The following is a 43,638-nucleotide window of genomic DNA, read 5'->3' as shown; positions in this document are numbered from 1 at the left end:
ATATAAATTAAACTGCAAATCTGTCTTCCTTAAGGCCATAGAGTCGCGCCATAGGGTGATTTAGACAAATTGGCGGTATTCTAATGACCACCATGATTACTGTCAACATTTCATAATAAATTAAGGCAACATTTAAAGCGTTAGAGATAAAAAGCGAACCTAAGACAGTAAAAAAATAGGTTTGATGAGTAAAAAAATGAGAATGGAGGAATTAGAATCAGCAAACTGAAACTCTTTGATGCATTTTAAACAATCAACGATAAACAAAATCACGCAAACGTTAATCAAGCAGAGAATAAGTACAATTTCAGAGATCTAAAACAAAAATAAAGTAATACCAACTAAAAACACAACAAAAGTAAGTCAGTAAAGTGAAAATAAAGAGAGATAATTAAATCGGTAAAAAGAGGTGTAACAAAGATGCGCCAGCAAACACTGACGCATAATTATGTAATCAAAGATCGTTCAAACCTAACACGTCAGTCATGCTATAAAAACCCGCAGGTTTATCAGCAAGCCAAACCGCCGCTCTCACTGCACCATTGGCAAAAGTCATACGATCCGTCGCTTTATGGGTGATTTCTACACGTTCACCGATATCAGCGAACATCGCGGTATGCTCACCCACGATATCGCCAGCACGAATCGTAGCAAAACCAATCTCATTTTTAGTACGTTCACCGGTAATACCTTCTCGCGCATAGACGGCAACGTCACTCAGTTGGTTACCCATAGCATTAGCAATCGCCTCTCCCATGCCAATTGCGGTTCCTGACGGAGCATCCACTTTATGACGATGGTGGGCTTCAATGATCTCAATATCACAGTAATCACCCATCACTTTAGCCGCTTTTTCAAGCAATTTGAAAACAAGGTTAACCCCAACGCTGTAGTTAGGAGCCATGACAATCGCAATCTGTTGTGCGGCAGCATTGATTTGTGCTCTTTCTGCTTCAGAAAAGCCCGTTGTGCCAATCACTAGCTTCTTACCGTGTTTTTTACATAACTCAATATTGGCTAAGGTGCTCACAGGAGCTGTAAAATCAATGATGACATCGAAGTTATCTACGGCATTCTCTAGGTTATCCACCAACGCGATATCAAATCGCCCTTCACCGCATAACTCACCGATATCAACCCCAACCAACGAGGACTCAGGACGCTCTGAGCCCGCACCCACTCGAGCATGGTTATTTTGATAAGTGGCTTTCACCAAATTGCGGCCCATTCGACCCGCCGCTCCTGCAATCGCAATTCTCACCATTGCGTTATTCTCCATTGTGACGACATCAGCTTAAGCTTGCATCGTTTCTCTTCGTTCAAGGTGTTTCTGTAAACTATCAACATTTGCTTGTGGTGGCTAGCGACTTAGGCAAACTCTTTCATGACGCGCTCGACAATGGGCGTATTGGCTTCAGGAAATGAATAGTTTGCCAACTCAGAAACCGCTACCCATTCTCCTTGCTGCCCTTCTTTACCATACGGCTGATGATCAAATTGTGTCACGCAAATAAAATCAAAAGTTAAGGACTTGTCTGAATAGTCAAACTCAAGGTATTGGTAAGGAGATTGCTCAGTAATATGAATACCAATCTCTTCATCTAGCTCGCGAAAAATGGCTTGTTCAATCGTTTCTCCCGCTTCAACTTTGCCGCCAGGGAACTCCCAAAAACCGCCTTTGTGAAGATGATCTGGTCGTTTGGTAATGTAAATTTCTGATTTATCGCTATTGAAGATAATAGCCGCAACAATATGAACACGTTTCATAAAGACTCCGATTCGCCGACTTCCCAACCTAGAAAATAAAAATGAGAAATATTGAGTTAAAAAAAGAGTCGCCTAAGCGACTCTTGGGTGATCATCCAAGGGATCAGTTGATCTGTCCGTGGCACTGTTTGTACTTTTTACCGCTACCACAAGGGCAAGGCTCATTACGACCAACTTTACGCTCTTCACGAACCATAGGCTGGTGCCCTTGATCTTCAGAAGCTTCATCTGCAACCGAACTGTCAGCACTTTGGTGCTGGAACTGTTGGCGACGCGCGGCTTCTTCCGCCTGCGCTTGACGCTGTGCTTCCATACGTTCAACTTCTTCTTGCTGCTGTACGCGCACCTTCGACAAGATAGTAATCACATCGGTTTTTAAAGAATTCAGTAATTCTTCAAACAGCTCAAACGACTCACGCTTGTACTCTTGTTTTGGGTTTTTCTGCGCATAGCCACGTAGGTGGATGCCTTGGCGCAAATGATCCATCGCCGCTAGATGCTCTTTCCACAAGGTATCCAGAGTTTGTAGCATGACCGATTTTTCAAAATTACGCAGAACAGAAGCCCCAACCGCTTTCTCTTTTTCACGATACACACTAACCGCTTGTTCAAGAATACGTTCGCGCAGCGCTTCTTCGTACAATTTATCATCAGCATCTAACCATTGCTGTAATGGCAGCTCTAAATCAAAATCGTTTTTCAAACGATCTTCCAACCCTTTAACATCCCACATATCTTCGAGCGATTGTGGCGGAATATATTCGTCAATAACGGAAGTCAGAACATCTTGACGATTCTGCTCAATCATTTCGCTGATATCGTCTGCTTCCATGAGCTCATCACGCAGCTCATAAACCACTTTACGTTGATCGTTAGCAACATCATCGTATTCAAGAAGCTGTTTACGAATATCAAAGTTACGTCCTTCGACTTTACGTTGCGCTTTTTCAATCGAGCGAGAAAGCATCTTACTTTCGATCGCTTCACCTTCATCCATACCACTTTGGATAAGGCTTGCCATACGATCTGAGGTGAAGATACGCAGCAGTGAATCTTCCATCGATAGATAGAAACGTGAAGAACCCGCATCCCCTTGACGACCAGAACGACCACGTAACTGGTTATCGATACGACGAGATTCGTGGCGTTCAGTACCAATGATGTGCAGACCACCAGCGGCTAACACTTGGTTATGAACCTCTTTCCACTTCGCTTTGATCTCATCGATCTGCTCTTGTGTTGGATTCTCTAGCTGCTCAATTTGTGCCTGCCAGCTGCCGCCCAATACAATATCAGTACCACGACCTGCCATGTTAGTCGCAATCGTCACCGCGCCCGGAATACCCGCTTGCGCTACAATTTCTGCTTCTTTTTCATGGAATTTCGCGTTAAGCACGTTATGTTTCACTTTAGCTTGCTTCAACGCATTAGAAAGTAGTTCAGATTTCTCAATCGAAACCGTACCGACTAGGGTTGGTTGACCTTTTGCAACACGCGCTTTGATGTCTTCAATGATCGCCGCAAATTTTTCAGCTTCAGTGCGATACACCACATCAGGCATATCATCACGAACCATAGGTTTATTGGTTGGGATCACCACGGTTTCCAAACCGTAAATCGATTGGAATTCGAACGCTTCGGTATCGGCAGTGCCCGTCATACCAGAAAGTTTTTCGTATAAACGGAAATAGTTTTGGAAGGTGATCGACGCAAGAGTCTGGTTCTCGTTTTGGATTTTAACACCTTCTTTCGCCTCGACAGCTTGGTGTAAACCTTCAGACCAACGACGACCTGGCATGGTGCGGCCAGTGTGCTCATCAACGATGACCACTTCGCCCTCTTCTGTCACGATGTAATCAACGTTTTTCTCAAATAACACATGCGCACGCAATGCGGCATTGACGTGGTGAAGTAAGCTAATGTTCGTGGGTGAATAAAGAGTATCGCCCTCTTCCATCAAACCATTTTTCACCATTAACTCTTCAACAAATTCTTGACCCGTTTCAGTCAAATGGACTTGTTTTGATTTTTCGTCAACCGTGTAGTGACCATCACCACGATACTCTTCAGAATCTTCTTTATCTTGCTTTTGCAGAAGTGGAATGAGGGTATTAATGCGGATGTACAACTCAGAACTATCTTCTGCAGGACCCGAGATAATCAACGGCGTTCGCGCTTCATCAATAAGAATCGAGTCCACTTCATCGACTACGGCAAAGAAACGTTCACGCTGTACTCGATCTTCTTTACGGAAAGCCATGTTGTCACGTAAGTAATCGAAACCAAACTCGTTATTGGTCCCGTAAAGAATATCGGCTTGATAAGAAAGTTTTTTCTCTTGTGGTGGCATATTGGGTACGTTAATACCGACCGTCATGCCTAAAAACTCAAACAGTGGGCGGTTTGTTTCTGCGTCACGTTTAGCAAGATAATCGTTGACAGTAACAATGTGCACGCCTTTGCCAGGCAAGGCATTGAGATACGCAGGTAAAGTCGCGGTTAACGTTTTACCTTCACCAGTGCGCATTTCTGCGATTTGACCCGCGTTGAGAACCATACCGCCGATCAACTGTACGTCGAAGTGACGCATACCATATACGCGCTTGGACGCTTCACGCACGGTGGCAAATGCTTCAGGAAGTAATTGGTCTAAGGTTTCACCTTGCTCTAAACGTTGACGAAACTCAACCGTTTTGGCTTTTAATTCTTCATCAGTTAGTGCTTCAAAAGTAGGCTCGTAGCTGTTGATCTCTTTGACAATTTTTTTAAGGCGGCGCAGCGTTCTGTCATTGCGACTGCCAATAACCTTTGTCAGTAGCTTAGTTATCATGTGTCAGGAATCTCTCTTTATTAGATCGTTTTCGATCTACTCTTAATGCCGTCAGTCTCTACCAGTTTTGAACTAAGGATACTGAGATAAATCATGTATCACAGATATTGTGACGGTGAGGTTTATTTTCAAGGTATTAAATAATTATGTAACGCATAGTGTAAGGAATTTTTGCGGCAACAACCAATAGCAAAACTATTTGTTTGAAGCACACTTAATATTTTTACGCTTTTTGAGCACTGTTTAAGCAATAACATGGATTTATTACTATACGCATCATAGGCACCACAATAGAATTGAATGGCAACTTAAGAGGGAGACACCATGCGCGATCACCGTCCCACGTTAACGAAAGAGCTGATCAGCGATTCATCTCTAAAGAAAATACAGCAACATGCCACCGAGATCCTCGCTTTAAATAAAGTGCTCAATAAGTTGCTTCCTAAAGGAACGGCCGATCATGTCCGAGCCGCTAATGTGCGCGGTGGTCACTTAATCGTTGAAGTGGCCAGTGCATCAATAAAAATGAAGCTTGATTATGACCGATTACACATTTTGAATCAGTTACGCAACCAAGGATTTGCCAAATTGATCAGCATTGAGCTCAAGATAAACCCAGCGCTCTATCGTAATCGTGGTATGAAAGAAGAAAAAGAAACGGTCGCTCGCCCACCACTATCTGAAAATACGGCGCAAGCATTATTGATGGTGGCGAGTAGCGCTTCCCCCAAAGTCAAAAAACGTTTGGAAAATTTGGCGAAATTGGCTAGGCCCAAATAAGCGTCATCAATGAATTAGTACAAATAAAAAGGCCAGACAACTGTCTGGCCTTTTTATTTAAAAATTGCGATTAAGCGAGAACCATATTTGGTTCAGCAAACGCCACTGGAGAGCCAACTTCTTCTTCAAAAGTAGCCCATTCCCACGCCTCTTGGTCGGCTAAGACCGCACGCAGTAGCTGGTTATTTAAACCATGGCCTGATTTATAAGCACGGAACTCACCCACAATGGAATGACCACACATGTACAAGTCACCAATGGCATCCAATACTTTATGAGTGACAAACTCATTGGCAAAACGCAAACCTTCTTCATTAAGAATACGGTATTCATCTAATACGATGGCGCAATCAAAGCTACCACCTAAACAGAGGTTTTGCGATTGTAGGTACTCAATGTCACGCATGAAACCAAAAGTACGAGCTCTTGAAATTTCTTTGACGAAACCTTGCGAGGAAAAATCAAACACCATGCGCTGTTCATCAGAATCGATAGCAGGATGTTGAAAGTCAATCTCAAAATCCATACGAAAACCGTTATGAGGTACAAGTTCCGCCCACTTATCACCATCTTCAAATCGAACTGGTTTCTTAATTCGAATAAAACGTTTTGGTGTATTCAGCGTTTGAATGCCCGCTTGTTGTAGCAAGTAAACAAATGGGCTAGCACTACCATCCATAATAGGAATTTCAGGTGCGTCAACTTCGATGATAACGTTGTCGATTCCCATGCCCGCTAATGCTGCATTTAAGTGCTCAACAGTAGAGATACGAATACCTTCATCGTTGACCAAAGCAGTACATAGCATGGTATCGCGAACAGATTCAGGGTCCGCAGGGAAGTCTACTGGAGGATTGACATCAGTACGGCGGTAAATGATCCCAGTGTTTGCAGCAGCAGGGCGAAGCGTTAATGTGACTTTACGACCAGAGTGTAAGCCCACCCCAGTTGTTTTCACTATTTCTTTCAGAGTTCGTTGTCTGATCATCTACTTGCCTCTATGTCAGTGCGACAAAACACGGTCGGTAAAGCACCGACCGCGAATGCTACCATAATTTTGAACAGTGTCAAATTATGTCTAATTGTTAATCAGCCTGACGACGTAAAAATGCTGGGATATCAAGATATCCATTTTCCTTATCTGCTTTCGGTGCCGTATTTTGGCTTGCACCGGAAGAAGATGAAACAGTTGACGACGATGCTGATTGCGGTTTCACTTCTGCTCTTTCTTGCAAAGGCTGTGCCGTTTTTTCTTCGATTTTCGCTGCTTGTTGAACCATTTGTGGTTGAACTGCTGGTGCGACTTTTGCTTTACCGCCTGCAACTAAAGTAATGTCTGGCTTTTTCTCATTGCCAATACCCGTTGCAACGACAGTCACGCGAATTTCGTCTGCCATATCAGGATCTAACGAAGTACCGATGACAACTGTCGCATTGTCAGACGCAAACGCCTTAACAGTATTACCGACGGTTTCAAATTCGTCTAGTCGCATATCCAAACCAGCGGTAATATTGACCAACACGCCACGAGCGCCTGCAAGATCAATATCTTCCAAAAGAGGGCTAGAAATTGCCATCTCTGCCGCTTCTTCTGCACGATCTTCGCCGCGAGCCACTCCACTACCCATCATCGCGTGGCCCATTTCTGACATCACAGTACGTACGTCAGCAAAGTCCACGTTAATCATGCCTGGGCGTGTAATTAGCTCTGCAATACCTTGCACTGCATTTTTAAGTACATCATTCGCACTCGCAAATGCTTCAAGTAAGGTAATACCACGACCTAACACTTTCAGTAGTTTTTCATTAGGAATGGTAATCAAAGAGTCAACGTGTTTTGACAACTCTTCAATACCTTGCTCAGCAAATGCCAAACGTTTTTTTCCTTCAAAACTGAAAGGTTTCGTGACAACCGCTACGGTTAAGATACCCAGTTCTTTGGCAACTTCTGCAATAACAGGAGCTGCACCAGTACCTGTACCACCGCCCATACCAGCTGCGATAAACACCATATCGGCACCCATCAGAACTTCTTTAATTCTTTCTCTGTCTTCTAGAGCTGCATCACGTCCAACTTGCGGGTTTGCACCAGCACCCAAACCTTTAGTGATATCACCACCAATTTGAATGACGCTACTTACGCTTGTTTTACGAAGTGCTTGCGCATCGGTATTGACACTGATGAATTCCACGCCTTCGATGGACTCACGCACCATGTGTTCAACAGCGTTACCGCCACCACCACCAACTCCAACGACTTTAATTACAGCATCGTCAGACATTTCCATCATCGGTTCAAACATGTGTTATCTCCGTTTTCCCTGCAACTCAGGTTAAAACTCTTTTTGTATCCAGTTACGCAAACGACCAATTAAGCTCGACATGGATTGGCGTTTCGGTTCGCTGTATTCCGTGTCGTCATTAATTTGGCTCTCTTTCGCATAATGAAGTAAACCAACCGCCGTAGAATGATACGGCTCTTTTACGTAATCTGTAAGGCCACTCACCTCTAAAGGCTTGCCTACGCGAACTTGATTGCGGAAAACGCGTTCCGCACACTCAACCAAACCTTCAATTTGCGCAGCGCCGCCAGTTAAAACAACACCAGCCGCTAAATGGTGTTTAATACCATTTTTGCGCAATTTGTCTTGGACAGTATCTATAGTTTGGTTAACTAATCCCATTAATTCAGTGTAGCGAGGTTCAATCACTTCCGACAAGGTTTGTCTTTGCAAACTTCGCGAAGGTCTTCCTCCTACACTTGGGACGTTAACGGTATCATCCTTGCTTACCAATTCACTCAGCGCACAGCCATATTTTACTTTAATCTCTTCAGCATCACTGACTGGTGTGCCAAATGCAAAAGCAATATCACTGGTTACTGCGTTTCCTGCATAAGAAAACACTTCAGTATGTCGTAACGCACCACCGGTCCAGATAGCAACATCCATAGTGCCTGCGCCTATATCAATCACGCACACACCTAACTCTCGCTCATCTTCCGTAATAACTGCATTACTTGCCGCTAAACCAGAGTAAACCAGTTGTTCAACTTTTAAACCACAGCGTTCTACCGCTTTGATAATATTTCTCGCCATATCATTATGACAAGAAATAAGATGCACGCTCACTTCCATGCGCACACCTGATAAACCAAGCGGGTTTTTAATTCCCTCTTGGTAATCAATCGTAAATTCTTGAGGAATGACGTGCAATATTCTTTGCTCTTCCCCAATTTTTATTGATTTGGCGGTATGAATCGCTCGATCCATATCTTCTTGAGAAACTTCTTCATCCGAAATAGTTCCCATGCCTTTTTCAATACGGCTCGCAATATGTCGCCCAGATAGAGAGAGAAACACATTACTAATTTGGCATTCCGCCATTAATTCTGCTTGGTCAACCGCTCTTTGGACAGACTTAACGACCGATTCAAGATCGTTAACTCCCCCTTTATCCATCCCACGGGATGGGCTCGTACCAGCGCCAATAATATTAATTTGACCGTCAGGCAGTATTTCACCGACTAAAGCTGACACGGTGGCTGTGCCTATATCAAGACCAACAATAATGTTGTCATCAGCGGTCTTAGTCATTTTTACTCTCTTGTGCTTCTTGTTCAGGGAACCAACCTACTGCGGCTCCTGTATCATATCTAAGATCGATATAGCTAACTTGTTCAGCTTTATTACCTAAATTCTTATACAGCGAAATAAAACGTGCAACTCGCTCATCTAGTGATTCTTTACCTAACTCTAAGCGGATGCCATTATCTAAAATTATTTGCCACGCTCGACGATCGTTGAGTAACAGTGACGATATATTTAAGTTTAATGATTGAAACTTAGGGTTCGTTTTATTCCAAACATCCAGTACTTCGTGACTGGTTCCTTGCGGGCCATAAAGTTTCACTCTATCGCCGTTCAATTGACCAATATCACCATTAAATACCGTGCCATATCCGTCTAACAAAGCGTTGCCATTCCAAATCGCTACCGCTCTATACTCTGTCAGAAACACTTTTATTGTGTCAGGCCATTGTTTACGAATCGATGCATGGGCCACCCACGGGATGACCTGTACACTCGATTGAAGTACGTTAATATCTTGCGACATGAAAGTACCGATATGATCCAACTGAGCAAAAGCGCGCTGCACATCTAGCGAAGATACGTATTGCAAGTCACCTTGTAGAACAATTTTTGAAAGCGGTAGCCGCTGTTCATCCCACATCCAACTGAGTGTTGAATAAATGAGTGAACTTATCAGCACCACCACCACGAATAAAAAAACAGCGCCAACGGCGTGATCTTTTATGAGTGGCGAACGGGACACAGCTCGGCTTTCATCGAACACATTCATTAACAAAGCCTGATGTTCCTGTTTTCAAATCGCAATCGCATGCCCTATTTGACTTACAATAGAGGTAAAAGCACTGACTTTAACCTCCGGATTATACTGAGGTCGCTGAAAGTATCAAACATTGAAAGTAAGAAATCTGGACTGGATACCATGTTATTCAATATTGATACACAAATAAGCCACCTAAATTAAATCTGTTGCATTTTACTGATATTCAATTCGAGAGCTGCTAAATGTTTCGCCACCTTGCCTACATCACCAGCACCTTGCGTCAACACGAGGTCACCCTCTTGTAATACATTAGCCAAAACTGAAGGCAGCATGGTGCTGTCAGGAACAAAAATAGGATCGATTTTACCGCGGCTACGTATAGTGCGGCACAATGAGCGCCCATCGGCTCCTGCAATCGGCTTTTCTCCTGCAGCATAGACATCGAGCATGATCAGCACATCGACTTGCTCCAGCACATTGGCAAAATCATCATACAAATCACGAGTACGGCTATAGCGATGAGGCTGAAAAATCATCACTAACCGTTTGTCTTGCCAACCGCTACGCGCCGCCTTAATAGTCACTCCGACCTCGGTTGGGTGATGACCATAATCATCGACAAGCATGACAACTCCATTGCCCGTATCAAACTCGCCAAGATGATCAAAACGACGTCCAGTGCCTTGAGTGCTCGCCATCGCCTTTAAAATCGCTGCATCGCAAATATCGTCTTCCGTAGCCACCGCAATAGCAGCAGATGCATTAAGTGCGTTATGACGACCTGGGATATTCAACGTGATATCAAGATTAGCTCGACCTTGTCTGACGACAGTAAACTGGCCTTGTTGGCCCTGCTGATGGTAATTCTCGATCCTGACGTCTGCATCGTCGGCAAAGCCGTAGGTGATCACTTGGCGACTGATACGTGGAATAATTTCACGCACAACAGGATCATCAATACATAATATCGCCTGACCATAAAATGGCAGGTTGTGTAGGAAATCGATGAAGGTTTGTTTGAGCGTTTCAAAATCACCGCCATAGGTGTCCATGTGGTCCGCTTCAATGTTAGTTACGATGCTGACCATAGGTTGAAGATGAAGGAATGAAGCATCACTTTCGTCAGCTTCAGCAATCAAAATTCGACTTGAGCCTAAACGCGCATTGGTGCCAGCGCTTTTGACTAACCCACCATTGACAAACGTGGGATCTAAACCAGCCTCAGAATAAATTTGCGTAACCAATGCCGTGGTGGTGGTTTTTCCATGTGTCCCAGCCACCGCAATGCCGTGACGAAAGCGCATTAATTCTGCCAGCATTTCTGCACGACGAACAATAGGAATGCGTCGCTCACGCGCCGCTTTGAGTTCAGGGTTAAGTTCATTGATCGCGGTCGACACCACCACCACACTAGCGAGCTCAACATTACTGTCTTGGTGGCCGATGTGAATGATGGCCCCTTTACTCACTAATCTTTCGGTAACAGCGTTGGAAGCAAGATCAGAACCCGTTATTTGGTAGCCTTCATTGAGCAACACTTCCGCAATTCCGCTCATGCCTGCCCCACCAATACCGACAAAGTGAATACACTTGACGCGGCGCATCTCTGGCACCATGGCACGGATTTGGGCTAAATCTTGAGTATGTTTAATGGTCATGAAAAATTTCTCGTTATTGTGTAAGTGCGATGATAGCGTCGGCGACAACTTTATCAGCATCCAGTTGTGCGGCTGCGCGCGCTTGCTGCGCCATCAACAGCAGATCATGGCGATCAAGAGAAGCAATCTCTTGCGCCAGTTTTTCTACTGTGAGTTGGGGCTGTTCAATCATTTTGGCCGCACCACAAGCGACTAAGTGATCCGCGTTAAGCGCTTGCTGCCGATCTTTATGCATAAAAGGGATAAATATAGCGCCAACACCGGCTGCTGCCACTTCCGAAACCGTTAATGCTCCCGAGCGGCACACCAGCAAATCAGCCCACGCATAAGCGCCAGCCACATCCTCAATGAACTCTGTGACGTGCGCATTTTTGATCTGAAGCGCGCGATAAGCTTGCTCAACCGACTGTTGATTATTCTTGCCTGCTTGATGGCAAACTTGGTAATCATCACCAAGCACAGCGAGAACTTCAGGCAAAGTTTGATTGAGAATCTGCGCGCCCTGGCTGCCACCCATCACGAGAATGCGGATCGGTTCATTTCGCTCAGCAAAACGCGCTTGCGGCACAGGTAATGTGGCGACATCTTGGCGTACAGGATTTCCTACCACTTGCGCGTCAGTAAAGGCACCAGGGAAGGCTTGAAACACACGTTTGGCAATTTTTGAGAGCCAGTGATTGGTTAACCCTGCCACGGCATTTTGCTCATGCAGCACAACAGGAATACCTAATGACCACGCCGCCACACCGCCGGGGCCACTGACGTATCCGCCCATGCCGAGTACCGCATCAGGTTGCCACTGCTTTAAGTAACGACGCGCTTGAAAAATCGCGTTCATAATTTGAAAAGGCGCTTTCAGCAAACGCAATATGCCTTGCCCGCGCAAGCCCTTGACTTGGATAAAATCGATCTCAATGCCATGCTTAGGCACTAATTCCGCCTCCATCCTATCTGCAGTCCCTAGCCAGCGGATCTGCCAACCTTGTTGTTGGAGCTGCTTAGCCACGGCGAGGCCAGGGAACACATGCCCACCCGTACCACCAGCCATGACCATTAAACGTTTATTGTTTGTCATTGGATTCTTTTTCTATAGTCACTCGATTGCGATCTTTGAGTCGACATTCGTGATCAATTCTCAACACGATCGACACCGCAACCGACATAATAATTAAACTTGAACCACCGTAGCTGATCAAAGGCAGCGTCAGGCCCTTAGTCGGCACCATACCTGCCGCCGCACCAACATTGACGAGCGTTTGGAATGCAAACCAAATTCCAATACCAAAGGCCAAATAGCCACCAAATTGCTGATCATGCTCAAAGGCTTTTTTACCGATAAACACCGCTTTAAGCACCAGACTAAAAATCAGCAGCAGAACCAATACAACTCCAACAAAACCGAGCTCTTCGGCCAGCACCGCAAATACGAAATCGGTGTGCGCTTCAGGTAAGTATTCTAGCTTTTGAATCGAGTTACCAAGCCCTTGACCAAACCACTCTCCGCGGCCAAACGCCATTAAAGATTGAGTCAATTGATAACCGCTGCCAAACGGGTCTTCCCACGGGTCAAGAAATGAAGTCACGCGGCTAATACGGTAAGGCTCTGCGGCAATCAGTGCGATTACCGCAACAATTCCAGCCACCATCAACGCAATAAATTGTGACAGTTTGGCCCCAGCAATAAACAACATGCCAAACAGAGTCACCAGCATCACAACCACAGTTCCCAAATCTGGCTGACCAAGCAGTAAGATGGCCAAGGTTCCAAACACCATAATCGGCTTCATGAAACCACCAAAAAATGTCTGCCTCACTTCATCCTGTTTACGAACTAAGTATCCAGCCATGAAAATAAACAGCGACAGTTTCGCCACCTCAGCAGGTTGCAGGTTAAATAATCCAAGAGGGATCCAGCGCGAGGCACCATTGACTGATTTACCCGCGAGCAAAACCACAATCAACAAGATGAAAGAAACACCTAATAGTACTGAGCTATATTGCATCCAGCGTTTCATTGGTACTTGCAACACTAAACAAGACGTCACGATGGCCAACATCAAAAAAATGGCGTGACGAAACATAAAGTGAAAGGGCTGCTCAGTTAAACGTGAACTGATGGGAAACGAGGCGGATGTCACCATCACCAGCCCAGTAAGCATCAAACCTAAAGCAATCCATACCAATTGACGATCAAACAAGGCTTCAGGCGCTTGGCTCTGAAACCATTGACGAGTCATCTTGATAAGGCTTGAAAAGGACAAAATGCAATTTCCTGTTGATTAAGCGTAACGCTGCACAAGCTCGGCAAAGGCGTCACCTCTAGCCATAAAGTTTTTAAACTGATCAAAACTGGCACAGGCAGGCGAGAGCATCACCATATCGCCGCGACGCAGTTGCGGTTTGATCAATACGATAATCTCTTCCATCGATGAATAGAACTGAGCCGATGGATGCAGTGGCATAAATTGCCCACCGTCGACGCCAAAACAGCACAATTTTACGTTCAATGTCTTTAGTATCGGTACTAATGGCGAGAAATCAGCGCCCTTGCCAACGCCGCCCACCAGCAGATACAAAGTTCCTTGACAATTTAACCCCGACAGCGCCGCTTGAGTGCTTGCGACATTAGTTGCTTTCGAGTCATTGACCCATTTTACGCCGTGATTATCAGCAACAACCTGACAACGATGTGTCAACCCGCGGTAAGATTTCAATGCGTCAAGCGCAGATGAGTAGTCAACACCAGCCAAATCGAGCAGTGCAAGCACAGTGAGCACGTTGGCACTATTGTGTCGTCCCACTAAGCTGAGCTCCTCGCTTGCCAACAATGGCGTGCCTTTCGCGACTAAAAACGATTTTCCATCAATCATTTGCGTGCAATAGTCGGCGTCATGTTCAACGGAAAAACGTGCGATGTGACCTGAAAATGAGGGAGGTTCCGTCTGGCTATCATCGGCGTTCACGACCGCCGCTTGCGCATACTTAAAAATGCGCAATTTAGCTTGGCGATACGATTCCATACCATCGTAGCGATCCATATGATCTTCAGTCAGATTGAGAAAGGCGGCTGAGACGAGTTTTAAACTTGAGGTCGTTTCTAGCTGGAAGCTTGAAAGCTCTAGCACATAAAGATCAGCCTCTTGCTGAAGTAGATCTAAAGCAGGTACACCAATATTGCCGCCAACCGCAACCTTAACCCCAGCGGCTTTGGCAAGCACTCCAGTTAAATCCGTCACCGTGCTCTTACCGTTGGATCCTGTGATAGCGATGACAGGCTTATCCACCTGCCAAGCAAACAACTCAATATCACCGACTACGGGAATGTGCTGTGCTAACGCCAGTTGAATCTCTGGCGTAGCTAAAGCAATGCCCGGATTAGTGACAATCAGGTCAGCGTCAAGTAGCCAAGCTTGGTTCCAGCTGCCACAATGTAGCTGCACTTGCGAGCTTAAATGCTCTCGACCTGGCGGGTTTTCCCGCGTGTCGATCACCTTAATCGTGAGCGAGCGATCTAAGCTCAAAAGGTAGTTCACCACCGAGAGGCCCGTCATACCCAGCCCCACGACCACCACATTATTAACAGTTTGCCAACGATCCATCTTCATTCCATTCAACGCCGTTTTGCTCTATCACTAGCGCACTTTTAGTGTAGCCAAACCCACTAACACCAACACAATTGAGATAATCCAAAAACGGACGATCACACGTGGTTCTGGCCAACCTTTCAATTCATAGTGGTGATGGATAGGCGCCATCCGGAAAATACGTTGACCACGCAATTTGTAGGAGCCTACTTGTAAAATCACCGACAAGGTTTCCATCACAAACACGCCGCCCATGATCACTAACACAAACTCTTGACGAACCAACACCGCAATCGTGCCGAGTGCACCGCCTAAGGCGAGTGAACCCACATCACCCATGAAGACTTGTGCAGGATAAGTGTTGAACCAAAGAAAGCCTAAACCGGCACCCACAATCGCAGTACACACCACTACTAGCTCTGAGGTATGAGGAATATAAGGAATATGCAGATAGCTGGCAAAATTGACGTTCCCCGTTGCCCATGCAATCACTGCAAAACCAGCGGCAACCAAAACAGTCGGCATGATAGCTAAACCGTCCAGACCATCGGTTAAGTTCACCGCGTTACTGGTGCCGACGATGACAAAGTAGGTTAGTACAATGTAGAGCAAGCCCAGTTGCGGCATCACATCTTTAAAGAAAGGCACCACAAGTTGAGTGGCGGCGGTATCGTTGCCGTGCGCATAGAGTGCAAACGCCACTATCAACGCAATGGCCGACTGCCAAAAGTATTTCCAGCGCGCGATCAATCCATCACTATTTTTGCGCACCACTTTGCGATAATCATCCACAAAACCGACCACACCATAACCAAGCAGCACCGCAAGTACGGCCCACACATAAGGGTTTGAGAGATCGGTCCACAGCAGTACGGTAGTAATGATAGAGGCGAGGATCATAACACCGCCCATGGTTGGCGTACCGCGCTTACTAAAATGTGATTCAGGACCGTCGTTACGCACCACTTGACCAATTTGCAGTAGTTGCAAACGTTTAATTAAGCGCGGCCCCATCCATAACGACAGAGCAAGTGCGGTTAAAATACTTACGATGGCCCGAAATGAGAGATATTCGAACAGACGAAAAAAAGAGAAGTATGGCTGGAGTAGATCCGCGAGCCAAATAATCATGAGTATTTCTCCTTGAGAGCAGCCACAATTTTACTCATACCTGCGCTATTTGCACCTTTGACGAGTAAAGTATGAGACTCTTGATCGGATTGTGATAATTGCTGCTCGATATAAGCAATCATGTCCGCATGGCTTTCAAAATGGAGGCCATGGCATAGGTCACTGATCACTTTTGCATCGCGACCGTAAGTAAGGACATAGTCAAACTGAAATGGTGCAGCATGTTCACCGACTTGACGGTGAAGTGCAAGGCTTTCGTCGCCTAACTCGGCCATATTACCTAAAATTAGCCAACGCTTTGCAGAAAAAGTGTTAAGTAGATCAATAGCTGCTTTCATCGCCGGAACACTGGCATTGTAACTGTCATCAATCAGTTTCACTGTCGCGCTCAATTGGGTGACATCAACACGCCCTTTCACCCGAGCCAGATGCGCAAGCCCGTACTGCACCTCTTCAAGGCTTGCACCCAACTCAATGGCTAACGCCGCCGCCGCCAACGCATTGGAAACGTTATGTTCACCAATAATATTGAGCCCAATATCAATATGACCGACTGGTGTGATCATTTCAAACTGCGCTTCACCTTGCTCATTAAGCCTGATATCACGGGCGTAAAAATCCGCAATTTGACGGCTGGAAAAGGTTTTAACGGTTTTATCCGCTAAAATAGCGCTCCAGCGCTCACCACCATGGCTTTCTAAATTAATAATGGCTGTCGCGCCTGCAGCAAGCCCTTGGTAAATTTCACCTTTTGCCTGTTTCACGCCCTCAATTGAGCCAAAACCTTCCAAATGCGCCGCAGCAACATTGTTCACCAATGCGACATCCGGCTTCACTAAAGAGGTGGTATAAGCAATTTCACCAATATGGTTCGCCCCTAACTCAATCACCGCATACGCATCATTAAGATCAGAGCGAAGCAGAGTGAGCGGCACGCCGATATCATTATTAAAATTGCCAGCAGTAAAGAGCACGCGCCCTTTGGCTGATAAAATATTTGCCACCATCTCTTTGACAGTGGTTTTACCACAACTGCCTGTAATCGCAGCGGTCGGTGTTTGACACTGTTGGTGAACCCAAGCGCCAAGCTGGCCTAACGCCTGTTTGGTGTCGGTGACCACCAGTTGAGGAACCGAAACTGCCAAAGGGCGCTGAACCAATAACGCCTTTGCACCAGACGCAACCGCTTGTGCAGCAAACTCATGAGCATCAAATTTATCACCGACCAAGGCAACAAAGAGCGCACCGGGTTTGATTTGACGCGTGTCGGTCGAGACCTCAGATACGGTGACATCACAACCAACCAATTGTGCATGTAAAACGTGCGTCAATTGCTGTAAAGAGACTTCTATCATGCACTTATCTCCAGTAAGGTTTGCGCCGTTTCGCGATCCGAATAATGGATAGTTTGATGGGCCATCACTTGATAATCTTCATGCCCTTTGCCTGCCAATAAAATGATGTCTTGCTGATCAGCATGTTGCAGGGCGTATTGCACGGCAGCGTAACGATTGTGTTCAACGTGTGCGCGACTTGCAAACTCAAGCCCTGCCACCATATCTTGCACAATGTCTGCCGGTTTTTCGCTACGAGGGTTATCGTCGGTCAAAATGACCTTATCGGCGCAGCGCTCTGCAATTTCGGCCATCATCGGGCGTTTGCCTTTATCACGGTCGCCACCACAACCAAAAATCGCCCATAGCTGACCTTGGCAATGAACGCGAAGTGCTAATAGTGCTTTTTCCAAAGCATCAGGCGTGTGTGCATAATCGACGACGATCTTCGCACGATTTGGCGCTTGAAAGAGCTCCATTCGCCCTAAGACTGGCTGCAGTTGAGAAGCCGTTGTCATCAAGGCTTGTTTATCAAAACCTAAAGTCAGCATAGTGGCAAAAGCGAGTAGAAGATTGCTGGCGTTAAATTCGCCAATCAACGGCACGCTCAATTCACCTTGACCATAGTAGCCGTCGAAGGTTAATGAAATACCATTATCACTGTAAGAGACCGAGCTCGCCCACAGCGCTTTAGCGCATTGCGGTTGCTGTTTTAAAGAGACGGCAATCGGTGCTTTCAGCTGTGCTAACCAACTCGCACCCACCGCATCGTCGGCATTAATGACAGCGTGTTGGCAGTGATGAGCGGTAAATAAGGAGAGCTTTGCTTTGGCGTACTCTTCAATGGTGCCATGATAATCGAGATGATCGCGGCTTAAGTTAGAAAACACGCCCACAGCGAACTTCAATGCTTGAACTCGCCCTTGAACTAATCCGTGCGAAGAGACTTCCAGCGCGGTATAGCGAGCGCCCTGCTGCACTAATTGATAGAGTGTTTCTTGTATCTCAATGGCATTACCTGTGGTATTGGCGGCAGGCTGTAAATGGTTAAGAAAACCATTACCCGTCGTACCCAACACCGCCGCTTTCTCGCCTAACAAGTCAATCCACTGCGCGATTAATTGAGTAATGGTGGTTTTACCGTTGGTTCCCGTAACCCCAATCAACGTATTGGCCTTCGAACGATAAAGCCGCGATGCCAGTTGAGATAGATGTTGGTTTAGCTCAGCAAGGTAAATCACTAACACGCCATTGACGGTAGTCATACTGCCATGCGGATGCTGCCTACACGCTTGAGCCAATACCAGATTCGCCCCAGCTCGAGTAGCGCTATCAATAAACTGCCTTCCGTCGATGGCATGGCCGACCACTGCAATAAAGGTATCATTGGGTGATATTTTACGGCTATCGAGCACTAAACGAGTCACCGACAACGTTGAAATAGAATGGCCATCGAGGTCAAGCCAAGGGGCGATGAGATCTTGTAAACACATACTCGGCGTCATTGTGCTTCTCTCTTAATTATTTTTGGAATCGATTTTCATCAGGAGCGACATTGAGGATCTGCAACGCTCCTTTCATTATTTCGGCAAAGACAGGGCCGGCAACGGAGCCGCCATAATATAAGTCACCTTGAGGTTCATTCACCATCACCACTAACGAGACTCGAGGGTCGCTCACTGGAGCCACTCCTGCCGTGTAAGCAAAATATTCATCACCATAACCGCCGGCAATCGCTTTGCGCGAAGTGCCTGACTTGGCCGCAATGCGATAGCCCGGAACCGCGGCTTGAGTTGCTGTGCCACCGGGTTGGGTAACGGTTTCTAACATTTCCAACACTTTCTTAGCATTAGTTTTATCAACCACTTGGCGTGATAAATCTTGCTGGTTGCTGTCAATAATATGGATTGGTTGGTACTGACCTAAATTACCTAAAGTGGCATAAGCATGAGCCAACTGAATGGGGGTAATTGACAAACCATAGCCAAATGCCAAGGTGGCAATTTCAAACGGTGACCAACGGCGGCGATTCGGGAAAATACCCAAAGTCTCACCGACGAGGTTTAAACCGGACATTTCACCAAGCCCTACAGAGGTATACATACCTAATAAGGCTTCGAGAGGCATTTCAAGCGCCAGCTTAGCCACTCCGATGTTACTCGATTTTTTCAGAATTAAGGTTAAATCGGCTTTGCCGACTTTTGAGGTATCACGCACTCGACTGCCGCCGATTTGCATGATGCCATTCCCTGTATCTATCACCGTTTTGTCATTTGCAACGCCATTTTCAAGCGCGGCCAATACTACAAAAGGTTTAACAGTTGAGCCCGGTTCAAAGGCGTCCGTGATCACGCGGTTACGCATTTTAAAACTTTGCCAATCGGAACGGTTATTGGGGTTGTATGAAGGGGCGTTAACCATCGCTAATACTGCACCCGTTTTCACGTCGAGCAAAATGGCCGATGCCGAAGTGGCACGATAGTCCGCTACAGCTTGCTTGACCGCACGAAAGGCGATCGCTTGCAAACGTTGGTCAATGGTCAACGCCAGCGGCTTGCCCTCTTCACGCTCTTCAAGCGAGATATTTTCCACCACTCGGCCATACCGATCTTTGCGGATCACCTGTTTGCCAGCTTCCCCCGTCAGCCATTTATCATAGCTGCGCTCAACCCCTTCTAAACCGTGGCCATCGATGCCCGTCACACCAATTAAGTGCGCACTCGCCTCACCAGCTGGATAGTAACGGCGAGATTCGGCCTTTAGCCCCACACCCGCTAATTTAAGTTCGCGAATATAATTGGCCATTGCAGGGCTCACTTGACGCTGCAAATAGATAAAACGGCGGGTTTGGTTCTCTTCAATTTTTTTCAGCAGCTCACTGCGCTTAATGCCTAACACATCAGCCAGTGCGTACCAACGTTCACGTTCAACTAAGCCGCCGGCTTTAAAAATAGCCACAGGATCAGCCCATACTGCATCGACAGGAACACTGACTGCGAGAGGTTCACCATTACGATCTGAAATGATTCCGCGTGCCGATGGCAAGGTTTTGGCTCGGACAGAGCGCATATCTCCTTCGCGGATCAAATTATCCGGTTCGATAATTTGGATGAAGGCAACGCGCCCAACCAATAAAGCGAAAGCAACGAATACAAAAAAGAGGATGAGATAGAATCGCCAACGGATCAAAATAGGAGATGTCGCTTTTTCTTGACGAGGTGCCGCTTGGGCTTTGTCTTTGTTTTTTTTCATTTGAGCGTAATCACCACTTCTTTATCAGAATCAGGTCGCTTCATTTCCAGCTCTTGTTTGGCAAGATTCTGCACGCGGCTATGTTCTGCGAGGGCCGTTTCCTCAAGAATGAGGTTACGCCATTCATTATCGAGCCGCTCGCGCTCAACTAAGGTTTGATCTTTTTCTGAAATCGCCTGCCTAGAATGGTGGGTAATAAACACCACTCCCATCGCACTGGCAAAAATTAACATTAACAAAATAAGCGGCACTCGACCCACCGTAAACAGGTCAAGTGCAATCAGTTTGGTTAAGTTAGGCGGCGACTTAGACATGGACTACAGTTTTTCAGCAACTCGTAATACTGAGCTGCGTGAGCGGGGATTGAGTTCCACTTCTTCTTTAGTTGGCATAATCGCTTTCCCAACTGGTTTTAAGTTGGCTGAGCCCAATGCCTGAATTTGTATTTCTGTTAACGGCAAACCATGTGGAACCTCTGGGCCTTTACTCTCTTTACGAATAAAGCGTTTGACCATGCGATCTTCAAGCGAATGGAAACTGATCACCGATAAACGCCCTTGTGGGGCTAAGATCTTAGCTGCGCCTTTTAATGCAGTGTCGATCTCTTCTAATTCACTATTGATATAGATACGAAATGCTTGAAATGAGCGCGTAGCCGGGTGCTTTTTCTCTTTAAAGCTTTTCGGCGCAGCTTCTGAAATCAGTTTAGCCAATTGACTGGTGCGCGTCAGAGGCTCTTTTTCATCGTCTTCACGGTAAGCGACAATCGCTTTGGCAATACGGCGCGCGTGCTTGTCTTCACCAAATTCACGAATCACCCAAGTAATGTCGTCCAAATCGGCTTGCGCAAGCCACTGCGAGACAGGGATCCCTGACGTCGGGTCCATACGCATATCAAGCGGGCCATCTTTCATGAAACTAAAACCGCGCTCGGCATCGTCCAACTGCGGCGAGGAAACGCCTAAATCAAGTAGTACTCCATCCACTTTCCCGACCAGATCGTAGCGCTCAGCGTATTGTGCCATGCCAGAAAATGGGCCATGAATGATAGTAAAACGCGGGTCGTTAATTTTTCCAGCTTCAGCAATCGCGTGTGGATCGCGATCTATGCTGTACAGACGACCATTGTCACCCAACTTAGAGAGAATTGTACGACTATGACCACCACGGCCAAACGTGCCGTCGATATAAATACCGTCTGGTTTGATAGCAAGGCCATCAATGGATTCATTCAGTAGTACAGAAATGTGTTGAAAAGGTTCAGTCATCGTTTTCTCATCGGGCTAAAGCTGAAATATAGCAATCGGCTACGGCGCAAGTATTCAGTTTACTGATTTAACGCCGCATCGCTACCACTTGACGTTGGCATCACGTGATATTGCGCTAAGTTTAGTGCTTACGAAATAATTTTCGTCAATAAAAAGCAAAAAACCCATCATAACCGCAAGAGTTATGATGGGTCTGCAATAGGTGGAGTTGACGTATAAGCCGGGTTCTGTTCCGCTTGCGCGGCAGTAGCCATTCGTCTAGGCCAGCAATCACTCACTGGCTCAAGCAACCTACCCGCTTCCTTACGCGAGCAACGCAATGTGGAAGCCTATTTGGTCTTGCTCCGGGTGGAGTTTACCTTGCTACGAACTGTTGCCAGACGCACGGTGCGCTCTTACCGCACCCTTTCACCCTTACCTGTGCCCATTCCGAAGAAATTGGGCCATCGGCGGTCTTCTCTCTGCTGCACTTGTCGTAGGCTTTCGCCCCCCAGGCGTTACCTGGCACCCTGCTCTATGGAGCCCGGACTTTCCTCCCCTCCATCAGTCTCCCCAGCACAAGGCTAAAGGACATCAATGAAGCAGCGACTACCCAGTCAACTCCGAGGGCGGATTGTATAGAGAAAGATAGGTACTGTCTAGGCTCAAACAACTTCTGTGTTTAATTCACGCTTAAGCGTTTAATTATCCATCGATTTAAAACATCAAGATGCCGCTGGCTAATTAAGCAGATAGGTTTTCAAGCCCCCACTTATAAAGGGCATTTTTCTTAAGGTTATAAATTTCAGCCGCCAATGCGGCCGCTTTTTTCAGAGGCAGCTCTTTTGTCAAAATCGCTAAACTGCGCAACGCTTCGTCCGGCAAGCTATCGTCCACGCTTTCTCTGTAACCATGGATCAGTAACACCATTTCACCACGCTTGCGGTTCTCATCTTCATTAATCCAATTAATCAGTTCGCCTAACGGCAAACCTTGAATCGTCTCGAAGGTTTTGGTGAGCTCGCGGGCTAGCACCACGTTACGATCTGGCCCTAAGATAGCTAACATATCTTGCAGTGATTCGCTAATTCGGTGTGGTGACTCATAAAAAATACAGGTGCGTTCAGCCTTAGCGATCTCTAGGAATTTATCTTTACGCCCTTTGCTTTTCGGCGGCAAAAAACCTTCAAAACTGAAACGATCAGAAGGCAAGCCTGATGCACTGAGCGCAGTAATCACAGCACAGGCGCCCGGAAGTGGCACAACTCTCACACCAGCTTGACGACATTGATTGACAAGATGGTACCCTGGATCACTGATCAGTGGCGTTCCTGCATCAGAAACCAACGCAATAGATTGCCCTGATAATAATTTATCGACTAACACTTGTGCTTTTTGCTGTTCGTTGTGATCATGCAAGGCAAAGGTTTTAGTCTGGATATTGAAGTGAGCGAGAAGTCTGCCAGTATGGCGTGTATCTTCCGCAGCGATAACATCAACACTTGAGAGTACTTCAATGGCTCGCTGGGTAATATCACCCAAATTGCCAATTGGCGTAGGAACAATGTAGAGAGTTGGGATCTCTGCTGGCAAGGTTTTGCTATCTGTCATTTGTTTACCATCACTTCAACGATTAATATAGAGACAATTTTACACGGAATAACGAAAGAACTCATGGCTATGAAGAACCATCCGAGACTCAGTGTACCACGCTTATTCACGCCCGTTGCATTAGCAATGGCTTTGGCGGCGTGTTCGTCTTCACCATCGACGCCCACCTCAGTCGATATTACGCAAGATCCCACCAAGTCAGCGCAAACTTACTTGATGCAAGCAGATAGTAGCCAAGGTTCACTGCAAAATGATTGGTTGATCATGGCTCTTAAAGCTGCCATTAACGAAAACAACAGCGAACAAGCGCAACTGTTGATTATGCGCTTAGCCAAACAGTCGCTCTCTGAAGCGCAACAAGCTGAATGGCAAATGGCTAAGGCGCAGTTGTTGAGTAATGCGGAGCAGTTTTCACAAGCGCTCTCTCAGCTTAATTTTCAGGCTTGGTGGAAGCTAAGCCCTGAAACATGGGCTCAATACCATCAAATGCGCGCCGATATTTTTACCGCGCTCAGCCGCCCTTTTGATTCAAGTAGGGAGCTTATTGCATTAAGCACTTACGTTGATGATGCCGAGCAAGAAGCGATTGCCGATCAAATTTGGCTCAATTTCAATCACTATAGCGAACGTGAAATTACCCAATTAAATCCAGAGCCTAACGAAAACGTGCTCGATGGCTGGCTACAACTGGCTGTATATATGAAAACGCTCAATAGCAATATTCCGCAGCTGAAGAATACGCTCGAAAAATGGCTTGCGGAAAACAGCAATCACCCAGCGGCTCGTTATACGCCTAAAGCGATACAAGATATTTTAGCGCTGGAAATCATCAAACCCACTAACACCGCGTTGTTACTTCCTCTTTCCGGAAAGTTTGCCACGCAAGCTCAACTGATCCGTGATGGCTTTATCATGGCGATGATGAATGACCGTAACCGTGACCTCAATGCTACCTTGACTGTGATTGATACCAATGCCGAAGACGCCGCGCTCATAGACAAGCAATTGATTGAAAAAAACATTGATTTCATTGTTGGGCCACTCATCAAAGAGAACATCGAGAATCTACATAAGCTTCAACAAGCACGCTTAGCTTCTATCCCTACGCTGGCGTTGAATATTCCAGACAAAATTGAAGATCATCCTAACACTTGCTATCTTGCACTTTCGCCAGAGCAAGAGGTTGAACAAGCCGCTAAGTATCTGTTTAGCCAAGGCTATCAATACCCTTTAATACTCGCTCCTCAAGGTAATTACGGCCAGCGTGTAGTAGAAGCGTTTAACGCAGAATGGCAAAAATACAGCAAGAATAAAGTATCGGTGAACCTATTTGGTGATAAGCGTCAATTGCAACGCAACATTAACTCAGTATTTGGTCTACAAGATAGCCAACAAAATATCGCGCAAATGGATGCGTTGATGGGTATTGATTTGCAAAGCCTGCCCCGCAGTCGTCGTGATATCGATTCGGTTTATATCGTGGCTAACAGCGCAGAATTGACTTTAATTAAACCCTTTATCGAGGTCGCAATTAACCCTGACACTAAGCCACCTAAACTGTTCTCAAACTCTCGTAGTAACAGTGGTAACACACAGTATGAAGACCTCTCTGGTGTAACTTATAGCGATATTCCATTACTCATTCATCCCAATTCAATGCTGGATAATGAAATGAACCAATTGTGGCCAAAGAACTCCAATAGCGAGCGACGCTTACAAGCATTAGGTATGGATGCTTATCAGTTAATGATTGAGTTGCCACAAATGAAGGTCGTCGAGGGGTATAGTATCGATGGCAAAACAGGCACATTAAGTATTGATGAGCAATGCGTGGTACAGAGAGAGATCAGTTGGGCGGTGCATGGCGCTCTTTAGTCGCCGCGCAGTTGGTCAACAGTATGAAACCGCAGCCAAACACTATTTATTAGGTTGTGGTTTGGCTTTTATTGAACAAAACTTCAATACCAAAGTCGGTGAAATCGACCTCATTATGCGAGATAAAAACACCTTAGTGTTCGTAGAGGTTAAATACAGAAAAAACCAATGTCATGGGCATGCCGCAGAAATGGTTACTACCGCAAAAATGGCAAAGTTGATGAAAACCGCGAATTTATGGCTACTGAAACATGGCCTATCGCCCTATGACACCGATTTTCGTTTCGATGTGATCGCCATCCACCAAGATGTGCACCACATTGAGTGGATTAAAAACGCAATAACTCAAGGATAAACGATGCTCGACAGCATTAAAGACAGTTTTACCGAAAGCATCCAAATTCAAATTGCGGCTGCTGAAGCACTACCCCATGCGATCACGCATGCTGCACAAGCCATGGTGGCAACGCTACTTAACGGTCATAAAATTCTCTGCTGCGGTAATGGTGGCTCTTCGGCCAATGCCCAGCTTTTTTCTTCTTGCTTACTGAACCGTTTTGAAACTGAACGTCCGAGTTTACCCGCCATTGCATTAACCGCAGACAATACTACGTTAACCGCAGTTGCTAACGACTATCACTACCAAGAAATATTCTCGAAACAGGTACGTGCATTTGGTCAACCTGGTGATGTTTTGTTGGCTATTTCAACCAGTGGTAACAGCAAAAACATCATTAAAGCGATGGAAGCGGCTGTGACTCGTGATATGACGATTATCGCTCTCACAGGCAAAGACGGTGGAGAAATGGCTGGTCTTCTAGGTGAAAATGATGTGGAGATCCGCATCCCCTCGCAGCGGACGGCTCGAATCCATGAAGTTCATATGGTCACCCTACACTGCTTATGTGACTTGATTGATCAAGTCCTTTTCCCTTCTCATGAAGAATAGACAATGAATAGATTAAAACTTTCACTCATTCTACTGTTGAGCTTTGCTGTATCAGGTTGTGCAGGCGTTATCCTTGCTGGCGCGGCGACAACAGCGAGCCTAGTAACAGACCCTCGAACCACTCAAGAAATTTGGAATGATAATAACATCGAATTTGAAGTAGCAGGTATCGCCAATAAAGCCCCCTTTAACGGAAAAACTCGCATTACGGCCAGTTCTTATCAAGGGATTGTCGTGTTGATGGGACAAGCTGAAAACTCCGGATTACTCAATGAGTTTGAAAATAAAGCACGTGAGACAAAAGGGGTCAAAACCATTCATAATCAAGTCAGAATAAAAGCGCCTTTATCAATTGGCGAAATCAGTAACGACAGTTGGATTACGACTAAAGTAAAATCAGCGCTGTTGGCCAATTCTGAACTGAACACAATCAAAATCAAAGTAATCACAGAAAATAGAGAAGTATTTTTACTTGGCTATGTCTCGGCGGAACAGGCTAATCTAGCCAGTGATATTGCCCGAAACATATCAGGCGTAAAACAGGTGATTAAGGCATTTCAATACAGCGAATAACCTCGGTTATCCTTTGTTTTTTAGAAAAAAGCAGCGAATATCGCTGCTTTTTCGATCATGACTGCTTAATGTGTGAAAATGAGTTACTTAATAACTCTTAAGCTTGGTTTTCCCTTCGGCCGAGAGGTTTCTTGTGCTCGAGTCTCTAATAATTCCTCATCTTCTTGAGAAGCAACGCTTAACATCGGCTCTTGTTCAGATTCCTCTGTTATGCCCGCTTCTAGATAAGGGATATAGGCCTCTTCCGGTTCAAACATAGTACCTGCACCGTTTTCACGTGCATAGATAGCTTGCACTGCGTACAAAGGCACTATGACCGAATGAGGACGTCCGCCAAAGCGAGCATTGAACGTAATCGCTTCATTGCCAAGCTCAAGGTTACCTATCGCTCTTGGGGCAAGATTAAGGATAATTTGTCCATCTTGCACAAACTCCATCGGCACTCGTACACCCGTAAGAGTGGCATCCACAACAACATGAGGAGTCAATTCATTTTCTAATAGCCAATCATAAAATGCTCTAAGCATATAAGGTCGGCGAGGAGTCATTTGAGAGATATCCATCAAACTGCCTTAACGAACTAAACGCATCTCACGTTCAGCTTCTGTTAAAGAAGCCAAGAATGAATCACGCTCAAAAACACGATTCATATATACTTTAAGCTCTTTAGAGCCAGGACCAATCAGATCAATACCCAAAATAGGTAAGCGCCATAGTAATGGAGCTAAATAACAGTCAATGAGGCTAAACTCTTCACTCATGAAATATTCGTATTCCGCGAACACAGGACCAAGAGTAAGTAGATCATTGCGTAATTTATTACGAGCAGCTTCTGACTCTTCCGCATTGCCCTTCACGACTTTCTCAGCCAGTGAGTACCAGTTTTTCTCAATACGGTAAATCATCAAACGGCTATTACCACGAGCCACAGGATAAACAGGCATCAGCGGTGGATGAGGGAAACGCTCATCTAAGTATTCCATGATGATCTTTGAGTCATAAAGAGCAAGCTCACGATCAACCAACGTTGGTACTGTCTTATATGGGTTTAGCTCAATAAGGTCAGCTGGCAGATTGGTTTCATCAACTAATTCTACTTCAACACTGACACCTTTTTCCGCTAGAACAATACGTACCTGATGACTATACATATCAGATGCACTCGAAAATAGCGTCATCACAGAACGTTTATTGGCAGCTACAGCCATGGAGCCCTCCAGCACACTTACAGATATAAAAACAATGGAGGCCAAGCCTCCATTGAAGATTCTAAAAATTAGAAATTAACGCCGCATGGTAGCACAATTAATGCACATCACGCCAATATTCTTTCTTCAATAGAACGACCACGATAGTAAATAGCACAAGGAATGCCATTACCCACCAACCTAAAGTTTGACGTTCAAGCTTGACTGGTTCTGCTGAATATTCAAGGAAGTTAACAATGTCACGGACCGCTTGATCATACTCACTTTGGCTCAGCTCCCCCGTTCCATCAGACTCGACACCAACAACCTTCTTCACTTCCTCACCATTGACACTGTGAGTGCCATAAACAGGCTGTGGGACCCCTTGCAGCTCTTCAAGCACATGAGGCATACCCACACTTGGGAATACAATGTTGTTTACGCCAAAAGGCCGGCTAGGATCGGCATAAAATGAGCGAAGGTAAGTATACAACCAGTCAGTACCACGAACACGGGCCACCAGCGTTAAATCAGGTGGCGGCGCACCAAACCATTTCGCTGCAGAGGTGTCTGGAATTGCATTCTCTATCAGTTGACCAATTTTGGCATTAGGATCAAAGATCAAATTCTCTTTCATCAAATCCGCAGGAATATTCAAGTCATTCGCTACACGTTCATAACGCTGGTACTGAGTTGAGTGGCAACCAAAACAGTAGTTCATGAATAACTTGGCACCATGCTGCAGTGATGCTTGATCCGTTAAATCATTATTCGCTTTATCTAGATGTACATTTGCGCCAGCTGCCAGAGCAAGTGACGGCAGCATTGCAAATAAAACTACAATCCACTTTTTCATTTAAATGTCACCCTTTCTGGTAATGGTTTCGTTGCTTCATTTTTGCTATAGAAATAGAGCAAAACAAAGAACATGAAATAACCTAAGCTAAAGATCTGCGCCATAAGAGTATAAGTTGGTGTGGCTGGCAACGCCCCCAAAACACCCAAAGCAATAAAGCAGATGGTGAACTGAATAATATTGAACAAGTGGAACTTACTGCGATAACGGTAAGAACGAACTTTACAGCGATCCAACCATGGCAATAAGAACAGCACTACAATCGATGCACCCATTGCAATCACGCCAATTAGCTTATCAGGAACAGCACGTAAAATGGCATAAAACGGTGTGAAATACCAAACAGGTGCAATGTGTTCAGGTGTTTTCAGTGGGTTTGCCGCTTCGAAGTTAGGCGGCTCAAGGAAGTAGCCCCCCATCTCTGGGTTAAAGAACAACACATAACAGAACAGGATTAAGAAACCAGCTACACCAATAAGATCTTTTACTGTCCCGTAAGGATGGAATGGAATCGAATCAATGATGTCGTATTTCTTAGTGTAGTAGTCATGAAATTTAAACTGCGTTTTATAATCATCGCCCATCGAACCTTTTGGTACTTTGGTTTCAATACCGTCAGGGTTATTAGAGCCGACTTCATGCAGTGCTAATATATGGAGAACAATTAGCAACAATAAAACAATAGGTAAAGCAATCACATGCAGTGCAAAGAAACGGTTCAGAGTGGCACCTGAAATAACGTAGTCACCACGTATCCATAGAGTTAAATCATCACCGATAACGGGGATTGCACCGAACAAAGAGATAATAACTTGCGCTCCCCAGTAGGACATTTGTCCCCATGGTAGCAAGTATCCCATAAAGGCTTCGGCCATCAACACTAAGAAGATCAGCATACCAAATAGCCATAGCAGCTCACGAGGCTTTTGATAGGAACCGTAAATTAAGCCACGGAACATATGTAGATAAATCACCACAAAGAAAGCTGAAGCGCCAGTGGAGTGCATATAGCGCAGTAACCAACCATACTCAACATCACGCATTATGTATTCAACAGATGCAAAAGCCCCTTCACCTGATGGCACATAGTTCATGGTTAGCCACACGCCAGTGAGCAGTTGGTTAACAAGAACCAACATAGCTAACGATCCAAACAAATACCAAAAGTTAAAGTTTTTTGGCATTGGATATTCAGATAGGTGTTTTTTGTAAGCGTTCATTGCAGGTAAACGCTTTTCTACCCAATCAAGTAAAACTTGCATTATGCAGCCTCCCCGGTCTCATCTAATCCTATGACAATACGAGTATCGCTAAGATACATATATTGAGGGATAACCAAGTTTAGTGGTGCCGGAACACCTTGAAAAACTCGACCCGCCATATCAAATTTCGAACCATGGCAAGGACAGAAAAAACCAGATTTAACCCCTTGAACTTGTTCACTAAAAGAATCAGGCAAATAAGTAGGTGAACAGCCAAGGTGAGTACAAATACCCACAGCAACGAAATATTCAGGTTTAATCGATCGATAAGCATTTTGCGCATAATTAGGCTGCTGCTGCTCATCCGATTGAGGATCTCGAAGTTGGTTTTCGATATCTTTTAGCCCATCGACCACTGATTGAGAGCGACGAACAACCCAAACAGGTTTTCCTCGCCACTCAACACGAACCATTTGCCCCTCTTCAAGTTTACCGATTTCAACTTCAACGGGGGCTCCAGCCGCTTTGGCTTTAGCACTTGGGTTCCAAGATTTAATAAAAGGAACGGCGACAGCAGCGGCTCCTAACCCTCCGACAACGGCTGTTGTCGCGGTTAAGAAACGTCTGCGACCGTTATTTAAAGGCGCATTGCTCATCCAAACATTCTCCCATTTGCTCCCTGTGGATTATTATTATTCCGCTTATCAAGAGCATGGCTAACAAAATACGAATCTAGTTGTATTTATTTGATGGCAAATCATAAATAAAACCCTACTTTTTGACAAGATAAAGCTACCTTTTCGTAACATTCGTGAAGTAAATCGCACGTGAGGTCACAAAAGGAAGATTAAAGAGCAACAACCAAATGATGTGATTAAAAAAATGAGTGTTTGCTAACACCAAAAAACAAAAAGCCCGGTATAAATACCGGGCTTTTGAACCACAATCCAGTAACACTGGAAGCGAATCTTTTGAAAAAAGATTAACGCTTAGAGAATTGTGGTTTACGACGTGCTTTACGTAGACCAACTTTCTTACGTTCAACGCAACGAGCGTCGCGAGTAACGTAGCCAGCTGCACGTAGAACAGGACGTAGTGATTCGTCGTATTCCATTAGAGCGCGAGTGATACCGTGACGGATAGCACCAGCTTGACCAGAAATACCACCACCTTTAACAGTAATGTATAGATCTAGTTTCTCAGTTAGTTCAACTAGCTCAAGAGGTTGTTTAACAACCATGCGAGAAGTTGGACGACCAAAGTAAACATCAAGGCTACGCTTGTTGATTACAATGTTGCCGCTGCCTGGTTTAATAAAAACGCGTGCAGCTGAGCTTTTGCGACGGCCAGTGCCGTAGTATTGATTCTCTGCCATTTTCGAAATCCCCAATTAGATGTCTAGTACTTTTGGTTGTTGAGCAGCATGGTTGTGCTCAGCGCCAGCGTAAACTTTCAGCTTACGGTACATAGCACGGCCTAGAGGACCACGTGGTAGCATACCTTTAACCGCTAGCTCAATAACCATCTCTGGCTTACGAATAATCAGCTTGTCGAAAGTGATTGATTTTAAGCCGCCTGGAAATTCAGTGTGACGGTAGTAAGTTTTAGCTGCTGCTTTGTTACCAGTTACAGTAACTTTCTCAGCGTTTACAACGATGATGTAATCACCAGTGTCCACGTGAGGAGTGTATTCAGCTTTATGTTTGCCACGTAGGCGAGATGCAATTTCACTTGCTAGACGACCTAGAGTTTTACCCTCAGCGTCTACGATATACCAGTCGCGTTTTACAGTTTCTGGTTTAGCAACGAAAGTTTTCATGCTAATAATAACCCGTTAAATAAAATTTACACTAAAAGGAGCATTAAAATGCCCCCACTGTCTAAGAGTCCAAAGTTGCCCCTTCGAGCGTTTGGTTTCTCTCGGCCTCTCGTTTCACAGAAACAGGCCTGCAGTAACGGTGGGTCGCAGGATTATAGGGAAGTCAGTAGAAAAAATCACCTCTTTTTGAACAAAATCACGAATTTTTTATTTTGCTTTAAAAGTGTTCGGATTGAGCTAGGCCAGATGTTCCCTTGATAAATACTCATGACTTTGCATTTCAATTAACCGCGACTGACAACGTTTGAATTCAAACTCCAGTTGCCCATGCAGATACAGATCGTCCAGCGCCACTTCGGCGGAGATAATTACTTTTACATGTCGTTCGTAAAATTCATCAATCAACGCAATAAAACGCCGCGCTGCATCATCGATGGCGCGATCCATTTGCTTCACATCAGCCAACAGTACTGTGTGGTAAATTTTGGACAACTCAATGTAATCGTTTTGGCTTCTCGCCGTTTGACATAACTGTTCAAATGTCGCATGTAAAATACCATCACTAGCCTTTACAACAGAGAGGGTGCGATGATTGATTTCAATCTCACTGCGTGCTTCTTTTTTCTCGTCACCAACCAATTGCCGATAGTAATGTTGTAAATTGTGGCTTGCTGCTTCATCCAATGGATAGTGGTAAATTTCCGCTTGCTCTAATGTTCTTAAGCGATAATCAATACCACTATCGACGTTCAACACATGACAGTGTGATTCAATCAAAGCAATTGCAGGGAGAAAGCGTGCTCGCTGCAAGCCGTTGCGGTATAAGTCGTGCGGTGGAATGTTCGATGTCGCCACTAAGATAATACCGCGCTTAAACAGTGCTTGAAACAAGGTACCCAAAATCATCGCATCGGTAATATCTGATACAAAAAATTCATCAAAACAGATAATTTCCGTTTCAGACTTTAAAATATCGGCAACCTTTTCTAAGGGCTCTTCAACTCCAGCCTGCGCCTTCAACTCATCATGAACTCGGTACATAAAACGGTGGAAATGCACTCGCATTTTGCGAGTGGTTGGCAGAGCCTCAAAAAACGTATCCATTAGATAGGTTTTTCCTCGCCCGACACCGCCCCAAAAATAGAGCCCTTTAGGTAAGTTAGGCTGTTCAGCTTGGCGACCAAGCCATTTGGTCCAAACCGCGGAGGGCTTAACTGGTTGGTTAAGATAATCCTGAAACTGATGGTAGAGTAAATCCAGCGCATCGACGGCGCTTTCTTGGGCAGAGTCTCGCTGAAAACCGAGTTTTTTTACATCGTGTTCATATCGCTGTTTTGGTGTCATGACCGCCTACTGCACTAAAGAAAATGGAAACTGCTATTTCGTGTATTTCGCTTTATTGGCTAGAGCAGTCATAGTAACATGTCCGAGCGACGTGTGTAACCAACAGGTAAAAAACATGTTAAATAACAACAATAAGGAGCTGTTATGCCTTGGATATATGCCATTGTAGGCTTGCTAGTAGGGGCCGTGTTGGGAATGGTCATTTCACGATTGACTACGCCTCAATATAAAAACCAAAAGTCTCTACAAAAAGAATTAGATAACGCGAAATTTAGTTTGGAACAACAACGCCAAGAATTGTCGGATCATTTTGCTCAAGCGGCAGAAATACTCGATACACTAGGTAAAGATTATACAAAACTGTATCAACACATGGCCAAAACATCGTCCGAAATTCTGCCGAATATGCCAGAGCAAGATAACCCATTTATCAAAAAAATCGCTCTGCATAATGATACAGATAAAAGCAACGATGACATTTTGGAACAGCCACCGAAAGATTATGCCAATGGCGCAACAGGGCTTTTTAATACCCCCAAAAAAGAGATCATTCATTCTGCAGACGTGGTTAAGGTGAAAGCCGTTTAATCTGAATTCATGAACTTTATAAAGGTTTTTGAGTCATAAACCTCACGAGAGTGTTGAAGTTTTGTCTTTCGTACAAATATTAAACTTCGAACACAGTTATTCCAAAGGAGCTTATGATGAAAAAACCTTTACTTCTTTTAACCGCTCTATCCTTAAGTTTAAGTTCAATCATCACCCCACTACCCGCAATGGCAGCGCTACCCTTTTCTGTCAGTGGTGAGCCATTGCCGAGCTTAGCACCGATGCTAGAGCAAGTGACACCGGCGGTTGTGAGTATCTCAGTTGAGGGAACTCAAGTTTCCCATCAACGTTTACCCGAGCAGTTTCGATTTTTCTTTGGTCCTGACTTCCCAATCGACCAATCGCAAGAGCGGCCATTTAGAGCATTAGGCTCTGGTGTCATTACTGACGCAGACAAAGGTTATGTTGTGACTAATTATCACGTCATCGATGGCGCTGATAAGATTCGCGTCAAATTATACGACGGCCGAGAATACGATGCGGAGCTCGTCGGTGGCGATAAAATGTCCGATGTCGCGCTGATCAAACTAAAAAAAGCAAAAAATTTAACCCAAATTCGTATCGCGGATTCAGACAAACTGCGTGTAGGTGATTTCACGGTCGCGATCGGGAACCCGTTTGGTCTTGGTCAAACGGTGACTTCCGGCATTGTTTCTGCGCTAGGACGAAGTGGACTTAATCTTGAAAACTTTGAGAACTTTATTCAGACCGATGCCGCGATTAACAGTGGCAACTCTGGTGGTGCCTTAGTCAATCTCAATGGTGAATTGATTGGGATTAATACCGCGATTCTTGGGCCGAATGGTGGCAACGTTGGGATAGGTTTTGCAATACCATCAAATATGATGAAAAACTTGACCGAACAGATCTTAGAATTTGGTGAGGTAAAACGTGGCGTGCTCGGTGTTCAAGGGGGTGAAATAACCTCTGAACTGGCTGAAGCGCTAGGCTATGAGTCAAGTAAAGGGGCGTTTGTTAGCCAAGTTATTAAAGATAGCGCCGCCGATAAAGCAGGGATCAAAGCGGGTGATGTCATCACAGCTATTAATGGAAAAAACGTTTCTACCTTCAACGAATTAAGAGCCAAAGTGGCAACATTAGGTGCAGGTAAAAAAATCACAATCGATGTTATCCGCGATGGTAAAAGCAAAACCTTCGACGTAACCTTGAGTGAAAACAACACCACAACTAAAGCAGAGCAACTGCACTCGGGGTTGACTGGTGCGGCACTGACCAATACGACGGATCAAGACCCAATCGCTGGCGTTAAAGTGACTGCTATAGAGAAAGGGTCAGCGGCAGAAGCGTATCAACTACAAAAAGAGGACATCATCATTGGTGTTAACCGCCAACGAGTGAAAAACCTCGCACAATTACGCGAAATTTTGGAGAAAAAGCCGAGCATACTTGCGCTGAATATCCAACGAGGTGATAGAACTATTTACTTGGTTATTCGCTAATTAGTGAGAATCTCTTGTCGAGTGATCAGGGCAGCATTTAAATGCTGCCCTTTTCTTATTCAATCATGTAGTGCTATTCTTCCTCTCTCAAGCTCAGGTGTAAAATAAGCTGAGTATATAGCGGGTTTTGTTTGGGGAAGATATGCTTAACTTTTTACTTCGTTCAGTGGGGCTTGGGCTTCTCGCTGCTGTTGTTATTTTACTAGCGGTTCCCTCGCTACGTTCAAATGTTCTCCCGCAAATCGCGGCCGAAGAGTCTCCCAATGCGCTCTCTTTGCAAATTTCGTTTAACCAAGCCGTTCGCCGCGCCGCACCTGCTGTAGTCAATATTTACAACCAAAAATACACCGAAAGCGATCGCAGTAAACTGTCGATTCAAGGGTTAGGCTCTGGTGTGATTGTGAGCGAGAAAGGGTACATCATTACGAACTATCACGTAGTAGCCCAAGCCGACCAAATCGTAGCGGCCTTACAAGATGGCCGTCTCGCAGCCGCGCAATTAGTAGGCAAAGATCGACGCACGGATATCGCAATTTTGCGAATCGAAGGAACGAACCTTCCCGTTATTCCACAAAATCCCAATTACTCGGTGAAAGTTGGCGATGTGGTACTGGCCATTGGCAATCCATACAACCTTGGACAAACCACTACTTTTGGTATCATTTCTGCCACTGAACGTTCATCAGTCAGTACCGATGGACGTCAAGCTTTCATCCAAACTGATGCGGCCATTAATGAAGGCAATTCAGGTGGAGCTTTGGTCAACACTCAAGGAGAGCTCGTAGGTATTAATACGGCTTCGTTTCAACAAGCAACTGAAATGAAAACCGATGGTATATCATTCGCGATTCCCTACAAATTAGCCAATACCATTATGGAAAAAATCATTGCTGATGGACGCGTGATTCGCGGCTATATCGGTATTGATGGGCAAGATATTACTCCAGTAACATCTCGCTTACTTGGCAGTGAACATATTGGCGGTATAGTTGTGTTGGGCATTGACCCCAATGGCCCTGCGGAAACGGCTGGTTTTAAAGAGCGGGACATTATTCTAAAAATTGGCGGTAAAAAAATTAATGGTCGCAAGAGTGTGATGGAAATTGTCACTGACTTGCGCCCAGGTACCGTTGTCGATGTGCTCATCTTACGTAAAGGTGAAGAGATGACACTTCCCGTGACAATTGTTGAAGACCTACGCGAATAAAACTAAGCCACCAAAAACAAAGAGACATAAAAAAGCCCCCAACTCACGAAGGGGGCTTTTATTTATAGATTTTTACTCTTGCTCAAGATCTGAATCACTAAGTTCTGATTCAATCTCAATCGCAGTAACACGTTGTAACCCTCTCGGCAGTAAACTACCTCGACGTCCACGCTCACCACGGAAGTTTTCTAGATCGCTGGCTTTTAAACCAAGTTTGCGTTTGCCGGCATAGAGCGTAATAGCCGCTCCTTGAGGCAAGGAGATTAAGTGTGACACAAACTCTTCACGCTCTTTGGACTTAGCCGCAGGAATATTGATTATTTTGTTGCCTTTGCCTTTGGTTAGCTGTGGTAAATCTTTGATTGGGAATAGCAACATTCGACCCTGATTCGTGATCGCTAAAATGTCATCAGACTCCAAATTACCGATGGCCTGCGGCGTCATTACCTCTGAGTTCTCAGGCAAATTAACTAAGGCTTTACCACTACGGTTTTTCGACAGTAGTTCACCACCTTTACACACAAAACCATAACCGGCATCCGAGCCCACTAACCAGAGTTGATCCTCTTCCCCCATCACTACTTGGCGGATAGACGAGCCCTCTGTGATATTGAGACGACCCGTAATCGGCTCACCTTGACTGCGCGCCGAAGGTAGCGAGTGAGCTTCAAGCGAATAACTTCGACCATCGCTACCCAAGAATACGACCTGTTGATTGCTCTTACCACAAGCATGAGCCAAATACTGATCGCCGGATTTATAGCTCAAACTTTGGCAATCCACATCATGCCCTTTGGCATGACGTACCCAGCCTTTTTCCGAAAGCACAACGGTGATCGCTTCACTTGGCACAAGGTCACGCTCAGTCAAGGCTTTAGATTCAGCACGCTCAATCAGTGGTGAACGGCGATCATCGCCATACTTCTCAGCATCTGCTTTGATCTCTTTCTTCAACAAGGTGTTCAAGCGACGCTCAGAACCAAGCAACTGCTCTAATTTTTCGCGCTCTTTAGCAAGCTCATCTTGCTCACCACGAATCTTCATCTCTTCAAGTTTGGCTAAGTGGCGAAGTTTGGTATCTAAAATCGCATCGGCTTGAATAGCACTAATACCAAAACGGGCCATCAGTACCGCTTTCGGTTCATCTTCAGTACGAATGATTTCAATCACTTCATCAATATTCAGATAAGCGATTAGTAAACCTTCCAAGATGTGCAAACGCGCCATGACTTTATCAAGACGGTACTGCAAACGGCGGCGAACCGTGGTGCGGCGAAACTCAATCCACTCAGAAAGAATAGTCACTAAACCTTTCACTTCTGGGCGATTGTTTAAGCCAATCATGTTCAAGTTAACACGGAAGCTTTTTTCTAGATCGGTTGATGCGAACAAGTGGCTCATCAACAAATCACAATCTACACGGTTAGAACGCGGCACAATAACAATGCGCGTAGGGTTCTCGTGATCCGATTCATCGCGTAAATCTTCAACCATTGGCAATTTCTTCGCGCGCATTTGGTTAGCGATTTGTTCGAGCAATTTAGCGCCTGAAACTTGATGAGGTAATGCGGTGATCACAACATCACCACCCTCTTTATGCCAAACCGCGCGCATTTTGATACTGCCGCGACCTGAGCGATATATTTTCTCAATTTCAATTCTGGGTGAAATAATTTCCGCTTCGGTCGGATAATCTGGCCCTTGCACATACTGCATCACATCGTGCAGTTGCGCCTCTGGGTTATCGATCAGGTGAATCGTCGCATCGGCAATTTCGCGCACATTGTGTGGTGGAATATCGGTCGCCATGCCCACCGCAATTCCCGTGACGCCATTGAGCAAAATATGAGGTAAACGCGCCGGCAGCATTTGTGGTTCTTGCATTGTCCCATCAAAGTTAGGCTGCCAATCAACGTTGCCTTGTCCAAGCTCACCCAGTAAAACTTCAGCGAATTTAGACAGTTTCGCTTCGGTATAACGCATCGCCGCGAAGGATTTTGGATCGTCCGGAGCACCCCAGTTACCTTGACCATCCACCAATGGATAGCGGTAAGAAAAGGGTTGTGCCATTAATACCATCGCTTCGTAACAGGCCGAATCACCGTGCGGGTGGTATTTACCGAGCACGTCACCAACGGTACGCGCTGATTTTTTGTACTTGGCTGACGCCGAGAGTCCAAGCTCCGACATCGCATAAATAATACGTCGCTGTACCGGTTTTAAACCATCACCAATATAAGGCAGTGCGCGGTCCATGATGACGTACATCGAATAATTGAGATAGGCGTCTTCAGTGAACTTACGCAGCGGCAGTTTCTCAACGCCATCAAAGGTTATTTCAGTTGACATTTATTGCACCTCTGCCATATCGCCATAACGTTGCAACCATGCGCGGCGGTCATCTGCACGCTTTTTACCTAGCAACATGTCCATCATCTCATCCGTTGCTTCAGCATCATCAATGGTCAGTTGCACCAAGCGGCGCGTGTTTGGATCCATCGTTGTTTCACGCAATTGAAGCGGATTCATTTCACCCAAACCTTTAAATCGCTGGACGTTGATTTTGGCTTTTTTCTGGCTAAGTCGCTCTAAAATGCCCTCTTTTTCAGCATCATCGAGTGCATAAAAGACCTCTTTGCCGCAGTCGATCCGATACAAAGGCGGCATCGCAACAAAAATATGACCCGCTTTGACTAATGCTCGGAAATGTTTGGTAAATAAGGCGCAGAGCAAGGTGGCAATATGTAAACCATCAGAGTCCGCATCTGCGAGAATACAGATTTTACCGTAACGCAATCCATCGAGATCGTCGTTATCAGGATCAATCCCAAGCGCAACAGAGATATCATGCACTTCTTGTGAAGCCAGCACTTGGTCTGCCGACACTTCCCACGTATTTAAAATTTTCCCACGCAGTGGCATAACCGCTTGAAATTCACGATCGCGCGCTTGCTTAGCACTGCCGCCTGCTGAATCCCCTTCGACAAAGAAGATTTCAGTGCGGCTCAGGTCTTGCACTGAACAGTCGGTCAGTTTACCGGGGAGCGCGGGGCCTGATGCGATTTTTTTCCGTACCACTTTTTTGCTGGCTCGCATGCGGCGATGCGCATTGGCAATGCACACTTCGGCAAGTAATTCAGCGAGTTGTGGTTTTTCATTCAGCCATAAACTAAAGGAGTCTTTTATTACACCTGAAACAAAAGCCGCGGTTTGACGTGAAGAAAGGCGCTCTTTGGTTTGCCCTGCAAACTGTGGGTCTTGCATCTTAACCGACAACACATAAGAACAGCGGTCAAAGACATCTTCACCAGTTAACTTAACGCCACGCGGCAACAGGTTGCGGAATTCACAGAATTCACGCATCGCATCGAGCAACCCTTGGCGTAAGCCGTTAACGTGCGTACCACCTTGTGCGGTAGGGATTAAGTTAACATAGCTTTCAGTGATCATCTCACCACCTTCAGGTAGCCAAATCACTGCCCAGTTGGCCGCTTCAGTTTCAGCGACAAACTCACCCGTAAATGGCTCTTCGGGCAATAAGGTGTAACCCTTTACGCCTTCTGCGAGATAATCTTTTAGGCCGTCTTCGTAGTACCAACGGTGCTCAAGATTGTTAACCTTATCACTAAAGGTGATCTCGAGCCCCGGGCAAAGTACCGCTTTAGCGCGCAAATTATTGATTAGGCGAGTCACTGAAAAGTTAGGCGAATCAAAGTAGCTGGTATCGGGCCAAAAGTGGACACTCGTCCCTTTATTACGACGACCACAGGTACCAGTTACCGTCAATTCCTCGACTTTATTACCGTGCTCAAACGCCATTTCATATATTTGCCCATCACGGCGAACGGTCACTTCCACACGCTTGGATAGGGCATTCACTACGGAAATACCTACCCCATGTAAACCACCGGAGAACTGGTAGCTTTTGTTTGAAAACTTACCACCCGCATGCAATTTACAGAAGATAAGCTCAACGCCTGATATTTTCTCTTCAGGGTGAATATCAACAGGCATACCACGCCCATCATCGATCACTTCAAGTGATTGATCTGCGTGGAGAATAACTTGTACCTTGGAGGCATATCCGGCTAGCGCTTCATCGACACTGTTATCGATAACTTCTTGGCCTAAATGGTTAGGTCGCGCGGTGTCCGTATACATCCCAGGTCGGCGACGTACTGGCTCTAAACCATTAAGAACTTCAATGGCCCCAGCATTATATTGTTCAGTCATAATACGGAATGCTTTTATAGATAAATGATTCGTTACTTTTTCGGCAGTTTATCAATGATGTGCTTGTGATTAATTAACGACAACAACGCTGATTTTTTCAGCATTACAAACTGCAAAAGTATAGATAGGACATAGTCTGGAAGAGCCTTGCTTATGTCAAGCGAGATAAGTAAGTTACAGGTAAAATTATGACTCCCCCCTCAATGAATTGGTCAGAGATCTAGGAATTCGATGATTTGTCGCGGATATCGCTCAAAGTTCACAAAACTATGATCGCCGCCAAATTCAACCGTCTGTTTTGCTCCCGCCAATTTAGCGACGGCTTGACGGTAATCTAAGACTTCATCACCCATTTGTTGCAACAACCAAAATGACGTGACGTCATTAATTTTAACCTCTAATGCTTTGAGCTCTTCAATATGTTTCGCCTCTAGCCGATAGTGCTCTTGCGTGTAGGGGTTGACTTGTTCGCCTAAAAAATTGACCAATAATTCATACGGTTTGATTGCTGGGTTTATCACCACGGCACGAAAACCAAACAAATGGTTTAACCAAATAGACAAATACCCGCCTAATGAACTCCCCACCAGCGCAATACGATATTGATCTTGATGTTGATGAATAAGATCAAGTAGATATTCCGCAGCTTGCGCGGGAAAACTGGGTAACTTAGGCACCATCACTTTGATATCAGGACGCTGCATTTGGCAATACTTCACCATCACTTGTGCTTTGTGCGACAGCGGCGAGCTATTAAAGCCATGAATATAAAGCAGCATAGGTTGACGAGTAGGCATCTCAGTATCCATTAGCGTTAAAATCCGGTTGGAATGCGCCGTTAGCTAAACGTTTGACTTGAGTTTCTATTTGACCATCAGCAGATAGCGTCAATTCACGCCATCCTGGGGAAGTGCGATCCAAAGCAAAATCATCTGAATTGGGCTTAAATTGTACACAGGTCGAGGGAGTAGCCATCACTCGGACACCGTGATGGAGTTTATCCATATTTTGATGAACATGACCACACAGGACGGCTTTCACATTGCGATGTTGCGTGACGATATTCCAAAAAGCATCGCTGTCTTTAAGGCTATGTTGATCGAGCCAGGCACTCCCCACCAATAGAGGATGATGATGCAGCACAATCAAGGTGTGTCGCTGATGGTGCGTCGATAATTTTTCGTCAAGTAAAGCCAATTGTTGATCGCTCAGCCGTCCGTGCGGTACGCCCACCACTTGAGAATCGAGCATCACCATCTGCCAGTGTTCACCGAGTAATACATGCTCCGACTGTTGAATCTGCTCTGACGGGAATACGGCGCCCATATTGGGTTTAAAGTCGTGATTACCGGGAAGCCAAAAACAAGTTTTTTCTAATGAAGAAATACCACGAGAGAAACGAAGATAAGACTCAGCACTATGATCTTGCGAGATGTCGCCCGTAGCCAGAATTGCATCAAATTCAGCATGTTGTGCGCAGATCTCTGCCACAACAGCATGAAAGCTATCTACCGTATTAACACTCAACAGGCTGCCATCATCCGGCGCAAACAGATGCGTATCGGTAATTTGTAGCAGCTTGATGCTGTCTGAATTGTCTAGAGTTGGCGACACGTTCAAAATTTATTAATCCAAATTGAATGACTAATTTTCATCTACGACGAAGACTAAATTGGAGCTCGGCTAATCCCGTGCTTTAAACAGAAAGTAAGCCAATCGCCTAAAAAGCGATTGATTTGCGCTTTCTCATCTTTTTGCATCATTTGTTCATTCGGGTAATCATAGCGAGCTTTGATCTGATTTATCCGCGCACTTGCACACACTTCGGAAACACGTGCATCGTGGTAAAGCCTGACAGACATCGACGGTAATGGAAATACTGAAACGTCATCACTCTGACAAATCTCCACTAAAGTTGTGTACTTTGTGACCTCTAGCACTTGTAATTGATAGGTCATTTGAGCAGCCTGATAACAGCGTAAGTCACCTACGCTCGGCTGACTGGGTAACAAAGCGTTCAATTTCGCGTAGTTAGTTTCGTACACACGCATTAGTTCCGATAAATCAACGTGATACGGTTTTTTCAATGCTAATTCTGCCATTGCAATTGTAACTGTTGATAGTTTAGCTCTAACCATTGTAAAGCGATAATTGAGGCACCATTCTCAATTTGGCCATTTTTCACTAAGCGGTAAGCCTCTTCACGGCTCATGACATGAACGTTGATGTCTTCACCTTCATAGTCCAGCCCATGTACGCCTTTAGCTTGCGTTGCATCGATTTCACCAACAAAGACGTCGAGTAATTCAGAGCATCCCCCAGATGATGGATAATAAGAGCTAATTTTTTCGATTCGGTTCACTTCAATTCCCGCCTCTTCCATCGCCTCTCGACGAATAACCTGCTCGGACGTTTCATTAGGGTCGATGACTCCAGCAACAATCTCCAGTTGCCAAGGATGGGCGTGCTCTAGTGCTCCAACTCGAATTTGCTCTATAATCACGACTTCATCACGCGCAGGATCATAAGGAAGCATAGCCGCAGCATGACCTCTTTCAAACATTTCTCTTTCAATCTCCTCACTCCATCCACCTTCAAACAACTTGTGTTTAAAGCGGTATTTCACCATGCGGAAAAAACCTTGGAACAGTGTTTCTTTTGAAATGACGTCCACATCTTGGGGCGTAAAAATGTTGTACCGTTTGTCAGACTGCTGCATTTGAAACCTCGCTCAGTGAATCTCATAGTTTAATCATGGAATTCATCCATCACCAAGG

Annotated in this window: 40 protein-coding genes and 1 other RNA gene; 8 read left to right on the top strand and 33 right to left on the bottom strand. The window is 45.3% G+C overall.

All coding sequences use genetic code 11. The features are described from left to right. Positions 1-454: 454 nt before the first annotated feature. The 3 genes from dapB to secA all read right to left on the bottom strand — a co-directional run bounded on the left by dapB (position 455) and on the right by secA (position 4,597). Entirely contained in the window at positions 455-1,264 is an 810-nt protein-coding gene (dapB, locus tag AACU59_RS06370; protein WP_026027267.1) for a 4-hydroxy-tetrahydrodipicolinate reductase, read from the bottom strand. Positions 1,265-1,368: 104 nt separating this feature from the next. Next, positions 1,369-1,767 (bottom strand): 8-oxo-dGTP diphosphatase MutT, encoded by a 399-nt coding sequence (mutT, locus tag AACU59_RS06365; RefSeq protein ID WP_064625868.1) that lies wholly within the window; start codon positions 1,765-1,767, stop codon positions 1,369-1,371. 103 nt (positions 1,768-1,870) lie between these two features. Continuing rightward, the gene (secA, locus tag AACU59_RS06360; RefSeq protein WP_013856087.1) at positions 1,871-4,597 is read right to left on the bottom strand and encodes a preprotein translocase subunit SecA; all 2,727 of its coding nucleotides are present in this window, start codon (positions 4,595-4,597) and stop codon (positions 1,871-1,873) included. A 324-nt stretch (positions 4,598-4,921) separates the two neighbouring features. Between secA and AACU59_RS06355 the strand changes: the two genes are divergently transcribed. Next, on the top strand, positions 4,922-5,377 hold the full coding sequence (locus tag AACU59_RS06355) for a DUF721 domain-containing protein (RefSeq protein WP_017046518.1): 456 nt from the start codon (positions 4,922-4,924) through the stop codon (positions 5,375-5,377). A gap of 70 nt (positions 5,378-5,447) precedes the next feature. Here the strand turns inward: AACU59_RS06355 and lpxC are convergent, their stop codons facing one another. The 16 genes from lpxC to rsmI form a co-directional block, all read right to left on the bottom strand. Beyond that, positions 5,448-6,365 carry a UDP-3-O-acyl-N-acetylglucosamine deacetylase gene (gene lpxC, locus AACU59_RS06350; RefSeq protein WP_010317993.1) on the bottom strand — a complete coding sequence of 306 codons (918 nt, stop codon included), beginning with the start codon at positions 6,363-6,365 and terminating at the stop codon, positions 5,448-5,450. Positions 6,366-6,462: 97 nt separating this feature from the next. Next, on the bottom strand, positions 6,463-7,680 hold the full coding sequence (gene ftsZ / locus AACU59_RS06345; protein WP_017042647.1) for a cell division protein FtsZ: 1,218 nt from the start codon (positions 7,678-7,680) through the stop codon (positions 6,463-6,465). Between the two features lie 30 nt (positions 7,681-7,710). Next, a complete protein-coding gene (ftsA, locus tag AACU59_RS06340; RefSeq protein ID WP_010317995.1) occupies positions 7,711-8,973 on the bottom strand; it encodes a cell division protein FtsA in 1,263 nt (420 codons plus the stop codon). Continuing rightward, entirely contained in the window at positions 8,966-9,739 is a 774-nt protein-coding gene (locus AACU59_RS06335; protein ID WP_176428571.1) for a cell division protein FtsQ/DivIB, read from the bottom strand. The genes ftsA and AACU59_RS06335 overlap by 8 nt, the downstream gene beginning before the upstream one ends. A 188-nt stretch (positions 9,740-9,927) precedes the next feature. Beyond that, entirely contained in the window at positions 9,928-11,388 is a 1,461-nt protein-coding gene (murC, locus tag AACU59_RS06330) for a UDP-N-acetylmuramate--L-alanine ligase (RefSeq protein ID WP_094145562.1), read from the bottom strand. 13 nt (positions 11,389-11,401) lie between these two features. After that, the gene (gene murG / locus AACU59_RS06325) at positions 11,402-12,463 is read right to left on the bottom strand and encodes an undecaprenyldiphospho-muramoylpentapeptide beta-N-acetylglucosaminyltransferase (protein WP_161437647.1); all 1,062 of its coding nucleotides are present in this window, start codon (positions 12,461-12,463) and stop codon (positions 11,402-11,404) included. Beyond that, positions 12,450-13,625 carry a cell division protein FtsW gene (gene ftsW / locus AACU59_RS06320; protein WP_094145426.1) on the bottom strand — a complete coding sequence of 392 codons (1,176 nt, stop codon included), beginning with the start codon at positions 13,623-13,625 and terminating at the stop codon, positions 12,450-12,452. The genes murG and ftsW overlap by 14 nt, the downstream gene beginning before the upstream one ends. 42 nt (positions 13,626-13,667) lie before the next feature. Further along, complete coding sequence (murD, locus tag AACU59_RS06315; protein WP_443281014.1) at positions 13,668-14,993, bottom strand: UDP-N-acetylmuramoyl-L-alanine--D-glutamate ligase; 1,326 nt, start codon at positions 14,991-14,993, stop codon at positions 13,668-13,670. 27 nt (positions 14,994-15,020) lie between these two features. Next, on the bottom strand, positions 15,021-16,103 hold the full coding sequence (mraY, locus tag AACU59_RS06310) for a phospho-N-acetylmuramoyl-pentapeptide-transferase (protein ID WP_094145428.1): 1,083 nt from the start codon (positions 16,101-16,103) through the stop codon (positions 15,021-15,023). Then, a complete protein-coding gene (locus AACU59_RS06305) occupies positions 16,100-17,458 on the bottom strand; it encodes a UDP-N-acetylmuramoyl-tripeptide--D-alanyl-D-alanine ligase (protein ID WP_094145429.1) in 1,359 nt (452 codons plus the stop codon). The genes mraY and AACU59_RS06305 overlap by 4 nt, the downstream gene beginning before the upstream one ends. Next, on the bottom strand, positions 17,455-18,942 hold the full coding sequence (gene murE, locus AACU59_RS06300) for a UDP-N-acetylmuramoyl-L-alanyl-D-glutamate--2,6-diaminopimelate ligase (RefSeq protein WP_094145430.1): 1,488 nt from the start codon (positions 18,940-18,942) through the stop codon (positions 17,455-17,457). Before murE ends, AACU59_RS06305 begins: the two co-directional genes overlap by 4 nt. Positions 18,943-18,958: 16 nt before the next feature. Further along, positions 18,959-20,689, bottom strand: a complete 1,731-nt coding sequence (locus AACU59_RS06295) for a peptidoglycan glycosyltransferase FtsI (RefSeq protein WP_013856076.1) — start codon at positions 20,687-20,689, stop codon at positions 18,959-18,961. Further along, on the bottom strand, positions 20,686-21,003 hold the full coding sequence (gene ftsL, locus AACU59_RS06290; RefSeq protein ID WP_010318013.1) for a cell division protein FtsL: 318 nt from the start codon (positions 21,001-21,003) through the stop codon (positions 20,686-20,688). The genes AACU59_RS06295 and ftsL overlap by 4 nt, the downstream gene beginning before the upstream one ends. A gap of 3 nt (positions 21,004-21,006) precedes the next feature. Then, positions 21,007-21,957 (bottom strand): 16S rRNA (cytosine(1402)-N(4))-methyltransferase RsmH, encoded by a 951-nt coding sequence (rsmH, locus tag AACU59_RS06285; RefSeq protein ID WP_094145431.1) that lies wholly within the window; start codon positions 21,955-21,957, stop codon positions 21,007-21,009. 200 nt (positions 21,958-22,157) lie between these two features. Beyond that, positions 22,158-22,561: RNase P RNA component class A (gene rnpB / locus AACU59_RS06280), an RNA gene on the bottom strand. Positions 22,562-22,680: 119 nt separating this feature from the next. Then, complete coding sequence (gene rsmI, locus AACU59_RS06275) at positions 22,681-23,547, bottom strand: 16S rRNA (cytidine(1402)-2'-O)-methyltransferase (RefSeq protein WP_013856074.1); 867 nt, start codon at positions 23,545-23,547, stop codon at positions 22,681-22,683. Positions 23,548-23,616: 69 nt separating this feature from the next. Between rsmI and AACU59_RS06270 the strand changes: the two genes are divergently transcribed. From AACU59_RS06270 to AACU59_RS06255, 4 genes are read left to right on the top strand one after another with little or no spacing between them, the layout of a single operon-like run. Beyond that, positions 23,617-25,422, top strand: a complete 1,806-nt coding sequence (locus AACU59_RS06270) for a penicillin-binding protein activator (protein WP_094145433.1) — start codon at positions 23,617-23,619, stop codon at positions 25,420-25,422. Further along, entirely contained in the window at positions 25,409-25,777 is a 369-nt protein-coding gene (locus AACU59_RS06265; protein ID WP_017046509.1) for a YraN family protein, read from the top strand. Before AACU59_RS06270 ends, AACU59_RS06265 begins: the two co-directional genes overlap by 14 nt. Before the next feature lie 3 nt (positions 25,778-25,780). Further along, the gene (locus tag AACU59_RS06260; protein ID WP_010318025.1) at positions 25,781-26,371 is read left to right on the top strand and encodes a phosphoheptose isomerase; all 591 of its coding nucleotides are present in this window, start codon (positions 25,781-25,783) and stop codon (positions 26,369-26,371) included. Between the two features lie 3 nt (positions 26,372-26,374). Further along, complete coding sequence (locus tag AACU59_RS06255) at positions 26,375-26,944, top strand: BON domain-containing protein (RefSeq protein ID WP_017042658.1); 570 nt, start codon at positions 26,375-26,377, stop codon at positions 26,942-26,944. A gap of 83 nt (positions 26,945-27,027) precedes the next feature. Here AACU59_RS06255 and sspB read toward each other — a convergent pair whose 3' ends face one another. The 8 genes from sspB to zapE all read right to left on the bottom strand — a co-directional run bounded on the left by sspB (position 27,028) and on the right by zapE (position 33,352). Beyond that, on the bottom strand, positions 27,028-27,507 hold the full coding sequence (sspB, locus tag AACU59_RS06250) for a ClpXP protease specificity-enhancing factor (RefSeq protein ID WP_026027949.1): 480 nt from the start codon (positions 27,505-27,507) through the stop codon (positions 27,028-27,030). A gap of 9 nt (positions 27,508-27,516) precedes the next feature. Next, on the bottom strand, positions 27,517-28,152 hold the full coding sequence (gene sspA / locus AACU59_RS06245) for a stringent starvation protein SspA (RefSeq protein WP_026027272.1): 636 nt from the start codon (positions 28,150-28,152) through the stop codon (positions 27,517-27,519). 97 nt (positions 28,153-28,249) lie between these two features. Beyond that, entirely contained in the window at positions 28,250-28,987 is a 738-nt protein-coding gene (locus AACU59_RS06240) for a cytochrome c1 (protein ID WP_094144441.1), read from the bottom strand. Then, positions 28,984-30,249: a cytochrome b gene (locus AACU59_RS06235; RefSeq protein ID WP_017042661.1), complete on the bottom strand. Its 1,266-nt coding sequence runs from the start codon at positions 30,247-30,249 to the stop codon at positions 28,984-28,986. Before AACU59_RS06235 ends, AACU59_RS06240 begins: the two co-directional genes overlap by 4 nt. Next, positions 30,249-30,845 (bottom strand): ubiquinol-cytochrome c reductase iron-sulfur subunit, encoded by a 597-nt coding sequence (gene petA / locus AACU59_RS06230; RefSeq protein WP_010318038.1) that lies wholly within the window; start codon positions 30,843-30,845, stop codon positions 30,249-30,251. The genes AACU59_RS06235 and petA overlap by 1 nt, the downstream gene beginning before the upstream one ends. Before the next feature lie 326 nt (positions 30,846-31,171). Further along, on the bottom strand, positions 31,172-31,564 hold the full coding sequence (gene rpsI, locus AACU59_RS06225) for a 30S ribosomal protein S9 (RefSeq protein ID WP_010318040.1): 393 nt from the start codon (positions 31,562-31,564) through the stop codon (positions 31,172-31,174). Between the two features lie 15 nt (positions 31,565-31,579). After that, a complete protein-coding gene (rplM, locus tag AACU59_RS06220; protein ID WP_013856066.1) occupies positions 31,580-32,008 on the bottom strand; it encodes a 50S ribosomal protein L13 in 429 nt (142 codons plus the stop codon). 237 nt (positions 32,009-32,245) lie between these two features. After that, complete coding sequence (zapE, locus tag AACU59_RS06215) at positions 32,246-33,352, bottom strand: cell division protein ZapE (RefSeq protein ID WP_094144442.1); 1,107 nt, start codon at positions 33,350-33,352, stop codon at positions 32,246-32,248. Between the two features lie 144 nt (positions 33,353-33,496). On the opposite strand from zapE, the gene zapG reads away from it, so the two are divergent. The 3 genes from zapG (at position 33,497) to degS (ending at position 36,628) form a co-directional block, all read left to right on the top strand. Then, entirely contained in the window at positions 33,497-33,940 is a 444-nt protein-coding gene (zapG, locus tag AACU59_RS06210; RefSeq protein WP_013856064.1) for a Z-ring associated protein ZapG, read from the top strand. Between the two features lie 116 nt (positions 33,941-34,056). Next, entirely contained in the window at positions 34,057-35,421 is a 1,365-nt protein-coding gene (locus tag AACU59_RS06205) for a Do family serine endopeptidase (RefSeq protein ID WP_026027948.1), read from the top strand. Positions 35,422-35,563: 142 nt separating this feature from the next. Then, entirely contained in the window at positions 35,564-36,628 is a 1,065-nt protein-coding gene (gene degS, locus AACU59_RS06200; protein ID WP_026027274.1) for an outer membrane-stress sensor serine endopeptidase DegS, read from the top strand. Between the two features lie 72 nt (positions 36,629-36,700). On the opposite strand, the gene parC is transcribed toward degS, so the two are convergent. The 6 genes from parC to nudF form a co-directional block, all read right to left on the bottom strand. Then, positions 36,701-38,977, bottom strand: coding sequence for a DNA topoisomerase IV subunit A (parC, locus tag AACU59_RS06195; protein ID WP_019283351.1), 2,277 nt, complete (start codon positions 38,975-38,977; stop codon positions 36,701-36,703). Then, entirely contained in the window at positions 38,978-40,861 is a 1,884-nt protein-coding gene (gene parE, locus AACU59_RS06190; protein WP_017042666.1) for a DNA topoisomerase IV subunit B, read from the bottom strand. It abuts the gene before it with no gap. A 212-nt stretch (positions 40,862-41,073) separates the two neighbouring features. Beyond that, positions 41,074-41,670 (bottom strand): esterase YqiA, encoded by a 597-nt coding sequence (yqiA, locus tag AACU59_RS06185; RefSeq protein WP_013856059.1) that lies wholly within the window; start codon positions 41,668-41,670, stop codon positions 41,074-41,076. Continuing rightward, entirely contained in the window at positions 41,660-42,481 is an 822-nt protein-coding gene (gene cpdA / locus AACU59_RS06180; protein ID WP_064625880.1) for a 3',5'-cyclic-AMP phosphodiesterase, read from the bottom strand. Before cpdA ends, yqiA begins: the two co-directional genes overlap by 11 nt. Positions 42,482-42,528: 47 nt before the next feature. Next, the gene (locus AACU59_RS06175; RefSeq protein WP_017042669.1) at positions 42,529-42,963 is read right to left on the bottom strand and encodes a DUF1249 family protein; all 435 of its coding nucleotides are present in this window, start codon (positions 42,961-42,963) and stop codon (positions 42,529-42,531) included. Beyond that, positions 42,951-43,580, bottom strand: coding sequence for an ADP-ribose diphosphatase (gene nudF, locus AACU59_RS06170; RefSeq protein WP_064625881.1), 630 nt, complete (start codon positions 43,578-43,580; stop codon positions 42,951-42,953). Before nudF ends, AACU59_RS06175 begins: the two co-directional genes overlap by 13 nt. Positions 43,581-43,638: the final 58 nt, after the last annotated feature.

The organism is Vibrio sp. V23_P3S9T160, assembly GCF_963886625.1.
GTDB lineage: Bacteria > Pseudomonadota > Gammaproteobacteria > Enterobacterales > Vibrionaceae > Vibrio > Vibrio anguillarum.
Note: the sequence above shows the minus strand (reverse complement) of the source record. Positions and strands in the feature narration are given on the sequence as shown.

Bases quoted from the DNA above. Each gene is read 5' to 3' on its own strand.
- zapE (WP_094144442.1), bottom strand. From the start codon at position 33,352: ATGACACCAAAACAGCGATATGAACACGATGTAAAAAAACTCGGTTTT.
- murE (WP_094145430.1), bottom strand. From the start codon at position 18,942: ATGACGCCGAGTATGTGTTTACAAGATCTCATCGCCCCTTGGCTTGAC.
- AACU59_RS06305 (WP_094145429.1), bottom strand. From the start codon at position 17,458: ATGATAGAAGTCTCTTTACAGCAATTGACGCACGTTTTACATGCACAA.
- AACU59_RS06260 (WP_010318025.1), top strand. From the start codon at position 25,781: ATGCTCGACAGCATTAAAGACAGTTTTACCGAAAGCATCCAAATTCAA.
- AACU59_RS06355 (WP_017046518.1), top strand. From the start codon at position 4,922: ATGCGCGATCACCGTCCCACGTTAACGAAAGAGCTGATCAGCGATTCA.
- murD (WP_443281014.1), bottom strand. From the start codon at position 14,993: ATGAAGATGGATCGTTGGCAAACTGTTAATAATGTGGTGGTCGTGGGG.
- sspB (WP_026027949.1), bottom strand. From the start codon at position 27,507: ATGGATATCTCTCAAATGACTCCTCGCCGACCTTATATGCTTAGAGCA.
- degS (WP_026027274.1), top strand. From the start codon at position 35,564: ATGCTTAACTTTTTACTTCGTTCAGTGGGGCTTGGGCTTCTCGCTGCT.
- sspA (WP_026027272.1), bottom strand. From the start codon at position 28,152: ATGGCTGTAGCTGCCAATAAACGTTCTGTGATGACGCTATTTTCGAGT.
- AACU59_RS06235 (WP_017042661.1), bottom strand. From the start codon at position 30,249: ATGCAAGTTTTACTTGATTGGGTAGAAAAGCGTTTACCTGCAATGAAC.
- parE (WP_017042666.1), bottom strand. From the start codon at position 40,861: ATGACTGAACAATATAATGCTGGGGCCATTGAAGTTCTTAATGGTTTA.
- AACU59_RS06335 (WP_176428571.1), bottom strand. From the start codon at position 9,739: ATGAATGTGTTCGATGAAAGCCGAGCTGTGTCCCGTTCGCCACTCATA.
- mutT (WP_064625868.1), bottom strand. From the start codon at position 1,767: ATGAAACGTGTTCATATTGTTGCGGCTATTATCTTCAATAGCGATAAA.
- AACU59_RS06270 (WP_094145433.1), top strand. From the start codon at position 23,617: ATGAAGAACCATCCGAGACTCAGTGTACCACGCTTATTCACGCCCGTT.
- rsmI (WP_013856074.1), bottom strand. From the start codon at position 23,547: ATGACAGATAGCAAAACCTTGCCAGCAGAGATCCCAACTCTCTACATT.
- ftsA (WP_010317995.1), bottom strand. From the start codon at position 8,973: ATGACTAAGACCGCTGATGACAACATTATTGTTGGTCTTGATATAGGC.
- yqiA (WP_013856059.1), bottom strand. From the start codon at position 41,670: ATGGATACTGAGATGCCTACTCGTCAACCTATGCTGCTTTATATTCAT.
- secA (WP_013856087.1), bottom strand. From the start codon at position 4,597: ATGATAACTAAGCTACTGACAAAGGTTATTGGCAGTCGCAATGACAGA.
- ftsW (WP_094145426.1), bottom strand. From the start codon at position 13,625: ATGACTCGTCAATGGTTTCAGAGCCAAGCGCCTGAAGCCTTGTTTGAT.
- rplM (WP_013856066.1), bottom strand. From the start codon at position 32,008: ATGAAAACTTTCGTTGCTAAACCAGAAACTGTAAAACGCGACTGGTAT.
- ftsZ (WP_017042647.1), bottom strand. From the start codon at position 7,680: ATGTTTGAACCGATGATGGAAATGTCTGACGATGCTGTAATTAAAGTC.
- lpxC (WP_010317993.1), bottom strand. From the start codon at position 6,365: ATGATCAGACAACGAACTCTGAAAGAAATAGTGAAAACAACTGGGGTG.
- zapG (WP_013856064.1), top strand. From the start codon at position 33,497: ATGCCTTGGATATATGCCATTGTAGGCTTGCTAGTAGGGGCCGTGTTG.
- nudF (WP_064625881.1), bottom strand. From the start codon at position 43,580: ATGCAGCAGTCTGACAAACGGTACAACATTTTTACGCCCCAAGATGTG.
- AACU59_RS06265 (WP_017046509.1), top strand. From the start codon at position 25,409: ATGGCGCTCTTTAGTCGCCGCGCAGTTGGTCAACAGTATGAAACCGCA.
- mraY (WP_094145428.1), bottom strand. From the start codon at position 16,103: ATGATTATTTGGCTCGCGGATCTACTCCAGCCATACTTCTCTTTTTTT.
- AACU59_RS06175 (WP_017042669.1), bottom strand. From the start codon at position 42,963: ATGGCAGAATTAGCATTGAAAAAACCGTATCACGTTGATTTATCGGAA.
- AACU59_RS06240 (WP_094144441.1), bottom strand. From the start codon at position 28,987: ATGAAAAAGTGGATTGTAGTTTTATTTGCAATGCTGCCGTCACTTGCT.
- AACU59_RS06255 (WP_017042658.1), top strand. From the start codon at position 26,375: ATGAATAGATTAAAACTTTCACTCATTCTACTGTTGAGCTTTGCTGTA.
- murG (WP_161437647.1), bottom strand. From the start codon at position 12,463: ATGACAAACAATAAACGTTTAATGGTCATGGCTGGTGGTACGGGTGGG.
- rpsI (WP_010318040.1), bottom strand. From the start codon at position 31,564: ATGGCAGAGAATCAATACTACGGCACTGGCCGTCGCAAAAGCTCAGCT.
- parC (WP_019283351.1), bottom strand. From the start codon at position 38,977: ATGTCAACTGAAATAACCTTTGATGGCGTTGAGAAACTGCCGCTGCGT.
- AACU59_RS06205 (WP_026027948.1), top strand. From the start codon at position 34,057: ATGAAAAAACCTTTACTTCTTTTAACCGCTCTATCCTTAAGTTTAAGT.
- murC (WP_094145562.1), bottom strand. From the start codon at position 11,388: ATGACCATTAAACATACTCAAGATTTAGCCCAAATCCGTGCCATGGTG.
- petA (WP_010318038.1), bottom strand. From the start codon at position 30,845: ATGAGCAATGCGCCTTTAAATAACGGTCGCAGACGTTTCTTAACCGCG.
- AACU59_RS06295 (WP_013856076.1), bottom strand. From the start codon at position 20,689: ATGAAAAAAAACAAAGACAAAGCCCAAGCGGCACCTCGTCAAGAAAAA.
- rsmH (WP_094145431.1), bottom strand. From the start codon at position 21,957: ATGACTGAACCTTTTCAACACATTTCTGTACTACTGAATGAATCCATT.
- ftsL (WP_010318013.1), bottom strand. From the start codon at position 21,003: ATGTCTAAGTCGCCGCCTAACTTAACCAAACTGATTGCACTTGACCTG.
- dapB (WP_026027267.1), bottom strand. From the start codon at position 1,264: ATGGTGAGAATTGCGATTGCAGGAGCGGCGGGTCGAATGGGCCGCAAT.